Below are 56436 nucleotides of genomic sequence, written 5' to 3'. Positions count from 1 at the left end.
CGCCGGAGACCGGCTTCACGAGCCAGCCGGTCGCGCCGAGCTTCTTGGCTTCGTCGCGCTTCGTCGCCTGACTTTCGGTCGTCAGGGTGAGGATCGGCGTGAAGCGGTAGCCGGGCAGCGTGCGTACGTTCTTGATCAGATCCATTCCGTTCATGTTCGGCATGTTTACGTCGGTAATGATCAGGTCCGCTTTCAGTCCGCCCTTCAGCCGCGTCAGTGCCTGCAGGCCGTCGGCGGCGGTTTCCGCCTTGAAGCCGTTCATTTCCAGGGTGGTTTTGACGCTCATCAGCATGGTAGCGGAATCGTCAACGACAAGGATGGTCTTGGCCATGTTCAGGGTTCCTTGAGTGATAGGGTCAGGCGGCTTTGCGCCGTTTGCGCTTCGGCGCCGGTGCTACTGTTGGTTCCGGTGTCGGGAAGAGGGGGCGCAGCCAGTCAGCGAGGCGCGTCTCGGCGGGCCAGGCACGGACGCTGGCGTTCGCCGCCATCAGTACCTGCAGGTTGGCCGGGTGCACGTGCGTGCACGGGCCGAAATCGATGACGGCATCCGGAGTTTTTTGCAACCAATCGAGCAGCACTTCCGCTTCTTCGACCCCTACCGTGTCGACGAAGTGCGCGCAGGAATCCACGAACTGGAGTGCCATGTCAGATCAGCTCCTTCAGGTTGAGCACCAGCAGCACCGAGCCGTCGCCCATCAGGGCCGATCCGGAATACCCGGGGAGTGCGTCGAGAATGCCGTCGAGCGGCTTGAGGATGACGTCGCAGGTCTGGCGAAAGTCGTCGACGATCACGCCGACGTTGTCGCTGCCGTGGCGGACGATCAGCACCGCCAGCTCGTCGGCCTCGTTGCAGAGCGGCGGCGCCTCGATGCCGAGCAGGGTGTTGAGCGGCCGCAGGGGAACGATGCGACCGCGCAGCACGGCGGCCAGACTGTCCTTGATCGTGTGCACCGAACTGCGCGGCAGCCGGACCGTTTCGACGACGCAATCCATGGCGACACCGAAGGCCTGCCCGTCGCTTTCGATCACCATCACCTGATTGACCGCCATGGAAAGCGGTAGCGACAGGCGCAGGCAGGTACCGACGCCGACTTCGCTCTCCAGCGTGACCGTCCCGCTCACCTTCTCCAGTGCATCGCGCACGACGTCCATGCCGACGCCGCGCCCGGAGAGGTCGGAGACCTGCTCGGCGGTCGAAAAGCCGGCAGCGAAGACAAGATTGATCGCCTCCTGATCGGAGATCCGGTGCGCGGTGTCGGCGTCGATGATGCCCTTTTCGACGGCTTTGCGACGGATGTGGGCCGGGTCGATGCCGCGCCCGTCGTCGCGCACTTCGATGAGCACGCGGTCGGCTTCCTGCCGCGCCGTCAGGGCGATGCGGCCGGCTGCGGCCTTGCCGGCGGCGATACGCTCCTGCGGGTTTTCCAGACCGTGGTCGAGGCTGTTGCGCACGATGTGCACCAAGGGATCGGCCAGCGCCTCGATCACGTTCTTGTCCGCTTCGGTGTCCTCGCCCTCGACGACGAGACTGACTTCCTTGCCGAGCTTGCGCGAAATGTCGCGCACCAGCCGGGGAAAGCGCTGGAAGACGAACGACACCGGCAGCATGCGCACCTGCATGATCGCGTCGTGCATCTCTTCGGCGATGCGGTTGATCACCGCGTGTTGCGCCTTGATCTCGCGCGCCATCTCGCGGGCGCTGCTGCCGCTTTCGGCGCGGGCGGCGAGGTAGGGCAGGGCGTTCTTGGCGACGACCATTTCGCCGATCAGGTTCATCAGGCGGTCGATCTTCGCCTGGTCGACCTTGAGGGTGCGGCTGCCCGGCAGCAGATCGTCGGCGCGCCGGCCAAAGCGCGGCTCTCCCTCGCCGTCGCTGGCGGTGGTCGCCACGGGTGATGAGGCTGGCGCAGCGGCAGTAGCCGCGACTGGCGCGGCGGCCGTCGCCCCGGCCTCGGCGAGGAAGCGTTGCAAGCAGGCGGCCAGCGGGGCGGCGCTTGATGTGGCGAGCGCTTCGTTCAGTGCCTCGTCGACACGACGCGTGTCGTCTGGCCGGCCGAGCGCGCGCAGGCAGTTGCGGAGGGTGGTGGCCGCCGCGTGCAAGTGTCCGGGCAGTGCCGCAACACGGCTGGCCTGCGCCAGCACTTCGCCTTGCCAGGCCAGAATCTCCCAGGCGACCTCGTTCGCGCGCGGGAGGAGGGCAGCAGGCGTGTCAGGATCGCCGTGAGGGGGCGCCGGCGTTGCCTGGGCAGCGGCATCGGCTGTGCCCGACTGACGCCAGTCGGGCGTGGCGCCGTCGCGTATGGATTCGAGCAGCAGGCGAACTGCGCCACGTGCGGCGTGCGTGTCGAGCAGCAACAGGAGCCAGCGCAGCGCGGAAGCGAGCCAGCGTTGCGGGCTGGCGAGTTCGAGCATGACCGTCGTCGCGTGGCGCAGTGCGTCGAGACTTCCTGTCTCGAGTTGGTGCAATGCCGCGCTGGCGAAGTCCTCGCCCTCGGCGCTGTCCTTGCCGTCACCGACGGGCAAGACCAGCGCCAGCGCCGGCAGCGGGGTCAGCGTCAGTTGTTCGGGGACGTAGCGGAAATGCTGGTCGATCTCGGCGCGCGTGATGGCGAGCAGCAGGTCGAAGCGCAGCAGGCAGCGGTAGGCGTCGAGTTCGGCGAGCGGCGGCCACGCCTCGCGGGCGGTGATACGGCCCCAGAGCAGCCCCGGCGTTTGCTGGGCGAGGAAAAACGGGTCTTCGCCCTGAAAGAAGCATTGTTCGTCCGGCGTGTAGCAGAGCCAGTAGAGGCTGGCGCCGTCGTGCGCGCGCTGCCAGGCCGCGCGGCGGATGTCTTCCGGGATGGCCAGCAGTTCTTCTGCCGGCGGGGCGAGGAAGATGCTGTCCGGCGTGTTGCTGGCTACTGCTCGGGCAAGGTCGGCTGGCGCCGCTGGGGCGGCGTCGGGCGCTGAGTCGCTGTCGCTCGTCATGAACTCGCGCAGCGCGGCGGCGAGTTCGGCACCGACGCTCGCGTGTTGCGCGCCGATGGCGCCCCGGCTCTCGATCTCGTCGCAGAGCATGCCGACAAAATCCATGGCGTCGAGGAGCTGGTCGGCCAGCGCGCGCGAATAGGCGAGGCGTTCTTCGCGTACCGCGTCGAGCAGGTCTTCGCCGGCGTGCAGCACTCGCGTCATCTCGGGGAAGTCGAAGAGGCCGCTGTTGCCTTTGAGCGTGTGTACCGCCCGGAACAGCTCGTTCATCGCCTCGTTGTCGTTTGGCGCGCTTTCCAGTTGCATCAGCTTCTCGGCGATGCTTTGCAGGAAATCGCGCGCCTCGCTGAGAAACTGCGTGAGGAGCGGGTTCATGTGCTGACCTCGCCGAGCAGGGGGCGCACATGCGCGAGCAGTTGCTCCGGTCGCACCGGCTTCACCAGATAGTCGTTGGCGCCAGCGGCGGCGGCCTGCTGGCGGTCGCGCTCTTCGGCCATGGTCGAAATCATGATCGCCGGTGTCTGCGTAATCGGCTGGCTGCGCAACTCGCGCAGGAAGCCGAAGCCGTCGAGCTTGGGCGTGTTGATGTCGACGAGATAGAGGTCGAAGGGCGCTTGCAGTGCTTTTTCGAGGGCTTCAAGGCCGTTGAACGCTTCTTCCACGAGATAGCCCGCTTTTTCGAGTATCTGACGGTGATACAGGCGTACCGTCGCCGCGTCGTCGATAATCAGGATGCGTTTCATCGGGCCTCCAGCGGTTTTTGGTAGACGATCGCGTCGGGAAACTTGCGCACGCGAAACAGTGAGGACATGCGACTCATCGACTCGGAATGGCCCAGGCAGATGAAGCCGCCGGGGTTGAGCGCGTCGTAGAAGGTTTCGGCGGCGGCTTTGCGCGAGATGTCGTCGAAGTAGATGAGCAGGTTGCGGCAGAACACCACGTCGAAGCCGCGATAGGCTCGTGTGTCGGACGGGTCGGACAGATTGACGCGCGTGAACTCCACGGCGTCGCGCAAGGCGTCGCAAATCTGCCAGTTCTGTCCGACGCGGCGGAAATACTGCTGCAGATAGCGGGTCGGCATCTGCGCGACCGAGCGCGCCGAGTACAGCCCTTGCCTTGCCTGTCCGAGGATGTGCGTATCGATGTCCGAGGAGATGATTTCGACATCGACTTCGTTGATCGCAGGCCAGCACTCGAGCAGCTTGATGGCGATCGAATAGGCTTCTTCTCCGGAGGAGGAGGGGATGACCCAGATGCGGATCGGTTTCTGGTCCTGCTTGAGGCGGACGATCTCGGGCAGGATCGAATTGACGAGGCTGTCGAACTGGTATTCCTCACGGAAGAAATACGTTTCGTTGACCGTCATCAGATTGGTCAGCGTCTGCAACTCCGCATTCGATGCCTGGACGCGCAAGAGCATGAAGTAGTTGCGAAAAGACCCTGACTGGGTCGCTTCGATGCGTTCGATCAGCCGCTTGTCGACGAAATAGCGCTTCGAGTCATCAAACTGGATACCGCTTTTGCGATAGAAGAACTCCCGAAACTTCTCGAAGTCCTGTTCGCTGATGCTGATATCGGCCATGGCCTTGTGCTCAGTCCGCTGTGCGTTTGAGGGCCAGGTCGATGGCAAACTGGAGGAAGGGTTCTTCCGGAAAGCGTTGCCGCAGCGCCAGAAGGGCCGGACGCGAGGCCGTGCTGCCGGTGAGACAGAGGACGTCGACCGCGCTGGCACACACGTTGACGTTCGCCTCGTGCGAGATAAGGTCGATCAGCCAGTGTTCGACGTCCGGGTGGCGAAAGGATTCAAGAATATTGACGGCGAAGACGCGCAGGCTCGGCTCTGCATCGCCGAGGAGTTCGAGGATGATCGGCGCCGTTTCCGCCGGCGCTTCGCGCATCGCTTCGATCACCTCGTTGCGCAGTGTCGTGTCGTCGGTGCGCAGACAGTCGGCGAGGCCGGAGAGCGCGGCAATGTCGCCCAAGCGCACCAGCGTGGTCAGCATCACTTCGCGCACCGAGACTTCGTGCTCGCTTCTCAGTCTTGCCAGCAGTGCGGCAGCGAACAAGGCGCGCTGAGCATCGTTCTCGGCGTTCGCCATGTCGCGGGCGCTGCAACGGCGGGCGCTGGGGGTGCTGTCGTCGAGTGCGCGTAGCAGACCGTCGGCATCGCGTGGCCAGCGCCGCTTTTCCTCATCGGAGGGGGGCGTTTGCCCCGGCTTGATCAGAGGCATGGTTCGCTCCGTTCCCTTCCTGCCCACGCGGAGAGCTGGACAGCAATTTTGTCGGAAGGCAGAACCATGCTCGCGCCCTTGCGGGCGATGAGTTCTGCCGGCATGCCGAAGACCACGGACGACTCTTCCGATTCGGCAATCGTGCGTCCGCCGCGGCGGCGGATGTCGGTAAAGGCCTCGGCGCCATCGTTGCCCATGCCGGTCAGCATGACGCCGATCAGTTGGGCTGGTTCGACGTGCTCCAGCGCCGTGCGGCCGAGCAGTTCGACCGAGGGGTGCCAGAGGAAGCGGCCATCTTCCGGCTTGGCCAGCAGCGTCAGGCGGCCGGCGCGGCGGCTGAGGGCGACGTCGGCGCCGCCCTTGCCGATGTAGACGACGCCGGGCTCGACCGGCATCGGCTTGGCGGCCTCGACGACGCGCAACGCGCACATCCCGTCGAGCCGCTCGGCGAAGGGGCGGGTGAAACTCGCCGGCATGTGTTGGGCGACGATGATCGGCCACGGGAATTCGGCCGGCAGCAGCGGCAGGATGTCTTCCAGCGTGCGTGGCCCGCCGGTCGACACGCCGATCAGCACCAGACCGTCACCGCCGGCAAAGCTACGCGGCAGGGGGCGGGCGGTGGCGCGTGTGCGTTCCTCGCGCAAGCGGTGGGCGAGGCTCGCCGGGCGCGCATTTTTGAGGCGTGCCCGCGCGGCGGCGCGCACCTTGCCGATCAGCAGGTCGCTGATCTCCTTGATCGACAGCGAGATGGTGCCGCCGGGTTTGGCAACGTAGTCGACAGCGCCGAGGTTGAGCGCCTCAAAGGTGGCGAGCGCGCCCTTGTCGGTCAGCGAGGAGACCATGACAACCGGCGCCGCTCGCTGCGCCATGAGCAGCGATAGCGCGGTGAGGCCATCCATCTCGGGCATGTTGATGTCGAGGGTGATGACATCCGGCTGGAAATTGAGGTTCTCGTCGAGCGCTTCGCGCCCGTTGCGGGCAAGGCGAATCTCGAAATCGCCTTCGGCGCTGAACAGGGTGTTCAACTGGCGGCGCATCAGCGCGGAATCGTCAACGATGAGCAGCTTGATCATGCCGGGGTCTCGGTGAAGCCGTGGAGTGGGACGGTTCTGGTGCGGCGGAGGTGCGGCGCTCCGGCCCATCTGGCAGGTGCGAGCGCCCCCGTTCGGTCGGTTGATGCTGGATGATCAGGCGGCCAGAGCGGCGAGCTCCTTGAATTCGTTGAGAGTGTCGAGATCCTCGTTTTCGATCAGGCGGGCCGGATCGATCAGTTGCACCATGCGCTTTTGCTTCTCCAGATTGGCCATGCGTGCCAGCAGCTTGGCCTGTTCGCCGGACAGGCAGGGCGCCGGTTCGATGGCCGATTTGTGGATCTTCAGCACTTCGGCGACCGAGTCGACGATGAAGCCGGTACGTACACCGGCGATCAGGAAGACGATCACGCGCTGCCGGTCGGAGCGCTCCACCGCCGGCAGGCCGAGCCGTCGGCGCAAGTCGATGACCGGCAGCACGATGCCGCGCAGATTGATCACGCCCTCGACGAAGGGCGGCGCTTTTGGCACATGCGTCAGCTCCTCCGGGACGCGCACGATCTCCTGCACGCTGTCGATGGGCGCCCCGAACTCTTCCTTGTCGAGGCGAAACACGACGAGCTGCTCCTCGTCGTCGAGTTCGTCGTCGTCCGTGACGGCGGCGGTGTTTTCCTGCTGCAGAGTGTCCACGGTGTCGAGCGCCTCCCGAATGGCCGAGTGATTGAAGAGTGCCTGCGCCGAAATGATCGACACCAGACGCTTGCCGCCGTCGAGCCGGCAGATGCTGGTGATGTCGGCGAGATTACCGGTGCGCTGCATCAGCGCCGGCATGGCGTCGACGTCATGCCGGGCGACGCGCAAGACCTCGTTCACGCTGTCCATGACCAGCCCGACGTTGGCGTCACCGAGCGCGACGACGACGATACGGCTGCGCTCGTCGGTGTCGCGCGTGGGCAGTCCGAACAGGCTGCGCAGGCTGGCCAAGGGCAGCAGGCGGTTGCGCAGCGTCATCACGCCGAGCATGTGCGCGGCGGCGCGCGGCACATGCGCGATTTCTTCGGGTGCCTGGACGATCTCGTGCACATCCTCGATGGCGATGGCGTACTCCTGTCCGGCGACCTCAAAGCTCACCAGCTGCAATTCGTCGGCGTCGGCCTCGTCGTCGTTATCGCGCGTCCCGCTGCCCAGCGCTGTCGCGCCGCCCTGGCGGGCCAGTTCGGCGATGGTGGCGAACTCGGCTTCGATCAGGCGTGCGAAGTCGAGCACCATGATCATCGCGTGGCCGCCGGCATCCTTGATCATTCCCGCCAGCAGGTCGGTGTTGACGGCGGAGCGCAGCGAGCCGATTTCCTCGATACGCGCCGGATCGACGCCGACGACGCTGGAGACGCGGTCGACGACGAAGCCGAGCGGCTGACCGAGATCGATGACCAGCGCGCGCGTCGCGTCGTCGTCGGCCTTTTCTTCGATGCCGAAGAGGCGGCGTAGGCTGATGATGGGCAGCACCTTGCCGCGCAGGTTGGCGAGTCCGTTCAGGCTCGCGGGTGCCAGCGGCACCCGCACGGTATCCGGCACGCGGATGATCTCCTGCACTGGCGCCATGTCGACGGCAAAGACCTCGTCGCCGGCGATGAAGGTCACGTATTGGCGCAGGTCGCTACTGACTTCGCTTGCGTCTTCCGCCGGGGAGGACTGGGAATTTCCACCGGCTTCATGGCCGGTGTCGTTCGCATCGTGGCTCATGATCGTCTCCCGCCTCAGGCGCTTTGCAGTTCGTCGGCCAGCGATGCGATTTCTTCGATGGCGGCGGCCAGTTCCTCGGCGCCCTGCGATTGCTGCTTGGCGGCGGCCGAGGCTTCGGTGGCCGCTTTGTCGGCTTCCTGGGCGGCGGCGGAGATCTGCTCGATACCGGTCTTCACCTGCGTAACGGCAGCGGCGATTTCCTCAGAGGCGGTGAGGATCTCGCGGGCGCCGGAGTCGACGACGGCAATGTCGTTTTCGATGGTGACAAGCCCTGCGGTAACGGTCTTCGCCGTTTCGACTTCACGGCTGGCGGCATTCATGATTTCGTCGAGATCGCGGCCGACGGTACCGATCTGGTCCTGTACCGCCTTGACCAGATCCTTGATGCGGTCGGCGTTTTCGGCCGAGTCGTGGGCGAGGTTGCGAATGTCGGTGGCGACAACGACAAAGCCTTTGCCGAACTCGCCGGCGCGGGCCGCTTCAATCGAGCCGTTCACAGCGAGCATGTTGGTCTGGATCGATACCGTGGTGATCGCATCGACGATCTTGTCGATGCGCCGTGATACCAGTTCGAGCGCCTTGATCTGCCGCAGGCTGTCGCGCGAGGCGTCGACCGAGGCGAGAATGCCGGCGACCAGATTGTCGACGGCAGTCTTGTTGTTGCCCAGCAAGCCACGAATGGCCTCGATCCGTGTGGCGCTGTCTTGCGCCCGCTGGCGGGCCAGATCGACGCCACGCTGGATTTGTACGATGGCAGCCGCCGATTCCTCCGATCCCGCCGCCTGCACTTCGGCGCCTTTCCGGATCTGCTCGATGGCGGCCATGATCTGCGCGCCGGAGCGGTTGATCTCCTGAACCGCCGACGACAGCTCTTCGGCGGCGGAGGCGACTTCCTCGGCGCTCTTGGCGACGTCGGTCGAGTTTTTCAGATCCTCGGCCAGCTCCGACAGGCTTTGTGCGGCCTGCTCACATTGGCCGAGCGCCTGGCTTTGCTCCTCGACCGTTTTCGCCGATTCTTCGGCGGCGGCGGATTGTTCCTCGGCGGCGGCGGCGATGTCTTCCGAGCCTTTCAGTGCCTGCTGCGCGGCGACGACCGATTGCTGCGCGCCGGCGGCGATTTCGATGGTGCTTTTGACGATTTCGCTGGTGTCGAGACGAATCTGTTCGAGCTGGACGTTGATGGTCTTGCCATTTTCCACTTCGCTTTGCACGGCGGTGGCGGAGGCGCCGATGCCGTCGGCGATGACTTTCACTTCCTGCTGGATTTGTCCGACCAGATCCTGAATCTGCTTCGCGCTTTTTTCGGAGGTTTCGGCCAGCGTTCGCACTTCGTCGGCAACGACGGCAAAGCCCTTGCCGTGCTTGCCGGCGCGGGCCGCTTCGATGGCGGCATTCAGCGCCAGCAGATTGGTCTGGTCGGCGATGCGCGCCACCGCTTTGACGATATCGCCGATGTTGGCCGCCTGCTTTTCCAGTTCGCCGACCATCTCGACGGAATTCTTCTGGCGTTGTGCGGCGACGCCGACGTTGCCGACCAGCGTACCGACATCGCTGCCGATGCTGACAATGAGTGCCTGTGTCGTCTCGGCCTTGGTCTTGCCGACTTCGGCGCTTTGCAGCTGCCGGCCGATGGCGGTTGTGACCTGCTTGAAGGCCGCCAGCGATTCCTGAGCGGCGCCCGACGCTTCTTCAGCACCGGTGGCGATCTGGTCGGCGGCACGCTTGAGTTCCTCGGCGGCGGAAGCCGCCTCGTTGATCCCGGAAGCCAGTTGCGCGGTGGCGGCGGCAATCCGTTCGGCGGCCTGCTGCTGCTTGGCGAGGGTGCGTGCGCGCTTGCGTTGTGCCTCCGCATCGCGTGCCGCTGCGTGGGCATTGCGCCCTTCGCTGCTGCCAGTGGGGGCGGGAGTGCCTGCTTTCTTGACGAGGGCCATGACGAATCTCCGGGAGGGATGTGAAAGAACGTCGATATTCCTGACGGTTAACAGGAAACGCTGTGCCTGCCCGAAGTGGGGGCCTCGCTGCCTGGTAATGGCGGTGCACGGGAGGGGGTTTGGCTTTTTATTTCAGATAGTTCGCCCTGGATGATTTTTCTGGCATATGCGCATCTGGGTATGCCAAGTGACCCTGCTCGGGGGCAACAGTTCCTTGATGCCGTTGAAATGAGCGGAGTCGCAGGCGACGGCGCGCCAGCCTCGCGTTCAGGAGGGGGCTTCGCGATGTGGCGGGCGGCGGCAGGCATGGCGCGCGGCCGTCTGGCGTGCCGGATGAGGCCGCCCGGGAGGGCGGTGGTCCTTGACGGGCGTACTGCGGCTTAAAGGTTTGCCGGGGGCGGTGGCGCGGTCAACTGACGCAGCAGTTGCGTCGTCTCGTAGAGCGGCAAGCCCATGACGCCGGTGTAGCTGCCGACGAGATGGCGGACGAAGGCGCCGGCGCGTCCCTGAATGCCGTAGGCGCCAGCTTTGTCGAAGGCTTCGCCGCTGGCGACGTAGCGGGCGATGTCGTCATCGCCAAGCTCGCCAAACGTTACTTCGCTGATCGACAGCACGTGCTCGATCTGTGTGGCGGTGGCGACGGTCACCGCCGTCAGTACGCGGTGCGTCGAACCGGAGAGGCGACGCAGGATGGCACAGGCGTCGGCGGCGTCGGCCGGTTTGCCGATGATGTCACCTTCAAACTCGAGGGTGGTGTCCGCCGCGAGCACCGGCTGTGCCGGCAGGCCGCGCCAGACGACCAGACGCTGCCCGTGGGCTGCCTTGGCGCGCGAGACGCGCACGACATAGGCTGTCGCCTCCTCTCCCGGGAAGGGCGTCTCGTCGATCTCCGGGTCTTCGCGCGGCGGGCCGCGAAAGGCGATAAGGTCAAAATCGATGCCGATCTGCGTCAGCAGTTCGCGTCGGCGCGGGCTGCGCGAGGCGAGATGGATGCGCGTTGCCGCGGGGGTCGGCAAGGATGCGTCGCGCATTCAGCCCTCGCGGTGATAGGGATGGTTGCGCACGACGCTGATCGCGCGATAGAGCTGCTCGCAGAGGACGAGCCGCGCCATGGCGTGCGGCAGGGTCAGGCTGGAGAGACGGATCCGCCGCTCGGCGGCGCGCTTGATCTCGCCATCGATGCCGTCGGCACCGCCGATGACGAAGGCCGTATCGCGGCCGTCCTGCATCCATTCGCGCAGGTGTTGCGCGAGCGCCAGCGTGGTGAGGTCGTCGCCGCGCTCGTCGAGGACGATGAGGCGCGGATAGGCGGTGAGGGCGGCGTTCAGGCGCGTCGCCTCGGCGGCCAGCAGTTGTTCGCGGGTTTTGCCGTGGCGCGGTTCGGGCTTGATTTCGCTGACGCTCACCGGCAGCTCGCGCGGCATCCGGCGCAGGTATTCGTTACAGCCGTCAGCGACCCAGTCGGGCATCTTGTGGCCGACGGCGAGGATGCCAAGCTTCATGCGGCGGGCGTCTGGGCGGCCTCGCTGTCATCGGCCGGCGGCAGCGGTGCGGCGCTACGACGCAGCCGGGTCGGCGTCTCGCCGCCCCAGAGTTCTTCGAGGCTGTAGTAGGCGCGCACGGCGGGCTGCATGACGTGAACGACGATTTCGCCCAGATCGACGAGCACCCATTCGCCGTTGTCTTCGCCTTCGCTCGCCAGTACCTGACCGCCGGCTTCGCGCACTTTTTCCTGCACGTTGTGCGCCAGCGATTTCACTTGCCGACTGGAGTCGCCGCTGGCGACGATCAGTCGCTCGAAGAGCGCGGTCAGGCGGTGTGTGTTGAGCACGGTGATGTCGTGGCCCTTGATGTCTTCGAGGGCGTCGACGACGATTTTTTCCAGCGTGCTGATATCCATAGGCGGCTTCATTCCTTGCAGTAGAGGTGTTCGCGCCGAATATAGTCGATTACGGCGTCGGGCAGGAGGTAACGGGCGCTGCGCGCGTTGCGCAGCAGGGTGCGGATCTGTGTCGCCGAGATATCGAGCTGCGTCATGGCGAACGAGACGATGTGCCCGGCGGGTGCTTCGCGCAGAACTTCCGGCGAGGCGCGGTAGCGGGCGCGGAAAACCTCGGCGAGGGCGGGCGGCAGGTTGCCCGGTTCGATCGGGAAGCCGGGGCGGTGGGCGATGGCGATGTGCGCCAGCGCGAAGAGGTCTGTCCAGTCGCGCCAATCGGGCAGCCCGGCAAAGGCGTCCGCGCCGAGCAGCAGCACCAGCGGTCGTTCGCCGGTACCGCTGGCTTCCTGACGCAGGCGGCGCAGCGTCGGCACGGTGTAGCTGGGCTGCGCGCTGGCGACTTCGGTGGCGTCGAGCGTGAAGCGCGGGTTCCGGGCGATGGCCAGTTGCACCATCGCCAGCCGATTTTGCGCGTTGACCGAGGGGGTTTCCCGGTGCGTCGGCTGGCCGGCGGGAATCCAGCGAACTTCGCTCAAGCCGAGCCGGTCGGCGGCTTCTTCGGCCAGCCGCAGATGCCCCAGATGCACCGGATCGAAGGTGCCGCCGAAGAGACCCGTCACACCGCCGGCAGTCGCCGGGGAATCAGACGTGGATATCGGTGGCATTGTCGGAATCGCTGGCAACGCGGACGACGAAGACATCACGATAGCTCGCGTAAAAGCTGGCGAACAGCGTCGGCGCGAGCAGCATGAGCATGGGCAGCGTCATGACTTTTGCGATCGCGCCGCTACTCTCGTCGAGGAAGGCCGTGCCAAGTCCGAGCAGCACGCCCGGCACGAGGACGGCGAAGACCACCGTCGCCGCGCCGTAGCCGAGGAATGCCCGCCAGTTGCGCAGGCAGGCAAAGAGGCTGAAAAACAGCGACTTGCCCGCTGGCAGTTCGTGCCAGGCTACCAGCACCGGCGCGTACCAGTACGCCATGAACAGGGGCGACATGAAGAGCAGCGTCATCTGCGCCGCGATGAGCAGATCGCTGCTGGCGAGCGCTTCTTCGGCGGGGGCTTCGCCGAGCAGCATCCAGCGCAGCAGCAGACCGCCGTCGGCGAGCGACGAGAGCGCGAGGATCGCCGCGCTGATCAGCAGGTAGAGCAGCCCGAGAAGCAGCAAGGTACGCGCCGATTCCTGCATGCCGGCGAACAGGCGCGCCGGTGTCAGCGGCTGCTGCTGATCGAGGGCACGGCAGGCGTTCATCAGGGTAACGGAGAAGAGCGGCATGAGCAGCGTCGCCAGCGCACCGCCGGCCATCGGCACGCTGTTGATCAGCGCCAGCACGGCCCAGTAGGTGAAAACGAGGAAGACGAGCAACAGCGGGTTGCGCCGGAACACGCGAAAGCCCTCGCCGAACCAGCGCCAGCCTTGGCGGGCGGAGAGAGTCAGTGCTTGCATGGCGACGTCTTACTCGGAGAAATCAGGGCAAGGATCATGGGGCGGCGGTGGGCAAATGAAGTCAGCGACGAAAGCGCGACATGTTAAGGCAAGCCGGCGCGCACTGCATGGGGGCGGCTGGCCGGCGCATGCGGGGCAAGAGCGCCAAGCCGTCAGTGCAAAATCAGTCTGGCGACGTCGGCGGATGCCCGCGCTGGCTAGGCGCCGATAAAAATGTCGCGGTAGGCGGCGTAGGTGGCACCGGCCAGCACCGGGCCGAGGACGAGAAAACCAAGGCCGGCGGGCAGCGCGGCAAAGAAGGCGAGAACCAGCGTCAGCAGGCCAAAGACGAGAAAGACCGGGGCGTTTTTCAGGCAGGCGCTGAAGCTTGCCTTCAAGGCCGGCAGCGGCGCCATGGCGTGAAAGCTGACCAGCGCCGGCGCGAAGCAGATCGCCATCAGCAAGGGCGCCGAGAGCACCAGCCAGAGCAGCGCAGCGACCATCAGCCCGCCAAAGGCGAGCCCGAATCCGGCCGGTCGGCCGACGGCCAGCGCGCTGGCCAGACTGCCGCCCGCCAGCACGAAGACAATCGCGCCAATGAGGAACATGCCCAGCATGAAGAGAACGCCAAGCAGGATCAGCGGCCCGGTGTTCTGGCGAAAGCCGGCGAACAGATCGGCAATGGCCGGCATCTCGCCGTCGGCGGTGCGGCGGCAGGCGGTGAGCAGACCGGCTATGAATACCGGCAGCAGCAAATTGGCGGCCAGTTGCCCCACCAGCGGGACGATCGACAGCCCGAGCATGGCGACGATGAAGAGCACGGCGATCCCGATCCACACCCCCGGATTGCCGGTGAAGAGCAGCCAGCCAAGACGCAGCCAGGCAAACGCGGCGTCGATGGGCGCGCGGCGGCTGGCGCCGGCAAAGGGCGGCGCGGCCAGCGGGAAGGCGTCGGGCTGCGTACTCATCGCTGGCCCTGCGGGCGAAGGAGGGGCATCAGGCGATGACCGCGTCGAGCCAGGGTTGGTGCTGATCCGCGGCGATGTGCTGGCAGAGCAGGGCGCGGTATTCGGCGGGATCGCGCGTGGCGACAAGCTCGCCATCGCGCGGAGAGTAGGCGTCGGCCAGACGCGACAGCCAGAAGCGCAGCGCCGCCGCGCGCAGCATCATCGGCCAGGCGTCGCGCTCCTTGCTGTCGAGCGGGCGAACGGCATGGTAGGCCGCCAGCAGGGCGCCGGTGCGCGCCGGATCGAGCGCGCTATCGCGCGTTGCGTCGCGGCACCAGTCGTTGCTGGCGACGGCGAGGTCGAAGAGCAGGTCGTCGACGCCGGCAAAATAGAAATCGAGCACGCCGCTGAGTTCGTCGCCCGCGAACAGGACGTTGTCGCGAAAGAGGTCGGCGTGAATGATGCCGCGCGGCAGCGCCTGCGATGGCGATGTCGCTTGCGCGCGCAGTTCGCTGGCGAGCAGGGCTGCGTCGCCCGCCGGCAGGCGCGGCAGCAGTTGCTCGGCGGTAGTCTGCCGCCAGAGCGGGCCGCGCGGATGTTCCTGGCGCAGCGGGCATGACTGGCCGGCGAGGTGCAGCGTGGCGAGCAGCCGGCCGATGGCGGCGCATTGCGCTACGGTCGGCGTCTGTGGCGAACGACCGCTGAGGCGGCTGACGATGACCGCCGGTTTGCCGGCAATCTCGCCCAGATAGCTGCCCTCATGCGTGGCGACGGGCGCCGGGCATGGAACGCCGTGGCGCGACAGGTGCGCCATCAGTTCGATGAAAAACGGGAGCTCGTCGCGCTGCAGTTGCTCGAAGACGGTCAGGACGTAGCGGCCGTGCGCGGTATCGAGAAAGAAGTTCGAGTTCTGGACGCCGTCTTCAATACCGTCGAGCGCGTGCAGCGCGCCCAGATCGTACTGGCCGAGCCAGTCGCTGACGTGTGCGCGGGTGAGCGGGGTAAATACCGACATGCCGTGGGGAGGAGGAGTGATCGCCGGCCATGGACGGCGAATCGCTCAGAAGGTGCCGATGATCCACTGCGGCACGCGTACACCGCCATCGAGCGCGTCCATCCGCATGAAGTTGCCGTTGCCCTGGTTGTCGATCAGGTAGTACGGCACGCCGTTGGCGGGCGTTACCTTGAGCATGTATAGCTTGCCGTCGACGCGGTACTCCTCGATGGTGTCGTTCTCGCGCTTTTTGATCGTCACCTGCGGCTCGATGGCAGCGTCGAAGGGGATCATTTCCGGCGGGGGCGGCGGCACAGCGGGCAGCGGCTGGCGCTCGTCGCTCTTCTGGGCGAGAGCGTGGCCGGCGCAGAGCAGCAGCAAAAGCAGGGTGAACGTACGGCGCATGGCGGGCTTCCTCATGGATGGAGCGGCTGGCGGGCAGGCGCAGCCTTGCGGCCGATTCTATTACAGATTGAGCAGCATCTCGCGTTCGTCCGGCAACGGCGCGAAGCCGCGCGCCTCGTAGTGACGGAAGATGGCGTCGACGACGGCGTCGGGTTCGTCGATCACCTGAATGAGATCGAGGTCCTTGGCGTCGATCATGCCTTCGCCGACCAGCCGGTCGCGCAGCCAGTCGATGAGGCCACCCCAGAAGGGGCCGTGTACGAGAATGATCGGAATCTTGCGGCTCTTGCCGGTCTGGATCAGCGTCAGTGCTTCGAGCAGTTCGTCGAGCGTGCCGAAGCCGCCGGGCATGACGACGTAGGCGCTGGCGAACTTGACGAACATGAACTTGCGCGCGAAGAAGTGGCGGAAGCTCTGCGAGATGTCCTGATAGGGGTTGGTGTGCTGCTCGCGCGGCAGCTGGATGTTGAGTCCGACGCTCGGCGATTTGCCGAAGAAGGCGCCCTTGTTGGCCGCTTCCATGATGCCGGGGCCGCCGCCGGAGATGACCGAGAAGCCGGCGTCGGAGAGCTTGCGCGCGATGTTTTCCGTCAGCGCGTAGTACGGCGAATCCGGCGGCGTGCGCGCGCTGCCGAAGATCGATACCGCCGGGCGGATCGCCGACAGCCGCTCAGTGCCTTCGACGAACTCTGCCATAATGCCGAAAATCCGCCAGGATTCCCGTGCCGACAGCGCTTGCGCTGCCTGATCGGCGTCGGCGAGGCGAGGGATTTTTCCCTTTTCGCTCATTGTTGTCCGCTCCCTGTTTTCATTTCCATTCCGATGCCTACCTTGCTGCTGGTCGACGGTTCGTCGTACCTCTACCGTGCCTTCCACGCCCTGCCCGACCTGCGCAATCGCGACGGCGAGCCGACCGGTGCCCTCTACGGTGTGCTCGGCATGCTACGACGGCTGGAAGCCGACCACAAGGCGGCGGACGTCGTCTACAAGGCCTGCATTTTCGACGCCAAGGGCCCGACTTTCCGCGACGAGTGGTATCCCGAGTACAAGGCGCAGCGGCCGCCGATGCCTGAGGATCTGGTGGCGCAGATTGCACCGCTGCACGCGGCGATCAGGGCCTCCGGCTGGCCGCTGCTGATGGAGGTGGGCGTCGAGGCCGACGATGTCATCGGTACGCTGGCGCGGCAGGCGGCGGCCGCCGGCATCGACGTCGTGGTGTCGACCGGCGACAAGGATCTGGCGCAGATCGTCGGCCCGCGCGTGCGTCTGGTGAACACCATGAGCGGCGAGACGCTCGACGAGGCGGGCGTACTCGCCAAGTTCGGCGTACCGCCGGAGCGCATCGTCGACTACCTCGCGCTCGTTGGCGACGCCGTCGACAACGTGCCGGGCGTCGCCAAGTGCGGACCGAAGACGGCGGTGAAGTGGCTGACGCAGTATGGTTCGCTCGATGGCGTGATCGCCGCCGCCGGCGAGATCAAGGGGGTTGTCGGCGACAATCTGCGTGCCGCGCTGGATTTCCTGCCGCTCGGGCGCAAGCTCGTCACCGTGCGCTGCGATCTCGAGCTGCCGCAGGCGGTGCACCAACTCACGCCGACCGCGCCCGACCGCGAGGCGCTGGCGGCGCTCTACGCGCGCTACGGGCTGCGCAGCTGGCTGCGCGAAGTGGACGAAGCCGGTGGCGCGGTGGCCGACGCCACGGCCGCGGCGGCGAGCGGCCCGGCGTCGTCAGCGGAACCGATCGCGGCGTTGAGTCCTGCCGGCGATCTGCCGCTCGCCAACGACGGCGCGCATCGCGTCGGCTACGAAACGCTCCTCGACTGGCCCGCTTTCGAGCGTTGGCTGGCGAAGATCGAGGCCTGCGAACTCGTTGCGCTCGACACCGAGACGACCAGCCTCGATCCCTTCGCCGCGCGGCTGGTCGGCATCTCATTCGCCGTCGCGGTTGGCGAGGCGGCCTACCTGCCGCTGATGCACAGCGGCACCGAAGCGCCGGCGCAGCTGCCGCTCGACGCGGTGCTGGCGCGCCTGAAACCGTGGCTGGAGTCGGCGCAGCACGCCAAGATCGGCCAGCACCTCAAGTACGACCAGCACGTTTTTGCCAACCACGGCATCGCGCTCGCCGGCATCGCGCACGACACGCTGCTGCAGTCCTACGTGCTCGAATCGGGCAAGGACGGCGTGCGCGGGCATGACCTCGGCCAGCTGGCGCGGCGCCATCTCGGGCTGGAGACGATCGCCTACGAGGCGCTGTGCGGAAAGGGCGCCAAGCAGATCGGCTTCGACCAGGTCGCCATCGAACAGGCGGCGCCGTACGCCGCCGAGGACGCCGACCTGTGCCTGCGCCTGCACGCGGTGCTCTACCCGCAGATCGCCGCCGACGTGGGCCTTGCGCGCATCTACGGCGAGATCGAGATGCCGGTGCGCGAGATCCTCTTCCGCATGGAGCGCACTGGCGTGCTGATCGACGCCGGCCAGCTAGCGCAGCAGAGCCACGAACTCGGCACGCGCCTGCTGGCACTGGAGCAGGAAGCCTACGTGCTCGCCGGCCAGCCGTTCAACCTGGCGTCGCCGAAGCAGCTGGCCGAAATCCTGTTCGTGAAGCTCGGCCTGCCGGTGAAGAAGAAGACGCCGGGCGGCACGCCCTCGACCGACGAGGAAGTGCTCTCCGAACTGGCGCTCGACTATCCGCTGCCGAAGCTGCTGCTGGAGACGCGGCAGCTGGCCAAGCTCAAGGGCACTTATACCGACAAGCTGCCGCGCATGATCAACGCTGCCAGCGGGCGGGTGCATACCAGCTTCTCGCAGTCGGCGGCGGTCACCGGGCGGCTGGCATCGAGCGATCCGAACCTGCAGAACATTCCGGTGCGCAGCGCCGAGGGTCGGCGCATCCGCGCCGCCTTCGTCGCGCCGCCGGGCCGCGTGATCGTCTCGGCCGACTATTCGCAGATCGAATTGCGCATCATGGCGCACCTCTCCGGCGACGAACGTCTGCTCGACGCCTTCGCCCACGGCGAGGACGTGCACCGCGCCACCGCCGCCGAAATCTTCGGCGTGACGCCGCTCGAAGTCGGCAGCGACGAACGGCGCGTCGCCAAGGTGATCAACTTCGGCCTGATCTACGGCATGAGCGCCTTTGGTCTGGCGCGTCAGCTCGACCTCGACCGCGGCGCCGCGCAGTCGTACATCGACCGCTACTTCGCGCGCTATCCGGGTGTCGCCCGCTACATGGAGGAGACGCGCATGGCGGCGCGCGAGCGCGGCTACGTCGAGACGGTATTCGGCCGCCGCCTGTGGCTGCCGGAAATCCGCGCCAGCCAGCCGGGCCGCCGCCAGGGCGCCGAACGCGCGGCGATCAACGCGCCGATGCAGGGCACCGCCGCCGACCTGATCAAGCTGGCGATGATCGCGGTGCAGGGCTGGATCGACTCTGTTGCGCTACGTAGCCGGATTGTCCTGCAGGTGCATGATGAACTGGTGCTTGAGGTTCCGGGAGATGAACTGGCACTCGTTCAGGAGCAACTGCCGGGTTTGATGACGCGCGTAGCGGCGCTGAAGGTGCCGCTGGTGGTGGAGGTCGGGATGGGGGGGAGTTGGGGGGAGGCGCACTAGGCGCTCAAGCCGCTCCTTCTCCCATAAGCGCGCTGAAGGCGGTAGCAGCTTCTTCAACCGTGATATCCGAGACGTCACGGCTAGGCTTTTGAAGCACGCGGTGGGGGACCCCCCACGGATGCCACTTCGCTGCATCTGAGTTGCCAAAAAAACAAACCATCGGCAGCCCCAAGCCCGCGCCGACATGCATGGCGCCACCGTCACTGCAGATCATCGCGGTGCAGACCGATAGCCCTCCCACCAGATCGTCGAGTCTATGTGTCGGATAAGGGATGACTGGAAGGTCGCGGGTTGCGTCAACAATCGTCGCGGCCTTTTGGTCGTCTCCTGGATGAAGCGGGTTGTTCTCGTCCCCCGGTGACCAGAAGAGCAGGAATCGGCAGCCGATTTGCCGGTGCAGATTGCGCATCAGCTCACTGAAGCGCTCAGCAGGCCAGCGTTGCGGGATCTTCCGGGCACTAATGTGCACCGCTACCGTCGGCTGATGTGCGTTGATATCCCATCCCGCATCGGCCATCTTCCGGATAGCTGCAAGACGCGCCGAATCCGATGGCTGCAGTCTCAGCCCCGGAGGTGGTCCATCAATACCCAGTGGAGCCAGCAGCCGATAGATATTCTCCACTTCGTGCCGGGGAACCGTCTCGTCTATCGGGGTAGATAGATCGATGATGTCGCTATGCGCTTCCGGCGGCGGCGGGACAAAACCGGCGACGTGTTTTGGTGCTACCCAGCGGGCGAGGCCAAGCGGGCGGGGAAGATAGCCACCGTTAGCGAGGATGACCAAGTCGTAGCGCCGGCGGCGAAGCTGGAGCAGCATTTTGATCCGGCGCAAATGAACACCGATCACCGACTCTCCTCTTTCGCGGTGCTTAGCCTTGGTATAGGAATATACCTCGTTGATGTCTGGATTTTCCTCAAGCACCGGGCGGTTATAGCTGTTTACAAGTGCATCAATGCGCGCACTGGGAAATTTCTCTCGAAGTCCGCGAATCAGCGGCGTCGTGCAGATCAGATCTCCGATATTGTCCCGGCGAATGACGAGTATTTTCTGGAGCGACTCTACCGCTATATGCTGAGTGAAGTTGTCGGTTTCTAAGTTCATTTTCTGATTGTTTGCGAGCTGACGCGGCGCCGCCGTTTGTTACTGGCGAGTCATTAGTTACTAATGTTGCTAATTTTCTTTGGTGTGATCGAGGGTTTTTCCTCTGATTCCGCCTATGCACCAGCCCAAAATCAAGGCGTAAACAATCAAAATTCGCTGAAAAGAGAAATCATCAAACATATTTCGCATAAAGAATGCTGCTACAACGGTAGCCGCACCGATGGCAAGAGGGGATTTGTGTTGGAGAAGAAAGCGGATAAGCTGAATTTGGGCGGCTAAATAAAGCAGGGCTCCCAGTAAGCCCAGCTGCAAGAAGTTGTTCAGGATAATGTTGTGGGCATGGTGCAGGTTTTTTTCCGCCCAGTCGTCCCCTGTTGAAAAATGATTTTCCACATTTTTTCGGCCAAAACCCTGCCCTACAAGGGGTGATTCCATGCCTCGATGGATCCAGTCTTCCCAAGGTTTGATTCGTTCATTCTTTGCAAGGCGTTCTGCTAGGTTGTGTGCTTGCACTTCTGGATTTGATGAGTCTACGGGTTTTTGCTCTGCAACGACTTTCAGGAGGGTGACAGAGAGTGCGATGATGAGCACGACTGTTGTGACTAGTAGTTTTTTGTTAGGGAAGTTCTCTCTGTTAAGCCAGAGGTCAACGCAGCCGAAAAGAGGGAAAACGATCCAAGCGGCTCGTTGATGGGTTAGGAATAAAAGGCCGGCTACTATGGGGTAAAATAAAACGCGCGTGCGACTCGAGAGAAAAGGTACGGAGGCGCCGGCTAGAAAAAAAACATAAGATGAGTAATACCCAACTGTTTCAAACAGAGTGTCGGTGGCGCCATTTTTGAAATAAGAAAAGACGGTTCCCAGAAGGAAGGTTACCCAGGCTCCTAATAAGAGAGTCCGAGACGTGCTTTGGGCTGTCAATTTTTGGGCGGCATAAAAAGACGCCGTCATTGCAAGTAGTGGCGTAAGGATGTCTTCGCGTAGAGCCTCTCCAACGAGTTTAACGGAACTCGCCCATGCGAGAGATGCTACTGCGAAAGAAAAATATAACAGGAATGCGGGAAGTTTTTTTCCAAGGTTGGAAATTTCTCGGCGATTTTCGTTGTTAAGTATTGCGAAAAGTGCGACAACGTAAATTGGGGTGTAAAATAATCCGGGAGATATGCGCATCATGCTAAGTGATATAACCGCTCCCCATGCTGCGGCTAAAAGCATTTTATTCTTTTTTAACTCCAATTTAACCTCCGGTGGCTTTGCTGTCTCAGCATTAAACTCTTCATCTGCTGGCAGGAATCGATCGGTAAATATCAGCCAGGGCCGAGTTTATTTTTTTTGGTGAATACTGGCGGCATCTGTTCTGAGCATTCGACAAAACAGCCGAGAGTTCCCCCTCATGATTCTGCTTCACTAGGTTGAAAGCTCTGGTCAGCCCATTCGCTAATGATTGCGTGCTGCCAACTTCAATGACGATTGCGCAGTCGGAAGAAACAATTTCGGCAAGCCCTCCCCCTTGCGTTGCTACCAGAAGCTTTCCCTGTGACATCGCTTCTAGGGCTAGGATGCTGAATCCTTCGAAGTGTGACGGCATTAATACGATATCACATGCTTTTAGCTCTGCCTGAAATGCCTGATGCTCCAAAAGTCCAAGCACGCGTGCGTTTGCAGAGGGGGAATTATATTCCGATAGTTTCGGACCGCAAATCGTAAATTCTAAGTCGGTTCGCTCTGAAAATTCCGAGATCGCGTGGGTGAATTCTTCAAAGCCTTTGTGTTTTTGCCTTCCGCCTGCGTAGAGAATTTTAATTTTATTTGCGCTGCGCGGGTTGATTTTAAATGGGGATAAAACGCATGGGACTGGATTGTAAATTACCCTGATTGGTGTGTCTGTTTGAGTTTCTTTTTGAAGCTCTTTGCGTATTGCTTCGCTAACGGTCAGTAGCATGTCAGCAGATTTTGGAACAACAAACCTTCCGAATCTTCGGTGATAGTGGCATAAGACTTTAGGCCGCCATGACAATCGTTGCATGAGCGGGTCAACGAGAGATTGGCGATTGTGAATGTGAAGAATGTCGGGGTGTAATTCCTCCACTAACTTTACCAGTGAAGGAAATGTGAAGGCGTTGAGCGACAATATTTTGTTGAATAATCGGTTGCGCCATTGGCTTTCGCAAAACGAGTGGAAGAGCTTGCCGTTTCGGCGGTACGTCGGGGATTCGGACAGGCTGGCGAAAGACAGATCAATGTCCTCTTCCTCCATGAGTGAAAAAGAGTCGATAACTTTTTCAACGCTTCCTGTTACATTCGCTGCGTCGCCCCACCAATGGATTTGTAGTACTTTCATTCGAGCAGTCCAGACTGGCTGTTTTTTAGTAACAATTCAGAGTATATCTCTTCAGTTCTCGCTGCTGATTTCGCCCAGTCAAAGTTCTTTCTTACCGTTTCTGCGGCCGTTGTTCCCATTTCGACGGCTTTGTCGCTTGCCCGCAGTAAATGCGCGAGTTCTTGTGTGGCCTGTTCAATTCCGGTGGTTGTTCCGGAAGGTGCTTCCAGCAATATGCCGCTGACTCCATGCGTTATGGACTCCGGTATTCCTCCGACCTTGGTACTGACAGTCGGGCATCCGCACGCCATTGCTTCCAGCATTGCCATGCCTTGGGGTTCGGAGCGTGAAGGCAGTAATGCCGCGTCGGCACAGCGCAGATAATCGGCAAGTTGCTCGTGCGGAAGTGGGGCAAGATCAAAAAAACGCCGACTTTGCAGCAATCTTTCGCGAAGTGACATGCGCTGGCAATAACTTGGCTCCCGGCTGCTGTCATCAGGCTCGGGACCAATGGCGAAGACGCGTAACTCTGGCAAAGCCGCCGTCAGTCGTTCAGCTACCCCGAGAAAGAAATCGTAGCCTTTGACTTCTTGCTTCCTTCCAAAAAAAATGAGCACCCGCGCAGACTCGGGGATATTCAGTTTTTTTCGCAAGAAACTCCGCGCAGACTGAGAGACAGGGGAAAAGACGTTGCTATCTACTCCGTTACGCACGACATGGATCGCGTCTTCGGGGAAGCCTTTCTCTATTAAGCGGTTTTTGACGAAATCAGATACGGCAAGGTACGCATCAGCGCCGATGCGACGGGGTCGTTGCGTCGTAACGTGGGCGTGAAGGACGACGGGGATTTTTCGACCGTAGCGCTGCATGAACTCAGCGACTGGAAATTCGAGTTGGTGCACGTGCAAAAGATCGGGGCGTGTGCGACGCAACATCGCAGCGAGACGTGCGTGCAGCGGCCAGGGATCGAGTCGCGTCAATTTTTGAAATAGGCGAACATATGTCTTGGATACGTCGATATATTCAAAGTTATCACCTGCCGCGCTCGGCGCCGCCGCCGCCTCGGCGGCACTGATGAAAAGGGGAGAGAAGTGGCCGTAACGACGGCCGAGTTGTTCGGCAACAATAGCTGGCGCAAATCCTCGGCGGTCAGGCACTCGACCATGTGGAACAAAAATGGCTGCTTTAGGCATGGCTACCACGCATGATGTGTTCAGCCCAACGCGTGACGTTTTTTGCGCGTGCGCTCCAGCTAAATTCCCGCGAGAGAATCTCAGCCGCGTTTCCCAGCTGTTTTCGTATTTCAGGGTTTGCTATCAAGACATTGAGTGCGTCTGCAAGTGCGACTGGGTTTTCAGCGGGCACCAGCAGCGCATTTTTGCCGTCGACGAGTACCTCCCGAATTGATGGGTGGTCGGATGCTACGATCGCCTTTCCCATCGCCATGTATTCGAAGAGTTTCAGCGGCGACGTGTAGCGGCTGCCTATGCTCGTGTTACTCAGTGGCAACACGCAGATGTCCGCGTCAGCAATGACCTTAAAGCGTGAGCACGGGGGCACTTCGCCCAGAAATCGGATCCGGTTTTTGCCCGGGGAGGATGCGACATGCTGCTCTAACTCGGCTCGTCGGGTGGCTCCCCCGCCGGCGATATGAATGACGCCCTCAGGTAGTAAAGGTGCTGCATCGAGCAGGGTCTCGACCCCTTTCCAGCGGTGAAGGCTTCCGAGGTACAACACGATTGTCTCTGTCGCGCCGGGGCGAGCTGATTCACTTTGGCGTGAGCCATGTGCGAGTTCCAGGTCCACTGCATCTGCCGCGACGAGGATGGGCGTCTCGACGCCGTATTCTGAGCGGATATCGGCAGCTAGGGCGTGCGTGATCGCGATGAGTCCGGCAACGTGCGTGTAAACGAAGGATTCGCGTCGGCGTAGTGTCGCCAGCTTGCGCGAGGCGCGCCATCCGAGTTTGCCGTGATGTTCGCAAAAGCTTTGTGCAAATAGCTCGTGGGTTTCGAAAAAAATGGGAATTCCGAGTTGCTCGCGAATAAGCGCTTCGGCGAGTTTAAGGTTGCGGACATAAATGGCGTCGACAGCATTTCGGCGCAGCCAAACAAGCGCCTGCCGGTGGAAAGCGCGATTGCTGGAAAATGGGAAGTACCAGCGGCCTCGGTGGTCGGATTGAGGCTGGAAGCGAAGCCGTTCGTGGGGTGTGCGCCCCAGAACCATTTCGGGAGTCGCGCCTTTGGACGGTGTTGGCGTAAGCAGATCGACTTGGCTTCCTTCTACTGCCGCAAGGGCCTCGGCGAATTGCAGAATCTGAAGGCAGGAAGGCAATGTGTCCGGAACCGCCTGCGGGTTTATGTAGGCAATACGCACGGTGTCCCCTAGGCGGAGCGAAGAGTATCGATCAGTCGGGTCGCTGCCATCTGCCACGTATAAGTCGCGACGATGCGCGCCCTCGCATTGGCTCCTAGTTGCTTGCGCAACGCAGCATCGGCACAGAGCTTTGCCATGGCTGCGGCGCAGGCGCCAATATCTCCAATGGGGAAAAGAAGTCCTGATGAGCCCTCGTTACCCACAACCTCTGGAATCCCGCCGTTATAGCTGGCCAACGCGGGTATGCCGCAGGCCATTGCTTCGGCAATGGTGATACCGAACGCCTCATCCGCGAGACTTGGGAAAATCCCCGCGTCAGCACTTGCGTAAAACTGAGGTAAGTCGTGATGAGGAACCGCCGCATGAAAGATGACGCGATCTTCCACCCCGAGTTGGGCTGCACGCGCCTGCAGATCTGCGAGTGCGTCCCCCTTGCCAACCAGTAGAAGCTTTGCCGGGTAGGCGCGCATTTCCGGGTGAGCCAAGGCATTTAGCGCTACAGAGAGTCCTTTCCAGCCCGCCAAGCGCCCGGCAAACGCAAAAAGCACCTCATGTTCACGGACCCCAAGTGAGGTGCGCAGCGTGTCACTACGCTGTCGCGGATGAAACAATTCGACGTCGACGCCATTAAACATTACGTCAGGGTAGCGTTTGTAGTGGCTGGAAATTTGCCACGCATTAAAATGACTACAAGCCAACCAAGCGTCGATACCACCGGCGAGACGGCGATCTCCGGGCATATAATCCGTACCGCCGCTCATGAAAGCGAAGCGGGTTTTGCTCGTGGATGGAAGTAGCTTCGGCCAGAAAAAATCGAAAGGCTTGGTGAGAACCACCCAGTCGTGATTACCGTCTATGACGGCATTCCGCGCTTGCCGCGAAAAACTCCAGCGCTCGGCTAGTTTACGGAAGCGTGTGCCCAGATTGGGGAATCGATCTCGTGGAGTGAAAGAAAACTGATGAACCGCAATATCGCGCCCTCCTACCTCTGGGCAGATATTTCCTCGCCCCCCGTAGATCGTTATGCGATGCCCCTGATCAGACAACGCCCGCGCCAACTCCCAAATCGCGGTTTGAATGCCGCCGTATGAAACAGTACTGGTTACGTCGAGGAAAGCAATATTCACGGTCTTAGCTCTTACGCAGTTTGGTGTACAAATGACTCAGCAGCGGAGAGCCATAAATTGCCAAGCGTTGCCCTAGCCATGCGGCGGAGCGCTCCTTGGTAACGACACGTCCAATGTGGAGTGGGTCGCCTGTGCGCAGATTTGGTTTGTTTTCGGTCGTGTACAGGTAGTTGAAGCCTTGTTTTACAGCGGCGTCAACGTAGTCGGCTTCGTAGTAGCCTTGCGGCCAGCATAAGTGGTCAGACGAATAGCCCAGTCGTCTTTCCAGCGCAGCGCGCGATAGGGCTAGTTCCTGTGAAATGGCCGCAATCCTGTCAGGGCCGGTGGGGAGTTGTAAATCCCAGCGTGTGTGAGTGTGGGTGTGTGAATGAAATTCAAAACTCCCTGTGCTATGCATTAATTCGACCTCCGACCAGCGCAACACCACGCTATCGCCCGTGCCCTCCGCCAGTCGTCTTTTGCACTCCCGGTGGTTAGGGAGTTCGATTGCTCCCCTGCGGACAGGGCCTTCTCCGAGCCACCCCGTCACAACGAACAGCATCGCCTTAAGGCCGAACTCAGTCAATACAGGGTGTGCATGGATGAAATTATCGAGATAGCCATCATCAAAGGTAATGACAAGGCTCCTCTTCGGTACAGCTTCTCCTGCGTAAAACCGTGCGATATCGTCCGCTCCCAAGGCGGTCCATCCTCTGCGCGCGAGCCAGGCCATCTGTTCCCGAAAGCGCTGCGGAGAAACGGTGACAAGACCTGGCGATGGTGACACGTGGTGATACATTAGAATAGGCAATGCTCTCAAGCTGCACCTCCGGCTAACTCACCGTAGAGTTTTTCTGTGGCGTCAAGCATGGCGTCCAGGCTGTAATGCGCAAGAACATGGTTGCGACCGTTGATTCCGAGTTTTTGACCGAGGCTCCTGTCCTCAGCAATGCGCGCCAGAGCTTCGGAGACTTGTGCGGTAGATTCGGGTTCCACGAGCAGTCCCGTCTCGCCGTCGTGAACCAACTCGGGAACTCCGCCCACACGGGTAGCGACGACGGGGATCGAGGCCCCAAGTGCTTGCGTGACGGCCTGCGGCACTCCTTCCGAACGGGATGTCAGCAGGAAGCAGTCGGCGGCGGCGAGAACGTCGGGAACGTCTTGGCGGTGACCCAGAAACAGGACGTGTTCGCCTTGTCCCAGTTCGTGGGCAAGTTCCTTCATGGCATCGAGCATTGGGCCATCACCGGCAAGGATGAGGTGCCCTTCAGGGTGCTCCTGACGAAACTGCTGAAACGCACGAATTGCCAATTCATGTCGCTTGACACCGCGAATGATACCCACCATGACGATGGCGAAATCATCGTCGCTTAGGCCAAGGTGGTGGCGAGCGTCTCTGCGTGAGAGCGTGGGCCGAAAATGCTCGAAATCGATTCCCGTCGGAATGCTGCGCACTTCGTTAGCGGGGAATCCCGCTGCAATAAGCTGCAATCGCATCGCCTCACCGCATGTAACGACGCTATGCGGCAGGTAATGAACAAAGTTAAGAGGTGTCCTCTTGAGAGGCAGATTTAGGTGGCGAGTACGAATGAGGCGTACCCCCGCCCAGCGTGCCGCCATACCTCCTACCCAGCTATCGATTCCGCTATGTGTGTTGACCAAAGACACATTGTCCGCACGAATGAGCTGAACAATACGGTTGATCGAGCCGAAATCGAACTTTCCCCGGAAAGGTACGTGATGGACCACAATGCCGGCAGCCTCTGCTTCAAGGCCCAAACGACATTCGGGGCGGCAGGCGAGAATTTGACGAAATCCTCGCGCATTCATCCCAACCATCTCGGCCAGTATGCGGCGCTCCTGCCCTCCCCACCCATTCGACCATTCGGTATGCAGCACGGCCGTGCCATATTTACGATTCATCGAAACCGTTCCCTCGATTTTTTAGGTGTGAGTGCGCGGGTCATCGATATCTGCCGTGGAGCAAAGAAGAGTGTCGAGTGCGTTCCATACGGAGGCCACGGATATATCGGCCATCGACGCCGCGATATCGACAGTTGTGCCAGTGAGTGGGTGCTCGATCACTGCGCATAACGGGTTATCGAGCGGCGCTAAATATCGTCCGGGATAAGCGCAGTGATACATACTGACCATTGGAATGCCGAGTGCACCTGCGATATGGGTCGGACCCGTGTCGACACCAACATACATATCAAGGCAGGACATCAGTGCGGCACTGTGTCGCAGCGACATTGTTCCAGCGGCAATTGAGACAGCTACAGGGAAGTGCTCGGCGAGGCCCTTGGCGTGGATTCGCGACGCTTCATCGCCTAGTATGACAAAACGGGCGGTCGGGTATTTATCAATAGTCAGCTGAATAAGTTCCGAGAAATGGCTGAGTGGCCAGTTTCTGTGTGACTTTGTCGGAAAACTAAGAGTCTGTAGCCCAATTAATGGATGCGCTGTAGCGATTCCTTGTTCATCTAACCATTTGCGCGCAACTGCTTTTTCTTCTGGCGAAACGATATAGTCGAGTTTCAGATCATTGGCTTGAATATCGAGTGCCGTCGTTAGAAGCAATCGTTCTCGGACGGCGTGGATGGCTCCATGGGGAAGTGCCACTTTTAACAAGCGAGGATTTTCAGTCATTCCCTCACGCCTGAAAGCTGCAACTTTCGTTGATGTTCTTTGCGCATAAGAAATAAGCTCCGGCTCTGCCCCGAAAACGATCGCCAAATCAAATTTTTTGCGTGAAAACCAGCCTCGCCATGGCGCTGATCGCTTTGTGATTGAATCAAGACGATCGATGTAGGCAAGGTTGCTGAGTACCTCCATTCGCTTGGGGTGGGCGAGAACCGTCAGCTGCGCATTTGGATAGCGACTTTTAATTGCTTTAAATACCGGTGTCGTCAATAAAGTGTCGCCAATGCGTGCAACGATAATGACGAGGATTGACTCAATTGTTCCGCGCATTTTTATTAAAATTCCCAATCAGGAATCGCCGTTGCCCAGGGTGTACTGAATCCTGTAAAGGGTTGCATAAGCTCCGTCACGTGCCAGCAGTTCTGCGTGGGTGCCCGATTCGACGACTTTCCCTTTGTTTAGCACGATGATCCGATCGGCGTTTTCAATTGTCGACAGGCGATGCGCGATCACAAGCGTCGTGCGGCTTTGCATGAGGTTGTCCAGTGCATGCTGCACCATGCGCTCCGATTCGGTATCCAGGGCCGATGTCGCCTCATCGAGCACCAGTATGGGGGCGTCTTTAAGCAATGCGCGGGCAATAGCCAAGCGCTGACGCTGCCCACCCGACAGCTTGACTCCCTTTTCGCCAATCATCGTCGAGAAGCCGTCGGGCATTGCCTCAATGAATTCCAGCGCATGCGCGGCCGTCGCTGCCGCGATGATTTCTTCGCGGGATGCATCGCGCATCAATCCGTATGCGATATTTGCAGCGACCGTATCATTGAACAGGACAACGTCTTGGCTGACGAAGGCGATATTTTTGCGTAAATCGCTCAGTCGTATATCCTGAATGGGAATGTTGTCAATGCGTATTGCGCCTGAATTCGCAAGATAAAATCGAGGGAGCAGGTTGGCAATTGTCGTCTTGCCGCCGCCAGATTGTCCAACTAGCGCAATACATTCTCCTGGGCTCACGGAAAAAGAGACGTTTTCGAGAGCGGGATGTTCTGCTGTTGGGTAGCTAAAAGTTACCGAGTCGAATTCGATTAATCCATCGGCACGCTCCAGCAGGCGAGTGCCGCTGTCGGGTTCGCGAGATTGGTCGATCACTTCAAAGACACTTTCGGCGGCGGCCAAGCCCCGCTGGATGGGGGTGTTGACGTCCGTCAGCCGCTTCAGAGGCGCAAGAAGCATCAGCATTGCCGTAATGAAAGAGACGAAATCGCCAACGGTCGTCTGTTCGCTGCTTGCTTGCTTCAGTGCGACGCCCATGATCGTCGCGAGTGCAATGGCGGCGAAGAACTGCACAATTGGCCCTTGTGCGGCCGCAGCAATAGTGCCGCGCATATTGAGTCTTCGCTGCTTCTGAACAACGTCTGCGAAGCGACGTACTTCAAAATCTTGGCCACCAAAAACCTTGACTACTTTGTGGCCCTCAATGGCTTCTTGCAGTACTTCGGTGATTGCGCCTTGTGACTGCTGAATTCCCCTGGAAATCTGGCGCAGACGTCTGCTGAAAACTCGTACTGCCAGTGCGATAAAGGGAACCATGGCGACAGCGACCAAGGTCAATTTCCAGTTCAGGTAAAACAGCCACGCCAACAAGCCGATGACAGAAAGACTGTCCTTGACGAGTGTCGTGATCGCGCCCGTGGCTGCTCCGGCAACCCCTCCCACGTCATAGGCAACTCGTGACATCAGACGTCCGGATGTATTGGCCGTGAAGTAACCGGTGGGCAACTGGACGATACGCTCGAACATGGCTTGCCGGAGATTGGCAACGACATGGTTGGATACCCAGCTCATGGCGTAATCGCCAATGAAGCTAAGAATTGCGCGGGCGACAAAAATGCCGACTATTGCCAATGGATAGAGAAGCCAGTCATTACTTGCCGCATGCTGCGCGAATCCGTTATCGAGAAGCCCCTTCATCATGGCAGGGAAAATCGGTTCGACGACCGAAGACAGTCCCATGCAACCAATGGCGACGACGAAAGCCAACCAGTATGGACGGACATAAGTCAGCAAGCGCAGATAGAGTTGCTTGCTGGAAAGCTGAGTGGGCGAAATGGTGGTCATCGGTTCGGGAGGAGGTGATCGGCGTGCGGCGATGTCGACGCTCAAGACGCCAGAATGGTGCGGCTGGGTACAGGTGATTTAGCCGTTGAGTTCGTGATAGAGCTCCAACAACTGTTGCGCCATCGCAGCCAAAGAAAGTTGTGAGACAGCGGATCGCGCCGCTTCACGCCTGAAAGGTTCGACTGTCGTGCAATGATGCTGCAAGGCGCAGCTAAGTCCTGAGATATCTTCGGCGACAACGACCGATCCCGTGGCGGCTTCACCCACAAACTCCGCCGCCCCGCACGCCGTCGACGTGATGATCGGCAGTCCACAGGCGAGAGCCTCCAGCGCGGCGTTTGGGCAGGGGTCGTAGAGGGTTGGCAAAACAAAGGTGTCGGCGGCGCCGTACCAGGGTTTCACATCTTGTAGCGGCCCGGTGAACAGGGTACGGTCGGCGATTCCCAGTTGGCTCGCCAGCCGCCGCATGGCGTCGAGTTTGCGGTCGGCGCCCACGATGATGAGACGGGCGTTTGCTGCGCCCAGGCGAGCAAAGGCGGCCAGTAGCTGCGGCACGCCCTTTCGCTCAAAGCCGCTGCCGACAAAGAGAAAGACATGGGCGTCATCATCGATTCCGTGCGCGGCGCGTACGGTGTGCCGGTGCCGGGTAGCGAGGTCGGGGTGAAAGGTGTCGAGGTCGACGCCGTTGTAGATGACGTGCAGTTTCTCTTCGGCGACGCTGTAGTAGTGGATGATCTCGTCGCGCACCATGCGTGAGTTGCAGATCACGGCCCGCAGATTCGGGTGTGCGAACATCGCCCGTTCAGCCGCCAGAACGTAGCGGTGGTAGGGGTTGAGCGACAGCCCCAACCGTCCGAGCGGGCCGCGAACGCGACGCAGCCGGTCGAGCCAGGCAGCGTGGACGCCGTCGCCGGCGCGAAAGATCATGCAGCCCGGAATGCGCTCGTGCGCCTGCGTGATATCGAAGCCCCCTTCGGCCATCGCCGTCTGCGCGCATTGGGCAAAGCTGCGGTCGCGGGCGACGCGGCCTTTGGCCGGCGGGTCGCAGATCAGGGTGTGGAAGCCCTCGCGTAACTCGGCCCCCTGCCAGCTACGGGTGATCAGCGACACCTCGGCGCCTTCCTGCGCCAGTGCGCCGAGCGCCCGCTCGACGAAGCGTTCGGCGCCGCCAAAGGGGTTGTAGCGTTGGCGGATGACGGCGATCTTCATACGCCGAGAAGCTCGGTAACGGCAGCGCGTACGCGCGCGACCGGCAGGGCGGCGAGGCAGTCGCTTTCCTTGCTTCCTCCGCACCCATCAATCCCGCAGGGCCGGCAGGGGTGTGTGTCGCTGCTGACGATGCGGTGTCGGCGCGGCGTGGCGCTGCTATCGGGCGCATCGTCCGCCGGCGCCTGCCACGGTCCCCATTCGCGGTCGCCGGAGGGGCCGAAGAGGGCGACGCAGGGCGTTCCCATGGCGGCGGCGATGTGCATCGGCGCCGAATCGACGCCGATGAAAAGTTTGGCGCGGGCGGCCAGTGCGGCGAGTTCCTTGAGCGACAGTTGTCCGGCGAGGCTGATCGCCGGCGATGGCAGCTGCGCCTGAATGGCCTCGATCATCGCGCGCTCGGCGGCATCGGGGGCGGCGGAGAGGACGACGCGTTGCCCGGCGGCGTGCAGCGCGTTGATCAACGCCGCCATTTTTGCGGCCGGCCAGCACTTGAAGTGCCAGCGCGACGCCGGGTGCACGAGGACAAACCCATGGTCGGAGTCGGTCGCCGTCGTCGCAGCGATGCCGTGCGCGGCGAGCAGGGCGGCGACGCGTGCCTCGGCGTCGACGCCGGGGACGAGGCTGACGCGGCGTTCGGCGGGCGACGGGTAGACGCCGATACGGCGCAGCGCGTCGAGATTGCGCTCGACGGTGTGGCGCAGCGCGTTCCGAGGTGCGCCGACGAAGTGCGTGAAGGCCGAACGCCAGAAGCGCCCGCGTCCACGCACCTCGGGGGCGACGGCCCAGCGGGCGCCGGTCAGGCGGGCGAGCCATGCGCCGCGGGGATGTTCGGTGAGGTGGATGACAAGGTCGTAGTGCTGTCCGCGCAGCGTTTGCAGCAGCTGCCATTCCGCCTGCGCCTGCGCCAGCGGGCCGAGTTTTTTCCACTGACGATCGATGGTGTGTACGCGGTCGATGGCCGGATGCAGGGTCAGCATGGCGGCGGTGTCGGCGTAGACCAGAGCGTCGATGGCGATGTGCGGCGCGTGCGCTTTGAGTACCGAAAACACCGGCGCGGCGAGCAGCACGTCGCCGTGATGACGCAGTTTGATAATCAGGGCGCGGCGGACGTCGCCAAGCGGAACGGGATCTTTGACCATGGCTGCGATTTTAGCCGTTCAGCGTGTGCAGTACGGCGTCTTTGCCGGCGAAATCGACGCGCGTTGCGCGGCCGAAGTCGAGCGTGAGCGTGCTCCAGTCGGCGACGGGCAGACCCAGCCAGTGCCCGAGCAGCACGCGGATGACGCCGGCGTGCGTGACGACGGCCAGAGCGCTCCGTCCTTGCGCTGCCGTGCGCGCCTGCCATTCGCTGACACAGGCGATAGCGCGCTGGCGCAGCATGGCGACCGATTCGCCAGTGAAGGTGCTGTTCGATCCCTCGGCCGAGAGGCGCAGGAGCGCCGCGTCGTTCGCGTCGGCGGGGGCGACGTTGGCGCGGGCGGGCGGGACGAAGTGTTCCATATCGGCGGCCCAGGCGTCGATCTGGGACAGCTCGATCGCGTTCCAGGCTTGCCCTTCCCAGGCGCCGAAGCTCTTTTCCAGCAGGCGTTCGTCGGCGTGCGCCGTTGTTCCGAGTTGGCGGGCGAGTGTTCCGGCGAGAAGCTGGCAGCGTTGCGCCGGGCTGCAGATGAGGCTGATACCGCCGGCCGAGTTCGTTTGGGTCGCCTCCGCCATCAGCCTGGGCGCGAGTCGCTCTGCGGCGGCGACGCTCTCGGCTGCATCGGCTGCCACGTCCAGCCGGCCGTAGCAGACCCCCGGCGCGATCAGCGGTCGCGCGTGGCGGATCAGGAAAACTTGCACAGCAATCCGCCGTAAAACGCGACTTCCGACAACTGTTGCACGGCGCCCAGGCAGTCGCCGGTATAGCCGCCGATCTGGCGCTGGTAGAGGCGCGCCAGCCAGAGTGTCGCGATGAGGGCGAAAACGAGGCCCGTCAGCACCGACAGCGGCGGCAGAAAGGCCAGCGCCGGCAGGACGAAGAGCGCGCCGACGACGAGTTCGCCGGGCGTCAGTTTGCTGACCACGGCTTTCGCCTTGCCTTCTTCGCGCGCGTATTCCTGCACCGCCATGAGCAGCGTCGTGCAAAAGCGCGACAAGGCATGGCCGGCGATCAGCGCGGCCGGGATCAGCGCGGCGCCGAGTTCGAGCAGCGCGCAGAACTTGAAGAGCAGGATCAGGCACAGTGCCGTCGCGCCGAAGCTGCCGATGCGCGAATCGCGCATGATGGCGAGGATCTTGTCCTTGCTCCAGCCGCCGCCGAAGCCGTCAACGGTGTCGCTCCAGCCGTCCTCGTGGATGGCGCCGGTGAAGTAGACGGTGGCGGCCATCGACAGCAGCACGGCGAGCGTCAGCGGCCAGACGAAATGCGCCGCCGCAAAGACCGCTGCGCCGATGGCGCCGACGATCAGGCCGGCGGCCGAAAAATAGCGTGCCGAATGCGACAGGGCTGGCGCGTTCTGGCCGACCCAGGCTGGCGCCGGCAAGCGCGTGAAGAAGTACAGCGCGGCACAGAAATAGACGCCCTCGCGCCGCAGCCAGTGCCGGGCTGGCGGCGTTTGTGGCGCGCTGGCGTGTTCTTCGCCGGTGTCGTGCCGGCCCGGCTGCTCGCTCACCCGCGCGCTTCTTTTTCGCTGATGCCGGCCGATTCGAAGCTCGCCATCTCGTTGAGGAAGGCGGCCGCCGATTGCACCAGCGGCCACGCCAGCGCGGCACCGGTGCCTTCGCCGAGGCGCAGACCGAGGTCGATCAGCGGTTCGGCGGCGAGCGCCTTCAGCTGCGCCCGCGCGCCCGGTTCTGCCGAGTGGTGGCAGAACACGCAGTAGTCGCGCACGGCCGGTGCGATGCGCTCGGCGACGAGCAGGGCGGCGGTGACGATGAAGCCGTCGATGAGCAGCAGGCCACCGCGTTGCGCGGCACCGATCATGGCGCCGGCGATCATGGCGATCTCGAAGCCGCCGAATTCGGCGAGGACGTCGAGGGCCGCCGCGTCGGCGGGCAGTGCGGCGCGCGTTGCTGCCCGTTGCAGCAGCGCCCGCTTGTGTTCCAGACCGCGGTCGTCGAGACCGGCGCCACGGCCGATGCAGTCGATCAGCGGCGTGCCTGTCAGCTGGCTGGTGATCAGCGCGGCGGCGGCGGTGTTGCCGATGCCCATTTCGCCGAAAGCAAAGACGCGTGCGCCGCTGTCGGCAACGCGGTGGGCGATCTCGCGCCCTTTTTGCAGCGCAGCGTCGCGCTCGGCGGCGCTCATGGCCGGTTCGTCGAGGTAATTGCGCGTTCCCGTCGGGCTGATCTTGGCGTTGATCAGGGTGTCGCGTTCGCCGAAATCGTGCGCGACGCCAGCATCGATGACGTGCAGGCGGATCTTGTTCTGCCGGGCAAAGACGTTGATGGCGGCGCCGCCAGCGAGGTAATTCTCGACCATCTGCCAGGTGACGTCTTGCGGGAAGGGCGAAACGCCGGCCTTCGCCGCGCCGTGGTCGGCGGCGAAAACGAGCATTTGCGCTTCGCCGAGTTCGGGCGACAGGGTCTTCTGGATGCGGCCGACCTGCAGTGCCAGCTTTTCCAGCAGGCCAAGGGCGCCGAGCGGCTTCGTCTTGCGGTCGATCTTGTGTTGCAGGGCGGCGACGAGCGAGTCGTCAATGCTGGAAACGGTGAAGGGCATGGCAAACCTTGGAAGGACGAAAAAAAGTCAGAGGGTCAGAGAAGGTCAGAGAGGTTCAGTGAGCGGGCTGACGGGCCGCCATCGCGGCGGGGCGCTCGCGCTTTCCCGCGCGGCCGGACGCGCCGGAAATAGCCGGTGGGCGTCAGGGAGCGGCGATTATACGCGGCGGACGGCGTGCTAAGCTTTGCGCCATGAAAGAGCTGATCATCGGCGGCGCCCGTTCGGGCAAAAGCCGCCTCGCCGAGCGGCGGGCGCTGGAATGCGACCTGCCAGTGACGTACATCGCCACGGCGCGGGCGAGCGACGACGAAATGGCGCGCCGCATCGCCATCCATCAGGAGCGCCGCCCGGCGACCTGGGGGCTGGTCGAGGCGCCACTCGATCTGGCGGGTACGCTGCGCCGCGAGGCTGCGCCGGGCAAATGCCTGCTGGTCGACTGCCTGACCCTGTGGCTCGCCAACGAGCTTTTTGCCAGCGATGCCGCGCGGCAGGCCGAGGCGGGCGAAGCGGTCGATTGCCCGCGTTTCTTCGGCGCCATTGACGCGCTGATCGAGACGCTGCCGACCTTGCCCGGTCGCATTGTCATCGTCTCCAACGAAGTCGGCTGGGGCATCGTGCCGATGGCCGCCGTCTCGCGCGTTTTCGCCGATGAGCAGGGGCGCCTGAACCAGCGCGTCGCCACCGTCTGCGAACACGTCACACTGGTGGCAGCTGGCTTGCCGCTTTCACTCAAGTAGCCCTGAGGTAGCGCGCTCGCCGCGCTTTATCCCGGGTTTCGTTGCGTTTTTTCACGGATCGCTTCAAGCGCCTGTCGCGTCCGTCGCACCCGCTAAGCCCGCCACGCCCGCCGTCTCCGTGCGCGCCGCGAAACGCGCCAGCGCGGCGGCGAGTTTCTTGCCGTCGAGCGCGGCATTGACGGCGTCGGCCAACCGGTCAAGATCGGCTTCTCGTCGCGCCTGCGGGTCGAAGGCAGCCGTCGGCATGGCGCCGGCCCAGTGCAGCAAGGCGGCGAGGGCGGCTGGCTCATCGAAAAGGCCGTGGCAATAGGTGCCGAGAATGCGGCCGCCGGCGGAAATCGCGCCGTCGCGGCGGGCGGTGTGGCTTGTTGCTCCCGCCGCCGCCTCCGCGTCTTGCCGCCCGCTGCCAGTGCTCGCACTGTGCTCCACGCCCGGTGCCTCGTCTTCCAGCCACGCCGCCGGCCGTTGCAGCGCGGCGCCGCGCGTCTCGCCATGGTGAATCTCGTAGCCGGAGAGCGCCGGGCTACCGGGCAGCGCCAGCTGGCCGCGCACGCGGCGCAGAGTTTTTTCCGGTGCCAGCGTTGTCGTGAGGTCGAGCAGGCCGAGTCCGCCGACGCTGCCCGGCGTGCCTTCGAGGCCGAGCGGGTCGTCGAGCTGCGTGCCGAGCATCTGCAGGCCGCCGCAGATGCCGATCAGCTTGCCGCCGTAGCGCAGGTGGCGGGCGATCGCCGCGTCCCAGCCGCGTTCGCGCAGCCAGGCGAGGTCGGCCTGCACAGATTTCGATCCGGGCAGGATGATCAGGTCGCAGGCATCGGTGGCGTCTGGTGGCGGCTCCTGCGGGCCGACGAAGCGGAAATCGACGTCAGGGTGAAAGCGCAGCGGGTCGAAATCGGTGTGGTTCGAGATGCGCGGCAGCGCCGGCACGGCGACGCGCAGGCGGCGCTTGCCGCTGCCAGTGGTTGGCGCGCGCGGCAGCGCGTCCTCGGCGTCGAGGTAGAGGTCCATCAGGTAGGGCAGCACGGCGAGAACCGGCTTGCCGGTGCGTTGTTCGAGCCAGTCGAGCCCCGACTGCAGCAGGCCGATATCGCCGCGGAAGCGGTTGATGACGAAGCCGACGACGCGCGCGCGCTCACTCTCCGAGAGCAGTTCGAGCGTACCGACGATATGCGCGAAAACGCCGCCGCGGTCGATGTCGGCGATCAGGATCACCGGGCAGTCGACGGCTTCGGCGAAACCCATGTTGGCGATGTCGCGGTCGCGCAGGTTGATCTCGGCCGGGCTGCCGGCGCCTTCGACGACGACCGTCTGGTACTGCGCCTGCAGCCGCCGCCACGATTCGAGCACGGCGCCGAGCGCGCGCGGCTTGTAGGCGTGGTAATCGCGGGCGTCGAGGTCGGTCAGCGCGCGGCCATGCACGATCACCTGCGCGCGCCGGTCGGAGGAGGGCTTGAGCAGCACCGGGTTGAAATCGCTGTGCGGAGGCAGGCCGGCGGCCTGTGCCTGCAGCGCCTGCGCGCGGCCGATCTCGCCGCCATCGACCGTCACCGCCGAGTTGAGCGCCATGTTCTGCGGCTTGAACGGCGCCACGCGCACACCCGCGCGATGCAGGATGCGGCACAGCGCGGCGACCAGCGTGCTCTTGCCGGCGTCGGAGGTGCAGCCCTGCACCATCAGTGCGCGCAGGGGCGCGCCGGCGGCGAGCAGAGGGGCCAGCGAGGCGGCCACGCGGGCGTCGCTGGACTGACTGGTGGTGCGGGAGTCTCTGGAGTCGGCGGGGGCGTTCATCGAAGACGGTAGAATGGCGGAAAGCGTGAGGGCCTGAGCCAGCGAGCCGGGCGGCGGCGATAGCTGTCGGCGCGGTTGGCGACGGCCGAATTCTTGCAGTGTGTTGTCGGCTGATTTTCGCACGTTCCCACGCCATTCCTTTTTCCTGCGTTCGCCGATGACCTTTTTCAGCACGGCCTTTCCTTCTTCTTTGTCCGGTATCGATGTCGTCTGGCTGCCGGTGGCGATGCTCTTGCCGCTGGCGGGCCTCGCGGCGGTGCTGCTCGACCGCGTCTTTGGCGAGCCGCCGCGCTTTCATCCGCTGGTGGGCTTCGGGGCGATTGCCGATGCGCTGGAGCGGCGCCTGAACCCGGCCGCAGGCGCTACCGCCGACGGGCACGGCGGGCGGGCGGCGACCGATCCGGCGGCGCGTCTGGCCGGCGCTGTGGCCTGGCTGCTGGCCGTGCTGCCCTGGGCGGCGCTGGCGGCCTGGCTCTGCGCGCCGGCGCAGCTTGGCCTCGTTGGCGATGTGCTGCTGCTGACGCTGGCGCTGGGCGGGCGCAGTCTCACCGAGCACGCGGCGCGGGTGGGGGCCGATCTGCTCGCCGGCGATCTGCCGGCCGCGCGTCGGCACGTCTCTTTTCTGGTTTCCCGCCAGACGGCGGAGCTGGACGAGGAAGGCGTGGCCCGTGCCTGTGTCGAGTCGACGCTGGAAAACGGCGCCGATGCGATCTTCGGTGCGCTTTTCTGGTTCGCCATGGCCGGCGGGGCCGGGGCCGTCTTTTACCGTCTGGCGAATACGCTCGATGCGATGTGGGGCTATCGCACGCCGCGACTGGGCGCCTTCGGGTTTGCCGCCGCCCGGCTGGACGACGCTCTCAACTACGTGCCGGCGCGTCTCGTTGCCTTTGCCTACGCGCTGTGCGGGCGCACGGCCACCGCCCTTCGTTGCTGGCGGCAGCAGGCGCCGCACTGGGATAGTCCGAATGCCGGTCCGGTGATGGCGGCCGGGGCCGGCGCGCTGGGACTCCGGCTGGGCGGCGCGGCGGTGTATCACGGCCATGTCGAGACGCGGCCGGTACTCGGTGCGGGGCAGGCGCCGGCCGGTGCGGACATCGTCCGCGCCCTGCATCTCGTGCGTCGTGCTCTGGCGCTGTGGTTGCTCGTCTGGCTGGCGCTGGCAGCACTGTGCGCCGTCCTCTTCTGAACGCGTTGGGCCGATCGTCTAGAATGGCGCACGTGCCGGCGCGCAGTGTGCCGGTGATTTTCTGGCTGGCCGGAGCGTTCGCGATTTCTTCGATCTTCCCTTCCGGGCGCGGTAGCGCCCATTTCCTGCGTGCCGCCGATGCTTGAGCACGGCGGACGCTTACGTCGGGCGGCGGCCGATTACGGCATTCCCCTCGCTGACTGGCTGGATCTGTCGACCGGCATCAACCCGCAGGGCTTTCCGGTGCCGGAGTTGCCGGCTGAATGCTGGCTGCGCCTGCCCGAAGACGATGACGATCTGGTGGCGATAGCCGCCGCCGCGTACGGCTGTTCGCAGCCCTTGCCCCTGCCCGGCTCGCAGGCGGCGATTCAGGCCTTGCCGGATGTGCTGCTGGCCGGTGCCGGCGAGGCCGTCGCCGCCGCAGTGCTGGCGCCCAGCTACGGCGAGCACGCGTATGCGTATCGGCACCACGGCGGCGGGCCGCAACGCGTTACCGCCGCCACGCTGGAAGACGCGGCAAGGCATGCGCGCGTGCTGGTGCTGTGCAATCCGAACAATCCCGACGCTACGACCTTTGCCCCGTCCCGCCTGCTGGCGGTCGCCGTCGAACTGGCGCGACACGGTGGCTGGCTGGTCGTCGACGAAGCCTTTGGCGATGCGACGCCGGAACTGTCGCTGGCGCGCAACGTCGACCAAGCAGGCGAGGGCGGCAACATCGTCGTTCTGCGCTCGCTCGGCAAGTTTTACGGTCTGGCCGGCGCGCGCGTCGGCTTCGCCCTGGCGCCGCCGCAGGTGCGCAGCGCGCTGGCCGAGCGCATCGGTCCGTGGCCGGTGTCAGGGCCGGCGCGGCACGTGGCGGCGGCAGCGCTGGCTGATCGGGCCTGGCAGGAAGCGACACGCCATCGTCTGGCGCACGATAGCGCCCGCCTCGCCGCGCTGCTGGCGCCGTGGGGACGCGTGGAGCGCTCGGCGCTGTTTTGCTGGCTGCCTTTCGCCGATGCCGCCGCCCTGCACGCCGCACTGGCGCAGCGAGGCGTGTTGACGCGCCTTTTCGACGCGCCGAGCGGCGTGCGTTTCGGCTTGCCCGGCACGCCCGCCGAGTGGGCGCGCCTGCAGTCCGTACTCGATGACGTGAGGGATCCATGTTGACGCAGAAAGTCCTGCCGCAAGCCCTACGGGCCGCTGCCCTCTGCGCGGCTCTGCTGGGGGCGCCCCTATTGGCTACGGCGGCAACGGCGGCGTCAGCCACCGCCCCGACCTCGTCCGCTTCTTCTGCCTCATCTCCGGCGGCGGCCATCGTCGTGCGCGACGATGCCGGCCAGATGCTGCATCTCGCGCAGCCGGCGCGCCGTATCGTCAGTCTGGCGCCGCACATCACCGAAACGCTCTACGCTGCGGGCGTGGGCGACCGCCTGGTGGGCACGGTCGATTACAGCGACTTCCCGGCGGCTGCCCGGCAGTTGCCGCATGTCGGCGGCTATTCGCGCATCGATGCCGAAGCCGTCGCCGCACTGAAGCCCGATCTCGTCATCGCCTGGCAGAGCGGCAACGCGCCGGCGCAGATCGAACGTTTGCGCGCGCTCGGCATTCCGGTCTTTCTCTCGCAGCCGAACCATATCGACGACGTGGCCAGCGCGCTTCAACGCTTTGGCGTTCTCGGCGGCGACGCAGCGGCCGGCGAGGCGGCGGCGGCGCGCTTTCGTGAGCGTCTGGCCAACCTGTCGGCCCGCTACCGGCAGCGTCCGCGCGTGCGTACCTTCTATCAGATATGGAAGCAGCCGCTGATGACCGTCGGCGGCCAGCAGATCATCAGCGATGTCATTCGCCTGTGCGGCGGCGAAAATGTCTTCGCCTCGCTGACGGCGATGGCGCCGACGGTGACGGTCGAAGGCGTTCTCGCCGCCAACCCGGAGGCGATTGTCGCCAGCGGCATGGACGCGGCGCGCCCCGAATGGCTCGACGACTGGCGACGCTGGCCGGCGCTTACCGCCGTGGCGCGCGATAATCTCTTTTATGTGCCGCCGGAGTTGATCCAGCGGCATACCCCGCGTTTGCTCGAGGGGGCCGAACGACTCTGTCAGGCACTCGAGACAGCGCGCGCGCGGCGTTGATGAAAACGCTGCCTTCTGCTGCTTCGCCAGCGAACCCTGCGGCGGCGCCGTTTGCCAGCGCTACCGCGCGCGGCGATACTGCCGCCCCCGCGGCACCGGGCGCCGTCTCGATGACGTGCGCCACCGCCTCGAAAGCACTGCCCGATTTCGGAGAAAACATGGAAAAAGACCTGCGCGCCGCCGCCCTCGAATATCACCAGTATCCGACGCCCGGCAAGATTTCCGTCCGCCCGACCAAGGGCCTGACCAACCAGCGCGACCTCGCGCTCGCCTATTCGCCTGGCGTTGCCGCCGCCTGTGACGCCATCGTCGACGACCCTGCGATGGCGAGCCTGTACACCTCGCGTGCCAACCTCGTCGGCGTTGTCACCAACGGTACGGCGGTGCTGGGTCTGGGCAACATCGGCCCGCTCGCTGCCAAACCGGTGATGGAAGGCAAGGGCTGCCTGTTCAAGAAATTCGCCGGCATCGACGTGTTCGACATCGAACTCGCCGAAAACGACCCGGACAAGCTGATCGACATGATCGCCGCGCTCGAGCCGACGCTCGGCGGCGTCAACCTCGAAGACATCAAGGCGCCCGAGTGCTTCTATATCGAACGCAAGCTGAAGGAACGGATGAAGATTCCGGTCTTTCACGATGACCAGCACGGCACCGCGATCATTTCGGCGGCGGCCTTGCTCAATGCGCTGTCGGTTGTCGGCAAGCGCATCGACGAGGTGCGCGTCGTCTGTTCTGGCGCTGGCGCAGCGGCGATCTCCTGTCTCGATCTGTGGTGCGATCTTGGCGTCTCGCGCGCCAACATCATCGTCTGCGACTCGAAGGGCGTCATCCATAAGGGCCGCGCCGACAAGCTCGACGATACCAAGGCGCGCTACGCGCGTGACACCGACGCGCGCACGCTCGCCGATGCCATCGTCGGCGCCGACGTTTTTCTCGGCCTCTCGGCCGCCGGCGTCCTGAAGCCGGAGATGGTCGCGGCGATGGCCGAACGGCCGATCGTCTTCGCGCTCGCCAATCCGACGCCGGAAATCATGCCCGACGAAGTGAAGGCGGTGCGCCCCGACGCAATCATCGCCACGGGGCGCTCGGACTTCCCCAACCAGGTCAATAACGTCCTGTGCTTTCCCTTTATTTTCCGGGGCGCGCTCGACGTTGGCGCGACGCGTATCACCGAGGAAATGAAGCTCGCCTGCGTGCGCGCCATTGCCGATCTGGCGCGCGCGGAGCTGGCCGACGAGGTGGCGATGGCCTATCAGGGGCACGACCTGTCCTTCGGGCCGGAGTACCTGATTCCCAAGCCCTTCGATCCGCGTCTCATCATGAAGATCGCGCCGGCCGTGGCACAGGCGGCGATCGACTCGGGCGTGGCGACGCGACCGATTGCCGATTTCGACGCCTACGCCGAGAAGCTCAAGGAATTCGTCTATCACACCGGCGTCGGCATGCGCGCCATCTTCGTCGCCGCCCGGCAGGGGGCGCAAAAGCGCGTGGTCTACGCGGAAGGCGAGGACGAACGGGTGTTGCGCGCGGCGCAGGTGGTGGTCGAAGAGCACCTGGCGCGGCCGATTCTCGTCGGTCGTCCGGCGGTCATCGAGGCGCGGCTGGCGAGCACGGGGCTGTCGATCCGTCCCGGCGTCGACTTTGATCTGATCAATCCGGAAAGCCACGACGCCTTCGCCGAATGCTGGCAGGACTATCACGCGCTGATGGTGCGCCGTGGCGTCTCGCCCGACATCGCACGCATGGAGCTGCGTCGCAACAACACGCTGATCGGCGCCATGCTGGTGCGTCTGGGCTACGCCGATGCGCTCATCTGCGGCGTGCGCGGCCAGTATCAGCAGCATCTGGCGGTGGTCACCGACGTCATCGGCAAGCGCCCCGGCGTCAACGTGCTGGCGGCGATGAACTACCTGATGCTGACCGGTCGTTCGCTCTTCCTGTGCGACACGCACGTCAATGAAAACCCGTCCGCCGAGGAGATCGCCGAAATGACGCTGCTCGCCGCCGAGGCGATCCAGCGCTTTGGCATCGTGCCGAAAGCGGCGCTGCTGTCGCACTCGAACTTCGGCTCGTCGACCTCGCCGTCGGCGCTGAAGATGAGTCGTGCGGCGGCAATGTTGCCGGTGCTTTCCGGTGGCGAACTCGAAGTCGACGGCGAAATGCACGGCGATTCGGCCCTGTCGGAGGATATCCGGCGTACTGCCAATCCCGCCTCGACGCTGCGTGGCGAAGCCAATCTTCTCGTCATGCCGAACGTCGACGCCGCCAACATTTCCTACAACCTCCTGAAGATGACGGGCGGTGAAGGCATCACCATCGGCCCGATCCTGCTCGGCACGGCGCGGCCGGTGCATGTGCTCACCTCGACGGCGACGGTTCGCCGCCTGGTCAACATGACCGCCATCGCCGTCGTCGATGCGCAGAAGAAGTAGGCGCGCATGAACCTCTGGGTGGATGCCGACGCGTGTCCGGTGGTGATCAAGGAGATTCTCTTTCGCGCTGCCGAACGCACGGGGATCGCGACGACGCTGGTGGCGAACCAGACCTTGCGCATTCCGCCCTCGCGCAACATCCGCATGGTGCAGGTGCCTTCCGGCTTCGACGTGGCCGATAACGAGATCGTCAAGCGGGTGGCGGCGGGCGATCTCGTCATCACCGCCGACATCCCGCTGGCCGCCGACGTCATTGCCAAAGGCGCGCACGCGCTGACGCCGCGCGGCGAGCTATTTTCTGCCGAAAACATCAAGGCCGCGCTGAACATGCGCGATTTCATGGATACACTGCGTGCCAGCGGCGTCCAGACCGGCGGGCCGGCGGCCTTGAGTCAGGGCGACCGCAAGACTTTCGCCAGCCAACTCGATAAATTTCTGGCGCGACATGCCGGAAAAGCCTGAAAGAACACCAACGTGTCAGCGACAATGACGTACGAAAACTATCTCGACGAAGTCACCACGCTCATTACCGAGAAGTACGAGCTTGGCGACGAGGTCGCCATCGCCATGGTGATGCGCGCGCAGGACGACGAGTTTTTCGTCGCCCACGACGACGATGCCGCCTTGCGCACCCTCGATCAGGCGCACCGCGACGCCAAGACCATCTTCACGAAATACCCGCCGGCGGCTTGATCGCCGCTTCCGGCATGTAGCCCGCATGCACTTTGCATGTCTCCCCGTCCCTGCGGCGATTTAAGGAAAAATCTTGGCCAAGCCCAATTATTCGTTCGAAAAGCGCCAGCGCGAGCTGGCAAAGAAGAGCAAGCAGGAAGAAAAACGCCGCCAGAAGCTGGCTGAGAAAGCAGCCAGCGAAGGCGGCGTCGAGACTGGCGCCGAGGGCGCGGAAGACTCTGCCGCTGCGGGGCAGCCGGATCACGGCACGACGGGCGCCTGAGCGCCGCGGCGAACGCTCGCTGGGCGGCCTAGCGGCGCGGCCACGATCCCGCGGCTAGCCTCAGGCCGTTGTCAGGCCTTGGCCGGCCCCGGCGTGGCGGTGCGTGGCTTGGCGAGCCAGATGATCGCCAGGAGCGACAGGAAGAGAAAGCCCGACACCCAGAAGTACTCGTTCGCCGCGATCATCGACGCCTGATTGTTCACCAGCCGGTCGAGGTTGCCGAGCGTTTGGTCCGGGCTCAGCCCCGCGCTGGCGAGGCTGTCGCGCGCTTGCGTCGCCAGCGGATCGTAGGGCGTCAGGTGTTCGACCAGCTGCGTGTGGTGCAGGGTCGTCCGGTTTTCCCAGGCGGTCGTGGCGATTGAGGTGCCGAAGGCACCGGCGGTGATACGGCAGAAATTCGACAGCCCCGACGCCGCCGGGATGCTCTGTGGCGGCAATCCGGCGAGCAGGATCGAGGTCAGTGGCAGGAAGAGCGTCGCCATGCCGGCGCCCAGAATCAGCTGCGGCAGCACCAGCGTCCACGTGTCGGCGCCGGTGGTGAAATCGGCGCGCAGGAACGAGACGCCGGCGAGGATGACGAAAGACAGGCTGGCAATGGCGCGCGGGTCGACTTTCGCCAGCGACTTGCCGATGATCGGCGAGAGCAGCAGGGCGAGGATGCCGACCGGCGCCGTCACCAGCCCGGCGAGCGTCGCCGTGTAGCCCATCTGCGTTTGCAGCCACATCGGAATGATGACGATGCCGCCGAAGAAGAGGCCATAGGCGAGGCTCAAGGTCATCGTGCCGGTAACGAAGTTACGCCGCCGGAACAAGGAGAGATCGACCACCGGATGTTCCTCGGTCAGCTCCCAGACAAGGAAGACGACAAAGGCGATCAGCGCCGTGACGCCGAGCGCGATGATCTCCCACGAGTTGAACCAGTCGAGCTCCTTGCCCTTGTCGAGCATGATCTGCAAGGCACCGACCCAGAGCACGAGCAGGACGAGGCCAAGGCGGTCGATCGGCACGATGCGCGTTGCCGTCTCGCGCGGCCGGTAGATGCGCCAGGTCGCCCAGGCGGCAAGCAGGCCGACCGGGATGTTGATGTAGAAAATCCACGGCCAGGAGAGGTTGTCCGACAGCCAGCCGCCAAGGATCGGCCCGACCACCGGCGCCACCATCGTCGTCATCGACCATAGCGCCAGCGCGATGCCGCTTTTGGTCGGCGGATACGACGAGAGCAGCAGCGCCTGCGAGAGCGGGATCATCGGCCCGGCGACGGCGCCCTGCACGATGCGGAAGGCGATCAGCATCTCGAGGTTTGGCGCCAGGCCGCACAACAGGGAAGCCAGCACGAAGAGCAGCACCGAGGTAACGAACAGGCGCACTTGCCCAAAGCGCTGCGTCAGCCAGCCGGTCAGCGGCACGGCGATGGCGTTGGCGACGGCGAAGGAGGTGATCACCCAGGTGCCTTGCGACGGCGCCACGCCAAGATCGCCGGCGATGGCCGGCAGGGAGACGTTGGCAATCGTCGTGTCGAGCACGTTCATGAAGGTCGCCAGCGACAGGGCCAGCGTGCCGAGAACCAGCGAGCCGCCCTGCAAGGGTTGCAGCGCGCGTGGCGCGCCAGCGCTGGCCTGCGTCACCGCTTTGCCTTGCCGAGATTGGCGCCGATGATGCGCGCGATGCGTTCGTCCGCTTCCTTGTCTTCGCCGCCGAAGGCGCGCGTTTCGTAGGCGGTTTCGGTGCGCGGCGCGGTGCCGAGGACCGGGCCGGAGGCGTCATCGACGTCGACTTCGGCCTCGACCGAGAGACCGACGCGCAGTGGGTGTTCGGCAAGTTCCGTAGCGTCGAGGGCGATGCGCACCGGCAGACGCTGCACGACCTTGATCCAGTTGCCCGTCGCGTTCTGCGCCGGCAGCAGCGAGAAGACGCCGCCCGTGCCGGCGCCCAGGCCGACCACCTTGCCGTGATACTCGACGCTGTGCCCGTAAATGTCGGCGAAGAGTTTCACCGGCTGGCCGATGCGCATGCGCGACAGCTGGCTTTCCTTGAAATTGGCGTCGACCCACAGACCGTTGAGCGGCACGATGGCCATCAGTGGCGCGCCGGGCTGGATGCGCTGGCCGACCTGCACGCTGCGCTTGGCGACGTAGCCGGTCACCGGGGCCGGCAGCATGGCGCGGGTGTAGGCGAGATGCGCTTCGCGCACGCGGGCGGCGGCCTTTTCGACACGCGGATGCTGTTCCGGCGTCGTTCCTTCGGTCAGCGCTTCGGCGGCGGCGAGTTGTTCGCGGGCGGCGGCCAGCGCGGCGTCGGCGCTGTGCGCGGCGGCAACGGCGTGGTCGATGTCTTCGGTGGCGAGCGCGCCGCTGTCGGCGACGGACTGGCGACGCTTGAGGTCGTCGCTGGCGCGCTGCTGTTCGGCGGCACGCAGGCTCACCTGCGCGGCGGCGGCGTCGCGGCTGGCGTAGAGGTTGCGCACCTGCCGCACTTCATGTGCCAGATCGGCTTCCGCTTCGGCGAGGGCGAGGCGGGCGTCGGCGGGGTCGAGCATGACCAGCGGCTGGCCGGCTTCGACGTAGTCGGTGTCGTCGGCCTTGATCGCCAGCACGGTGCCGGAGATTTGCGGCGTTACCTGCACCAGATTGCCGCCGACGTAGGCGTTGTCGGTGTGTTCGTGAAAGCGGCTGACCAGCGCCCACCACAGCCCGTACGCCACCGCCGCGAGGACGATGACGGCGGCGGCCGCGCTGAGGAGTTGTCGTCGCCGGGGATTGCCGGCCGAGGCTTGCGTCGTGTCGATGGCGTCGCTCATTGTGCTGCGCTCACGGGAGCGCCCTCCTGTGTGTGGGTTTGCGGCGCGGCGTCATAGCCGCCGCCCAGTGCCTTGATCAAGGCGATGCGCGACGTCAGGCGGCGCGTGTCGATATCGGTCAGCGTGCGCTGCCGTGCCAGCCAGACGTCGTCGCTGGCGAGCGTGGTCAGTTCGCTGGCGAGTCCGGCGGTAAAGCGCGTCTGCGCCAGCGTTCGCGCGCTGCCCGCTTGCACCAGCGCCAGCCGCGCCTCCTGCGCCTGCGCGGCGAGTGCGTTCAGACTGGCGACCTGATCGGCGACATCGCGCACGGCGTCAAGCAAGGACTGGTTGTACTGCTCGATGGCCAGATCGAGATCGGCATTCGCTCCGCCCAGATTGGCGCGCCGCCGGCCGCCGTCGAAGAGCGGCAGATTCAGCGCCGGGCCGATGCCGGCAATGCCACTGCCGGATTTCAGAAGTTGCCCAAGGCCGATGCTCGAATAGCCGGTGAAGGCCGTCAGGTTGACGTTCGGGTAGAACTCGGCGCGCGCGGCGCCGACATTGCCGCGCGCCGCTTCGACGCGCCAGCGGGCGGCGACGAGATCGGGGCGCCGCCCCAGCAAGTCGGCCGGCAGGACGGTTGGCACGCCATCGTCGGCCTGTGCTTGCAGCTGCGGACGCGGCAGCGTCGCCGCGAAATCGGGGCCGCGCCCGAGCAGCGCGGCGAGCTGGTGTCTTTGCAGGGCGAGCTGTTCGCGCAGCGCCAGCCGCTCCTGACGGGCGCTGGCGGCGGTACTGCGCGCGCTGTTGGCTTCGCCGCGCGGCGAGAGGCCCGCTGCCAGCAGTTGCTGGATCAGGGCCTGCTGGCGTTCGCGCTGCTTGACCTGGGCATCGGCGATGTCGAGCAGGCGGTAGCTGCGATCGAGCTGCGACCAGGCGTCGACGACGGCGGCGATGAGCACTTGGCGCGCGCTTTCGCGCTCGGCCTCGGCGGCGCGCGTCTGCGAGACGGCGGCGGCGATGTACTGGCGATTGCGCCCCCAGAAATCGAAGTCGTAGGCGAAGTCGAGCGTCAGTTGGCCGCTTTCGCGCACCGTGCCGGCGACCGGCGGCGGGATCATGCCATTGGCGGTATAGCGTTGCCGGCTAGCCTGCGCGTTGAGCGAAACGTCGGCGAAGCGCCGTGCATCCGCGCTGTCGGCGAGCGCGCGCGCCTTGGCAAGGCGCGCTTCGGCGACGTGTAGCGAGGGGCTGTCGGCCAGCGCCATGTCGATCAGGCGGTCAAGTTGCGCGTCACCGAGCGCCGCCCACCAGCGGTCCTGCGGCCAGGGCGCCTTGCCCTGGCTGAGTTGCCGGGCCAGCGGTTGAGCGTCGGTGAGCGTGGCGTGCGAGGCGCTATCGCCGGGTGTGGCACAGGCGGCGAGCAGTAGGGCGGGCAACAGCGCCAGCAGGGCGGGCAGCGTCGGGGCCCGTCCGTCGCGGCGCAGGCGGGAGGGGGGGCGTGATCGGGGGCGTGCGGGTATCCGGGGCATCGGGGTGCGTCGCTCGGAAAATGGGGGGAGAACTTTACACCGTATCTTTACGCGGGATAAGCTCGTAGTTTCGGGATTTATTGTTTCAAATAATGAACAATGAGCAGTGATCTCAATCAATTGCTCGTCTTCGCCAAGGTCGTCGAGCAGGGGAGTTTCATCGGTGCCGCGCGGGCATTGGCGTTGCCCAAGACGACCATCAGCCGCAAGGTGCAGGAACTCGAAGAACGGCTCGGCACGCGGCTGCTGCAACGCACGACGCGACGCGTTTCGCTGACCGAGGCCGGTGCCATCTATTACGAATACTGCGGCCGCATCGTTCAGGAACTGGAAGACGCCGACAAGGCCGTCGGCCGCGTCCAGGAGGAGCCGCGCGGCGTCTTGCGCGTGTCGGCTTCGTTTTCCTTCGGCATGAGCACGCTGGTGCCGATCGTTCCCGAATTCATGGCCCGTTACCCTGACATCCAGTTGTCGCTGGAGTTGCGTAACGACGTTGTCGACCTCGTTGCCGAGGGCTTCGATCTGGCGATTCTCATCGGGCCGGTGAGCGATTCGTCCAACGTCATGCGTCGTCTTGGCGAAAGCCGCATGCGCCTCTTCGCGACGCCGGAGTATCTGCGTCAATACGGCAGCCCGGCGACGCCGGATGAGTTGACGCGCTTGCCGACGCTGACGCACATGCGCTTCAAGCAGCACGGGCGCTTTCTCTGGCCGCTGCGCAACGGCAGCGAGGCGCGCGACATCTACCCGACGCCCCGTCTGGTGGCCAACGATCCGGGCGTTCTGCGTTTTGCGACGCTGGCGGGGCTCGGCATCGGCCTGTTGCCGGAGTTGCTGACGCGCCACGAGATCGACAGCGGCCGGCTGGTGCCGGTTTTGCCCGATTGGGAAGCGCCACGGGTCGAGTTTGGCGCCGTCTATCCCAGCCGTCGCGGTTTGCCGCCGAAGGTGCGGGTTTTCATTGATTTCATTGTCGAGCGGCTGGCGCTGTTTCCGGGGCGTTCTGGCGACGCGGCCTAGCATTGCCGTTTTTAGGGGGGGGGCGTGCGTCCGGCGCGGGCAGGCGAGAGCGTATGAGCCGGCGTGAGGGGGCAAGGGTCGGCCACGCTAGGGGGCTGGGGCGCGTGTCCTGAGCCGCTCTGCTGGCGGGGCTATAATCCGCCTCCGACGCGGACCGGCCCGGCGCCGCTGCCGGCCAGTTTGCCCCCGCGCCAAGGTGCCGGCCGCTGTGTCTGCACCTTCTTCCTCAGGAGTTTTTCCCCATGTGGTTCAAGAATCTGCAGATTTTCCGCCTGTCGACCGATGCGCCGCTCTCCGCCGCCGTGGTTGCCGAGCAGCTGGCGCAACGCCCGCTCAATGCCTGCTCGGCGCTCGACGCGCAGAGCTTCGGCTTTACCCCGCCGCGCGACGGCGGTGATCTGGTGCATGTCGTCAACGGCCAGTGGCTGCTGGCGCTTGGCGTTGAACAGAAGCTCCTGCCCGGTTCCGTGGTGACGCAGTTCGCCAAGGACCGGGCGCGCGAGATCGCCGAAAACGAAGGCCGCAAGGTCGGCCGCAAGGAAATGCGCGAGATGAAGGAGCGCATCACCGAAGAACTGCTGCCGCGCGCCTTCGTGCGTCGCCGCACGACCTTTGCCTGGATCGACCCGAAAAATGGCTGGCTGGTCGTCGATGCCTCGGCGCCGGCCAAGGCGGAGGAATTCCTCGAAGCGCTGCACAAGACGCTCGAAGCGCTGCCGGTCAAACCCCTGCGTCTGGCGCGTTCGCCGGTGGCGGCGATGACGGGCTGGGTGGCAGGCAACGAGGCGCCGGCGGGCTTTTCGATCGATCAGGATCTCGAATTGCGCTCGCCGGAGAAAGCCACCGTGCGCTACGCGCGGCACAGCCTCGATGGCGACGAGATTCGCGCGCACATCGCCAACGGCAAGACGGTGACGCGTCTGGGCATGACCTGGAACGACCGCATTTCCTTCCAGTTTGGCGAATCCGGCGCCATCAAGCGCCTCGCCTTCCTTGATGTGCTGAAGGACGAGAACGAGACCGACGCCGCCAACGATGACGAGCGCTTCGACCTCGACTTCGCGTTGATGAGCGGCGAACTGGCGCGTCTGCTGGACGACGTGATCGAAGCGGTCGGTGGCGAGGTGGTGGGCGAGACGATGAGCGCTGCGGTAGCAACGCAAGAGGGCGCCGGCAAAGTGGCGTAAGGACGCGCTGAAAGCGCCGGACGGGAGGGCAGCAGATGGACGGGTTTGTACTGAAAAAACTGATCAGCGCACTCATCCTGCCGCCCGTCGGGCCGCTTCTCCTGCTGGCGCTGGGGCTCTGGCTGATCGGCCGCCGCCGGCCCCGGCCGCGCCTGATCGGCTGGTTACTGGCGTGGGCAGGCGTCCTGTCGTTGTTTGCACTATCGCTGCCGGGAGTCGCTGTGTGGCTCAGTGGTGGCCTGTCGCCGCCGTCGCCCACGCGTGAGGAAGCGCGACGCGCGCAGGCAATCGTCGTTCTCGGCGGGGGCGTGCGGCGCCGTGCGGAGGAGTTTGGCGGCACCGATGTGCTCGGCGAGAGCACGCTGGTGCGCCTGCGCTACGGCGCCTATCTGCATCGCCAGACCGGCCTGCCGATTCTCGTCAGCGGCGGCGCGCCGGAAGGCGGCGATGCCGAGGCGCAAGTCATGGCGCGCACCTTGCGCGACGATTACGGCCTGTCGGCGCGCTGGATCGAGGATCAGTCGTTAGATACCCGCGGCAATGCTGAACGCTCGGCCGTGCTACTCGCCGAATCGGGTATCGCAAGGGTGTTGCTGGTGAGTGAGCGCTATCACATGCGCCGCGCCAGCGCCGAATTCGAACGCGCCGGCCTCACGGTTATCGCCGCGCCAACGGGCGCCGCGAGTGACGAGACGGGAGCCTTCATCACCCGTCTGCCGTCGGCACACGCCTTCCATCGCAGTGAGCAGGCGCTCAAGGAATGGCTTGGCATTGCGGTGATGCGTCTGGCGCAAGGCGCGCGCTAAAGAAGCCCGATCGTCGCCTGGCGTTGCTGGATGCGTGGAGACCTTGGACTTCGGTGGCTTAGCAATCATCGCAATGCCGGCGTAGTGGCTACGATTTAGCTACGTTTGGCTGCGGTGCCCTGAAAATGAAAACGGCTTCCATCGCTGGAAGCCGTTTTCATTTTTGGTGGGGCGTGAGTGATTCGAACACTCGACCTACGGATTAAGAGTCCGTCGCGCAAATCGTAATGCCTTGAAATACAAAAGTAATCCATACTAGTTGGCAAAACATAGAAGAACAATTAGATCAGCAGGTTAGCGCACTTTTTCGACGGCAGACGAAGCTGGCGGCTGTACCTCTGCTGCACCTCGAAACATGCCAAGGGAGGTGTTTTTCGGTCTTCGAGTGAAGGCGTTTGGCGATTGCTTCAGTCGGTGTTAATCCCTCGCGAGAGCGTGTGGGGAGTGCAGGTGACCTCTACCGCGCGTCCGAAAAACCGCAATCTGTTCGTGCCAAAGGTCGTTAAAAACGAGCTGGCCGTCGTGCTCCTTCGTAGTCAGTGCATTGCCTTTGCCAAGGAGCTCGCCATCGTTGTCGCTGGTCATGAACTCGGCGTCCTCAATAGCGGCTGCAAACTCCCTACGCTAGCAAAGCGCCACTTGTTGCGGTCCTAGAGACCTCCCTGGGCAGCACGACGCCCAGCCAAGCGTGCGCCGAACATCCTCTGCGCATCGCCGCCGACAGTGCGCACTAAGTCGGTAACGAACGCGCCTTAGAGCAAAGCCAGAGACGTCCGCACGCGCCTTGGCAACTTCCGCGTATAGAGGTGATGACTCCGCTCACAATCAATTCGCAGCGCACGATCACGTTGAGCGATGCCGGATGGACATCCATTAACCAGCTATCTACTTCCACGCCACTTTAACGACGGGGGGGCACGGGTTTTGTTCGTCTGGTTACGCCAACAAAAACGGGCCGGAGGTCGGTTCCGGCCCGTGTCGGCGGCTAAATTTGGCTTCCCGTCCTTAGAGGACGCTTCTTTCCGTCCTTCTTGTCCCGGTGGGACGCGGAGAAATCATTTTTTTTTAAAATATGGCTCGATGGTGATCCGAATATGCAAGTCACCGTCGACGGCACCTTTTGGTGCGACTGCTGATGGAGTTGCGGTGGCGAGAATCGATCTCAATTGCGCCCTCAGGGCGGTTTTATCTGTCACTAGACGTCTCCCTATCAGACCGGTGCGACCAACGGCAGTCGCTCCTAGGCTCACAAGAGAAATGTTACCGGACGGCAAGCGAATTTCAAGTGGTCAAACCCAGTACGGTGGCCGCATTTGGCTTGATCTGAGCCGCCTCTCCGTCGGCCAGTTTGATGAGCAGATCGATGGCGCTCTCGAATTTGTCGAGCGGTAGCAGGCGCCCTTGCTCGATTTGCCATTCTTGGATGGCCTCGACCGCCGCGCGATAGGCGAGATCAGTGTATGCGCTTGCTGGATGGCTGGTTAGCAAGCTCAGTTCGGCGCGCGTTTTCGGCGGGCGTCCCGTAGTAAGCCAGTCGATAGTGACCCCGTCGACGTTAGCGATAGCAACGAGCTTCTCGAACCCAGGAAGCTTCTCCCCTCGCAGGTAGGCGCCAAGCAAGCTATCTGAGAAGCCGCACTCTCTGGCGAACCAGACGTTCTTGCGCTCTCCGATGAGTTCCCTGAGGCGCTCCTTGAATAGTTCTGACTCTGTTGAGCAAATCGGAACCGCGCGAGCGTCCAAATCGGAACCGCTCCGTTTCTTCGAAAGCCTGGTTTTTACGCGGGGGACAGCCATGATCAGCTCAGTTCAGCAAAAGAACGAATTAATGCGCTCAAAAGTTGTTGCACATTCGCACAATTGAGCGATAATTCACACCGTCAACACGTAGCGCAAGGAAGGTTAGGTGACGCTAGGCGGTTGATTCGCGCGATACGGTTACACACCCAATCCCCCCCAAAAAAAGGAGATGTCTCATGGAAACAGAAGCAATTACTACGGCTGACAGGCTGGTCAAAACATATGGGCTGCTGATGACGATTGCGGACGTCTCGCAGGTATTTAAGCGGTCACCTGCGGCGCTACGACAGTCGATCGCGCGGTGCGACGGCATCGGCGGCGACCTCGTCCATAGCAAATTTCGGAGAGGTCGGCGCGTCTACTTCCGGTCGGTCGACGTGGCAAAAATAATCGACGGTGATCCCTCGTGACGCTGAACAAGGTGCACGCGAATCGGCGGCAACCGATTCGCGTGCGGCACGACAACAAAGCCCGCGAAGGCCAACTAATTGAGGTGCACCGTGAATGATATAGCACGCAGACAACAACGCAACGCCGCATTACGTTACGTGGTAGCTGCCGGTGTCGATATGCCCGCGATTACTGCGCTCCGGCGCGATACAGGCGCAGACACCGACGATGTAATCGCCGAGATATGGATACAGCTGCAAGCACCGGCTTGCGCCCGCGCAGCCAGTCGAGCCGCATGGGCTGTCGCCGCTGCCCGTGCGGTCCTCCGGCGCGAGCACGCGCCGACTGCACCGATCAGCCTCGACGACGACGAGGCAGGCCTGCACGAGACACTCGCTGCCAAGATGCCAGACGAGCCTACTCCGCTGCCTCGCGCCGAGCTGGTCCGCGAGCTTGCTGTGCGGCTGGGCGTCGGGGTTCGGCGCGCGCAACAGCGAGTCAAGAGTCTTGCGTCCGCCCCAGCGGCGGGGCAGGGCGATCTTTTCGGGGGGCGCGCCAATGGCTAGCGCACGCCTCATCCCCTCGAATCTGATGAGCGGCCCCCGGATCCGCTCGCTTGTGCCCGATTACAAGTTACTGATCTATCATTTATGGGCGACCGCCGCCGAGGATTGCGGGGCGTGGCTGCTGCCGCTCGACGCCGTCGCAGCGGAAACAAACCTCAGCGCAATCGCAGTTGCAGACGCAATCAAAGAATTCGAGAAGCGCGAATTGATTGCATTTGACGACGAAACTGGAGAAGTGTTTATATGCGATTGGTATCGCTGGCACAAGTTCGATTCGGCGATGCGGCAGAGCATGTTGCGCAGGTCAATCGCGAGGATAAGATCGCTGCGATTGACTCGTCTCGTCAAAAAGGCCGCCGCTTTTGTTGACGAATCATATGCTTGCAAGACAAAGCAAAAGAAACAAAAAGAAACAAAAGAAAAGGAAAATAAAAGAGTAGCTGACGACGCGGCTGCGTCAGCATTCCGCTGCTCTACTCTATTTGGCGCTGAGTTGTCGCGGGTGCTTGAGCTTGCATCGGGAACCGCAAATGCAGATCGACATCGCGACAATGCAGCGCTCGCCGAAGCGCGCGCGCTCGCCGAAAAACTGAATCTGGCTGACGATGAGGCGGCTCGCGCCGTGGAATCCTGCCGATACCCGTCGGAGCTAGCCACCGCGCTAACCGACGCGGCGGCAAAAAAGCGCAGAAAGGCATCAATGTCGCGTCTGATAGACGCGCGAAGTCAACGCCCCCGGCTTGACCCGTCAGCCGTACGCGACGGCGCAACCGTTCTCGGTCCGCACCCCAAAACCGGCAATTGGCCGATGGCTACGTAGCGGGCAAAAACGCCGCTGGATGACCCAGCGGCGTTTTTTTTATTGCTATCGCCAATCCTGTCTTTTCCGTTTCTACGCCACATCTTCGTTCTTTTGCGTCGGGCGACGACGGCGCGATTTCATGGCGTTTTCCCGCTTTTTCTCTTCAAGTAGCTGTTCGAGCAACTGGTTCGTTTTATCTTGACGCGTACCAACCACAACAGAAGTGTCTCCAACAATGTTTATGATAGAAAAGGACAAGAATGCGATGAGCGCGCTATATCCTAAAACAGCGTCAGGAACATTTACTGCGTATTTAGCGCAGAAAACTATAACAAATTGAAAGCACCCAATGAAGATGAAAAATCCGATACCGACCTTGCCTTGCTGCTTTTTCATATTCGCGTCCATTTACGCGACTTCCGTTGTCGGCGTTTTTTGGAGGGGTATGCAGCCTTGGTGTTGGGGGCTGTGACCTGCCTGAATTCTTCGGACCACTTATTCCTGGAGAACGGCCTCCGGTTGGGTGGTTGATAAACGGGCTTTTTT

55 protein-coding genes (1 of these 55 only partly in view) are annotated in these 56436 nt (G+C 63.6%); 15 read left to right on the top strand and 40 right to left on the bottom strand.

What is annotated here, in order from left to right; all coding sequences use genetic code 11:
- The 18 genes from GHK24_RS12470 to GHK24_RS12385 form a co-directional block, all read right to left on the bottom strand.
- Positions 1 to 331, bottom strand: the 5' portion of a protein-coding gene (locus GHK24_RS12470) for a response regulator (protein WP_153473210.1). The gene continues 44 nt to the left of window position 1, outside the view; only the first 331 of its 375 coding nucleotides appear in the window; it begins with the start codon at positions 329 to 331; the stop codon falls past the left edge of the window.
- Positions 332 to 356: 25 nt separating this feature from the next.
- Positions 357 to 644, bottom strand: a complete 288-nt coding sequence (locus GHK24_RS12465; RefSeq protein WP_194286425.1) for a hypothetical protein — start codon at positions 642 to 644, stop codon at positions 357 to 359.
- A gap of 1 nt (position 645) precedes the next feature.
- The gene (locus GHK24_RS12460) at positions 646 to 3342 is read right to left on the bottom strand and encodes a chemotaxis protein CheA (protein WP_153473209.1); all 2697 of its coding nucleotides are present in this window, start codon (positions 3340 to 3342) and stop codon (positions 646 to 648) included.
- Entirely contained in the window at positions 3339 to 3710 is a 372-nt protein-coding gene (locus GHK24_RS12455) for a response regulator transcription factor (protein WP_153473208.1), read from the bottom strand. The genes GHK24_RS12460 and GHK24_RS12455 overlap by 4 nt, the downstream gene beginning before the upstream one ends.
- Positions 3707 to 4549 (bottom strand): CheR family methyltransferase, encoded by an 843-nt coding sequence (locus tag GHK24_RS12450; RefSeq protein WP_153473207.1) that lies wholly within the window; start codon positions 4547 to 4549, stop codon positions 3707 to 3709. Before GHK24_RS12450 ends, GHK24_RS12455 begins: the two co-directional genes overlap by 4 nt.
- A gap of 10 nt (positions 4550 to 4559) precedes the next feature.
- Positions 4560 to 5198, bottom strand: a complete 639-nt coding sequence (locus tag GHK24_RS12445) for a HEAT repeat domain-containing protein (protein WP_153473206.1) — start codon at positions 5196 to 5198, stop codon at positions 4560 to 4562.
- A complete protein-coding gene (gene cheB, locus GHK24_RS12440) occupies positions 5189 to 6271 on the bottom strand; it encodes a chemotaxis-specific protein-glutamate methyltransferase CheB (RefSeq protein ID WP_153473205.1) in 1083 nt (360 codons plus the stop codon). The genes GHK24_RS12445 and cheB overlap by 10 nt, the downstream gene beginning before the upstream one ends.
- A 114-nt stretch (positions 6272 to 6385) precedes the next feature.
- Positions 6386 to 7972, bottom strand: a complete 1587-nt coding sequence (locus GHK24_RS12435) for a chemotaxis protein CheW (RefSeq protein ID WP_153473204.1) — start codon at positions 7970 to 7972, stop codon at positions 6386 to 6388.
- A gap of 14 nt (positions 7973 to 7986) precedes the next feature.
- Positions 7987 to 9903: a methyl-accepting chemotaxis protein gene (locus GHK24_RS12430; protein WP_153473203.1), complete on the bottom strand. Its 1917-nt coding sequence runs from the start codon at positions 9901 to 9903 to the stop codon at positions 7987 to 7989.
- A gap of 380 nt (positions 9904 to 10283) precedes the next feature.
- Complete coding sequence (locus GHK24_RS12425; protein WP_153473202.1) at positions 10284 to 10934, bottom strand: Maf family protein; 651 nt, start codon at positions 10932 to 10934, stop codon at positions 10284 to 10286.
- The gene (rlmH, locus tag GHK24_RS12420) at positions 10935 to 11405 is read right to left on the bottom strand and encodes a 23S rRNA (pseudouridine(1915)-N(3))-methyltransferase RlmH (RefSeq protein ID WP_153473201.1); all 471 of its coding nucleotides are present in this window, start codon (positions 11403 to 11405) and stop codon (positions 10935 to 10937) included. It lies immediately after the preceding gene.
- Positions 11402 to 11803, bottom strand: coding sequence for a ribosome silencing factor (gene rsfS / locus GHK24_RS12415; RefSeq protein ID WP_153473200.1), 402 nt, complete (start codon positions 11801 to 11803; stop codon positions 11402 to 11404). Before rsfS ends, rlmH begins: the two co-directional genes overlap by 4 nt.
- Positions 11804 to 11811: 8 nt before the next feature.
- Positions 11812 to 12507, bottom strand: a complete 696-nt coding sequence (gene nadD, locus GHK24_RS12410) for a nicotinate-nucleotide adenylyltransferase (protein WP_153473199.1) — start codon at positions 12505 to 12507, stop codon at positions 11812 to 11814.
- Entirely contained in the window at positions 12485 to 13288 is an 804-nt protein-coding gene (locus GHK24_RS12405; RefSeq protein WP_153473198.1) for a BPSS1780 family membrane protein, read from the bottom strand. Before GHK24_RS12405 ends, nadD begins: the two co-directional genes overlap by 23 nt.
- Positions 13289 to 13485: 197 nt before the next feature.
- Positions 13486 to 14235 (bottom strand): BPSS1780 family membrane protein, encoded by a 750-nt coding sequence (locus GHK24_RS12400; RefSeq protein WP_153473197.1) that lies wholly within the window; start codon positions 14233 to 14235, stop codon positions 13486 to 13488.
- A 28-nt stretch (positions 14236 to 14263) separates the two neighbouring features.
- On the bottom strand, positions 14264 to 15229 hold the full coding sequence (locus tag GHK24_RS12395; protein WP_153473196.1) for a homoserine kinase: 966 nt from the start codon (positions 15227 to 15229) through the stop codon (positions 14264 to 14266).
- A gap of 45 nt (positions 15230 to 15274) precedes the next feature.
- A complete protein-coding gene (locus GHK24_RS12390) occupies positions 15275 to 15613 on the bottom strand; it encodes a DUF2782 domain-containing protein (protein WP_153473195.1) in 339 nt (112 codons plus the stop codon).
- Positions 15614 to 15673: 60 nt separating this feature from the next.
- Entirely contained in the window at positions 15674 to 16402 is a 729-nt protein-coding gene (locus tag GHK24_RS12385) for an LOG family protein (RefSeq protein WP_153473194.1), read from the bottom strand.
- 33 nt (positions 16403 to 16435) lie between these two features.
- Here GHK24_RS12385 and polA point away from each other — a divergent pair, with 33 nt between their 5' ends.
- Positions 16436 to 19225 carry a DNA polymerase I gene (polA, locus tag GHK24_RS12380; protein ID WP_153473193.1) on the top strand — a complete coding sequence of 930 codons (2790 nt, stop codon included), beginning with the start codon at positions 16436 to 16438 and terminating at the stop codon, positions 19223 to 19225.
- Positions 19226 to 19229: 4 nt separating this feature from the next.
- On the opposite strand, the gene GHK24_RS12375 is transcribed toward polA, so the two are convergent.
- The 15 genes from GHK24_RS12375 to cobT all read right to left on the bottom strand — a co-directional run bounded on the left by GHK24_RS12375 (position 19230) and on the right by cobT (position 35802).
- Positions 19230 to 20327: a glycosyltransferase family 9 protein gene (locus GHK24_RS12375; RefSeq protein ID WP_153473192.1), complete on the bottom strand. Its 1098-nt coding sequence runs from the start codon at positions 20325 to 20327 to the stop codon at positions 19230 to 19232.
- Positions 20328 to 20396: 69 nt separating this feature from the next.
- Positions 20397 to 21563: an O-antigen ligase family protein gene (locus tag GHK24_RS12370; RefSeq protein WP_153473191.1), complete on the bottom strand. Its 1167-nt coding sequence runs from the start codon at positions 21561 to 21563 to the stop codon at positions 20397 to 20399.
- 40 nt (positions 21564 to 21603) lie between these two features.
- A complete protein-coding gene (locus GHK24_RS12365) occupies positions 21604 to 22668 on the bottom strand; it encodes a glycosyltransferase family 4 protein (RefSeq protein WP_153473190.1) in 1065 nt (354 codons plus the stop codon).
- Positions 22665 to 23840 carry a glycosyltransferase family 4 protein gene (locus tag GHK24_RS12360; protein WP_153473189.1) on the bottom strand — a complete coding sequence of 392 codons (1176 nt, stop codon included), beginning with the start codon at positions 23838 to 23840 and terminating at the stop codon, positions 22665 to 22667. Before GHK24_RS12360 ends, GHK24_RS12365 begins: the two co-directional genes overlap by 4 nt.
- Positions 23833 to 25023: a glycosyltransferase gene (locus GHK24_RS12355; RefSeq protein WP_153473188.1), complete on the bottom strand. Its 1191-nt coding sequence runs from the start codon at positions 25021 to 25023 to the stop codon at positions 23833 to 23835. The genes GHK24_RS12360 and GHK24_RS12355 overlap by 8 nt, the downstream gene beginning before the upstream one ends.
- Positions 25024 to 25031: 8 nt before the next feature.
- On the bottom strand, positions 25032 to 26150 hold the full coding sequence (locus tag GHK24_RS13925) for a glycosyltransferase family 4 protein (protein ID WP_340666184.1): 1119 nt from the start codon (positions 26148 to 26150) through the stop codon (positions 25032 to 25034).
- A 4-nt stretch (positions 26151 to 26154) separates the two neighbouring features.
- On the bottom strand, positions 26155 to 26862 hold the full coding sequence (locus GHK24_RS12345) for a polysaccharide deacetylase family protein (protein WP_228384689.1): 708 nt from the start codon (positions 26860 to 26862) through the stop codon (positions 26155 to 26157).
- Between the two features lie 83 nt (positions 26863 to 26945).
- Complete coding sequence (locus GHK24_RS12340) at positions 26946 to 28052, bottom strand: glycosyltransferase (RefSeq protein WP_153473187.1); 1107 nt, start codon at positions 28050 to 28052, stop codon at positions 26946 to 26948.
- Between the two features lie 21 nt (positions 28053 to 28073).
- Positions 28074 to 29120 (bottom strand): glycosyltransferase family 9 protein, encoded by a 1047-nt coding sequence (locus GHK24_RS12335; RefSeq protein WP_153473186.1) that lies wholly within the window; start codon positions 29118 to 29120, stop codon positions 28074 to 28076.
- Positions 29121 to 30893 (bottom strand): lipid A export permease/ATP-binding protein MsbA, encoded by a 1773-nt coding sequence (gene msbA / locus GHK24_RS12330; protein ID WP_153473185.1) that lies wholly within the window; start codon positions 30891 to 30893, stop codon positions 29121 to 29123.
- 78 nt (positions 30894 to 30971) lie between these two features.
- Entirely contained in the window at positions 30972 to 32102 is a 1131-nt protein-coding gene (locus tag GHK24_RS12325; RefSeq protein ID WP_153473184.1) for a glycosyltransferase family 4 protein, read from the bottom strand.
- Positions 32099 to 33241: a putative lipopolysaccharide heptosyltransferase III gene (gene rfaQ / locus GHK24_RS12320; RefSeq protein WP_153473183.1), complete on the bottom strand. Its 1143-nt coding sequence runs from the start codon at positions 33239 to 33241 to the stop codon at positions 32099 to 32101. The genes GHK24_RS12325 and rfaQ overlap by 4 nt, the downstream gene beginning before the upstream one ends.
- Positions 33242 to 33251: 10 nt before the next feature.
- Entirely contained in the window at positions 33252 to 33941 is a 690-nt protein-coding gene (locus tag GHK24_RS12315) for a histidine phosphatase family protein (protein ID WP_194286424.1), read from the bottom strand.
- Positions 33926 to 34753: an adenosylcobinamide-GDP ribazoletransferase gene (locus GHK24_RS12310; protein ID WP_340642801.1), complete on the bottom strand. Its 828-nt coding sequence runs from the start codon at positions 34751 to 34753 to the stop codon at positions 33926 to 33928. The genes GHK24_RS12315 and GHK24_RS12310 overlap by 16 nt, the downstream gene beginning before the upstream one ends.
- On the bottom strand, positions 34750 to 35802 hold the full coding sequence (gene cobT / locus GHK24_RS12305) for a nicotinate-nucleotide--dimethylbenzimidazole phosphoribosyltransferase (protein ID WP_153473181.1): 1053 nt from the start codon (positions 35800 to 35802) through the stop codon (positions 34750 to 34752). The genes GHK24_RS12310 and cobT overlap by 4 nt, the downstream gene beginning before the upstream one ends.
- A 191-nt stretch (positions 35803 to 35993) precedes the next feature.
- Between cobT and cobU the strand changes: the two genes are divergently transcribed.
- Entirely contained in the window at positions 35994 to 36539 is a 546-nt protein-coding gene (cobU, locus tag GHK24_RS12300) for a bifunctional adenosylcobinamide kinase/adenosylcobinamide-phosphate guanylyltransferase (RefSeq protein ID WP_153473180.1), read from the top strand.
- Positions 36540 to 36602: 63 nt separating this feature from the next.
- On the opposite strand, the gene GHK24_RS12295 is transcribed toward cobU, so the two are convergent.
- Entirely contained in the window at positions 36603 to 38210 is a 1608-nt protein-coding gene (locus GHK24_RS12295) for a cobyric acid synthase (protein WP_228384690.1), read from the bottom strand.
- Between the two features lie 271 nt (positions 38211 to 38481).
- Here GHK24_RS12295 and cbiB point away from each other — a divergent pair, with 271 nt between their 5' ends.
- The 8 genes from cbiB (at position 38482) to GHK24_RS12260 (ending at position 45011) form a co-directional block, all read left to right on the top strand.
- Positions 38482 to 39510: an adenosylcobinamide-phosphate synthase CbiB gene (gene cbiB / locus GHK24_RS12290; protein ID WP_228384688.1), complete on the top strand. Its 1029-nt coding sequence runs from the start codon at positions 38482 to 38484 to the stop codon at positions 39508 to 39510.
- A gap of 23 nt (positions 39511 to 39533) precedes the next feature.
- Positions 39534 to 39656, top strand: a complete 123-nt coding sequence (locus GHK24_RS13840; RefSeq protein ID WP_277986422.1) for a hypothetical protein — start codon at positions 39534 to 39536, stop codon at positions 39654 to 39656.
- Complete coding sequence (cobD, locus tag GHK24_RS12285; RefSeq protein WP_153473179.1) at positions 39649 to 40659, top strand: threonine-phosphate decarboxylase CobD; 1011 nt, start codon at positions 39649 to 39651, stop codon at positions 40657 to 40659. Before GHK24_RS13840 ends, cobD begins: the two co-directional genes overlap by 8 nt.
- Positions 40653 to 41621, top strand: a complete 969-nt coding sequence (locus tag GHK24_RS12280; RefSeq protein WP_153473178.1) for a cobalamin-binding protein — start codon at positions 40653 to 40655, stop codon at positions 41619 to 41621. Before cobD ends, GHK24_RS12280 begins: the two co-directional genes overlap by 7 nt.
- A gap of 158 nt (positions 41622 to 41779) precedes the next feature.
- Entirely contained in the window at positions 41780 to 44056 is a 2277-nt protein-coding gene (locus tag GHK24_RS12275) for an NADP-dependent malic enzyme (protein WP_153473177.1), read from the top strand.
- Positions 44057 to 44062: 6 nt separating this feature from the next.
- Positions 44063 to 44518 (top strand): YaiI/YqxD family protein, encoded by a 456-nt coding sequence (locus tag GHK24_RS12270; RefSeq protein ID WP_153473176.1) that lies wholly within the window; start codon positions 44063 to 44065, stop codon positions 44516 to 44518.
- A gap of 24 nt (positions 44519 to 44542) precedes the next feature.
- Positions 44543 to 44749, top strand: a complete 207-nt coding sequence (locus GHK24_RS12265) for a hypothetical protein (RefSeq protein WP_153473175.1) — start codon at positions 44543 to 44545, stop codon at positions 44747 to 44749.
- A 73-nt stretch (positions 44750 to 44822) separates the two neighbouring features.
- A complete protein-coding gene (locus GHK24_RS12260; RefSeq protein ID WP_153473174.1) occupies positions 44823 to 45011 on the top strand; it encodes a hypothetical protein in 189 nt (62 codons plus the stop codon).
- A 71-nt stretch (positions 45012 to 45082) separates the two neighbouring features.
- On the opposite strand, the gene GHK24_RS12255 is transcribed toward GHK24_RS12260, so the two are convergent.
- From GHK24_RS12255 to GHK24_RS12245, 3 genes are read right to left on the bottom strand one after another with little or no spacing between them, the layout of a single operon-like run.
- Positions 45083 to 46636, bottom strand: coding sequence for a DHA2 family efflux MFS transporter permease subunit (locus tag GHK24_RS12255; protein ID WP_340666183.1), 1554 nt, complete (start codon positions 46634 to 46636; stop codon positions 45083 to 45085).
- Entirely contained in the window at positions 46633 to 47808 is a 1176-nt protein-coding gene (locus tag GHK24_RS12250) for an HlyD/EmrA/EmrK family protein (RefSeq protein WP_153473173.1), read from the bottom strand. The genes GHK24_RS12255 and GHK24_RS12250 overlap by 4 nt, the downstream gene beginning before the upstream one ends.
- Complete coding sequence (locus tag GHK24_RS12245; protein WP_194286423.1) at positions 47805 to 49226, bottom strand: efflux transporter outer membrane subunit; 1422 nt, start codon at positions 49224 to 49226, stop codon at positions 47805 to 47807. The genes GHK24_RS12250 and GHK24_RS12245 overlap by 4 nt, the downstream gene beginning before the upstream one ends.
- A 192-nt stretch (positions 49227 to 49418) precedes the next feature.
- Here GHK24_RS12245 and GHK24_RS12240 point away from each other — a divergent pair, with 192 nt between their 5' ends.
- From GHK24_RS12240 to GHK24_RS12230, 3 genes are all read left to right on the top strand, one after another.
- A complete protein-coding gene (locus tag GHK24_RS12240) occupies positions 49419 to 50339 on the top strand; it encodes a LysR family transcriptional regulator (RefSeq protein ID WP_153473171.1) in 921 nt (306 codons plus the stop codon).
- Between the two features lie 242 nt (positions 50340 to 50581).
- The gene (locus tag GHK24_RS12235) at positions 50582 to 51526 is read left to right on the top strand and encodes a recombination-associated protein RdgC (protein WP_153473170.1); all 945 of its coding nucleotides are present in this window, start codon (positions 50582 to 50584) and stop codon (positions 51524 to 51526) included.
- 35 nt (positions 51527 to 51561) lie between these two features.
- The gene (locus GHK24_RS12230; RefSeq protein ID WP_153473169.1) at positions 51562 to 52332 is read left to right on the top strand and encodes a YdcF family protein; all 771 of its coding nucleotides are present in this window, start codon (positions 51562 to 51564) and stop codon (positions 52330 to 52332) included.
- 1281 nt (positions 52333 to 53613) lie between these two features.
- Here the strand turns inward: GHK24_RS12230 and GHK24_RS12225 are convergent.
- On the bottom strand, positions 53614 to 54129 hold the full coding sequence (locus GHK24_RS12225) for a helix-turn-helix domain-containing protein (protein ID WP_153473168.1): 516 nt from the start codon (positions 54127 to 54129) through the stop codon (positions 53614 to 53616).
- Positions 54130 to 54308: 179 nt separating this feature from the next.
- Between GHK24_RS12225 and GHK24_RS12220 the strand changes: the two genes are divergently transcribed.
- The gene (locus GHK24_RS12220) at positions 54309 to 54542 is read left to right on the top strand and encodes a DNA-binding protein (protein WP_153473167.1); all 234 of its coding nucleotides are present in this window, start codon (positions 54309 to 54311) and stop codon (positions 54540 to 54542) included.
- 129 nt (positions 54543 to 54671) lie between these two features.
- Here the strand turns inward: GHK24_RS12220 and GHK24_RS12215 are convergent, their stop codons facing one another.
- Entirely contained in the window at positions 54672 to 55100 is a 429-nt protein-coding gene (locus tag GHK24_RS12215) for a hypothetical protein (RefSeq protein WP_153473166.1), read from the bottom strand.
- A gap of 13 nt (positions 55101 to 55113) precedes the next feature.
- Here GHK24_RS12215 and GHK24_RS12210 point away from each other — a divergent pair, with 13 nt between their 5' ends.
- Positions 55114 to 55908 carry a hypothetical protein gene (locus GHK24_RS12210; protein ID WP_153473165.1) on the top strand — a complete coding sequence of 265 codons (795 nt, stop codon included), beginning with the start codon at positions 55114 to 55116 and terminating at the stop codon, positions 55906 to 55908.
- A gap of 72 nt (positions 55909 to 55980) precedes the next feature.
- On the opposite strand, the gene GHK24_RS12205 is transcribed toward GHK24_RS12210, so the two are convergent.
- Complete coding sequence (locus GHK24_RS12205) at positions 55981 to 56286, bottom strand: hypothetical protein (protein ID WP_153473164.1); 306 nt, start codon at positions 56284 to 56286, stop codon at positions 55981 to 55983.
- Between the last annotated feature and the right edge of the window lie 150 nt (positions 56287 to 56436).

This window comes from Rhodocyclus gracilis (assembly GCF_009617575.1).
Lineage (GTDB): Bacteria > Pseudomonadota > Gammaproteobacteria > Burkholderiales > Rhodocyclaceae > Rhodocyclus > Rhodocyclus gracilis.
This window is presented reverse-complemented; position numbering and strand designations above follow the sequence as displayed.

Coding starts and splice junctions, on each gene's coding strand:
- GHK24_RS12230 (WP_153473169.1), top strand. CDS start 51,562: ATGGACGGGTTTGTACTGAAAAAACTGATCAGCGCACTCATCCTGCCG.
- nadD (WP_153473199.1), bottom strand. CDS start 12,507: ATGCCACCGATATCCACGTCTGATTCCCCGGCGACTGCCGGCGGTGTG.
- GHK24_RS12435 (WP_153473204.1), bottom strand. CDS start 7,972: ATGAGCCACGATGCGAACGACACCGGCCATGAAGCCGGTGGAAATTCC.
- GHK24_RS12225 (WP_153473168.1), bottom strand. CDS start 54,129: ATGGCTGTCCCCCGCGTAAAAACCAGGCTTTCGAAGAAACGGAGCGGT.
- msbA (WP_153473185.1), bottom strand. CDS start 30,893: ATGACCACCATTTCGCCCACTCAGCTTTCCAGCAAGCAACTCTATCTG.
- GHK24_RS12430 (WP_153473203.1), bottom strand. CDS start 9,903: ATGGCCCTCGTCAAGAAAGCAGGCACTCCCGCCCCCACTGGCAGCAGC.
- polA (WP_153473193.1), top strand. CDS start 16,436: ATGCCTACCTTGCTGCTGGTCGACGGTTCGTCGTACCTCTACCGTGCC.
- GHK24_RS12400 (WP_153473197.1), bottom strand. CDS start 14,235: ATGAGTACGCAGCCCGACGCCTTCCCGCTGGCCGCGCCGCCCTTTGCC.
- GHK24_RS12395 (WP_153473196.1), bottom strand. CDS start 15,229: ATGTCGGTATTTACCCCGCTCACCCGCGCACACGTCAGCGACTGGCTC.
- GHK24_RS12385 (WP_153473194.1), bottom strand. CDS start 16,402: ATGAGCGAAAAGGGAAAAATCCCTCGCCTCGCCGACGCCGATCAGGCA.
- GHK24_RS13840 (WP_277986422.1), top strand. CDS start 39,534: ATGGCGCACGTGCCGGCGCGCAGTGTGCCGGTGATTTTCTGGCTGGCC.
- GHK24_RS12360 (WP_153473189.1), bottom strand. CDS start 23,840: ATGCCTAAAGCAGCCATTTTTGTTCCACATGGTCGAGTGCCTGACCGC.
- cbiB (WP_228384688.1), top strand. CDS start 38,482: ATGACCTTTTTCAGCACGGCCTTTCCTTCTTCTTTGTCCGGTATCGAT.
- GHK24_RS12275 (WP_153473177.1), top strand. CDS start 41,780: ATGGAAAAAGACCTGCGCGCCGCCGCCCTCGAATATCACCAGTATCCG.
- rsfS (WP_153473200.1), bottom strand. CDS start 11,803: ATGGATATCAGCACGCTGGAAAAAATCGTCGTCGACGCCCTCGAAGAC.
- GHK24_RS12465 (WP_194286425.1), bottom strand. CDS start 644: ATGGCACTCCAGTTCGTGGATTCCTGCGCGCACTTCGTCGACACGGTA.
- GHK24_RS12295 (WP_228384690.1), bottom strand. CDS start 38,210: ATGGTGCAGGGCTGCACCTCCGACGCCGGCAAGAGCACGCTGGTCGCC.
- GHK24_RS12340 (WP_153473187.1), bottom strand. CDS start 28,052: ATGAATCGTAAATATGGCACGGCCGTGCTGCATACCGAATGGTCGAAT.
- GHK24_RS12455 (WP_153473208.1), bottom strand. CDS start 3,710: ATGAAACGCATCCTGATTATCGACGACGCGGCGACGGTACGCCTGTAT.
- GHK24_RS12405 (WP_153473198.1), bottom strand. CDS start 13,288: ATGCAAGCACTGACTCTCTCCGCCCGCCAAGGCTGGCGCTGGTTCGGC.
- GHK24_RS12270 (WP_153473176.1), top strand. CDS start 44,063: ATGAACCTCTGGGTGGATGCCGACGCGTGTCCGGTGGTGATCAAGGAG.
- GHK24_RS12215 (WP_153473166.1), bottom strand. CDS start 55,100: ATGAGGCGTGCGCTAGCCATTGGCGCGCCCCCCGAAAAGATCGCCCTG.
- GHK24_RS12280 (WP_153473178.1), top strand. CDS start 40,653: ATGTTGACGCAGAAAGTCCTGCCGCAAGCCCTACGGGCCGCTGCCCTC.
- GHK24_RS12375 (WP_153473192.1), bottom strand. CDS start 20,327: ATGAACTTAGAAACCGACAACTTCACTCAGCATATAGCGGTAGAGTCG.
- GHK24_RS12365 (WP_153473190.1), bottom strand. CDS start 22,668: ATGAAAGTACTACAAATCCATTGGTGGGGCGACGCAGCGAATGTAACA.
- cheB (WP_153473205.1), bottom strand. CDS start 6,271: ATGATCAAGCTGCTCATCGTTGACGATTCCGCGCTGATGCGCCGCCAG.
- rfaQ (WP_153473183.1), bottom strand. CDS start 33,241: ATGGTCAAAGATCCCGTTCCGCTTGGCGACGTCCGCCGCGCCCTGATT.
- GHK24_RS12220 (WP_153473167.1), top strand. CDS start 54,309: ATGGAAACAGAAGCAATTACTACGGCTGACAGGCTGGTCAAAACATAT.
- GHK24_RS12445 (WP_153473206.1), bottom strand. CDS start 5,198: ATGCCTCTGATCAAGCCGGGGCAAACGCCCCCCTCCGATGAGGAAAAG.
- GHK24_RS12205 (WP_153473164.1), bottom strand. CDS start 56,286: ATGAAAAAGCAGCAAGGCAAGGTCGGTATCGGATTTTTCATCTTCATT.
- cobD (WP_153473179.1), top strand. CDS start 39,649: ATGCTTGAGCACGGCGGACGCTTACGTCGGGCGGCGGCCGATTACGGC.
- GHK24_RS12450 (WP_153473207.1), bottom strand. CDS start 4,549: ATGGCCGATATCAGCATCAGCGAACAGGACTTCGAGAAGTTTCGGGAG.
- GHK24_RS12235 (WP_153473170.1), top strand. CDS start 50,582: ATGTGGTTCAAGAATCTGCAGATTTTCCGCCTGTCGACCGATGCGCCG.
- GHK24_RS12325 (WP_153473184.1), bottom strand. CDS start 32,102: ATGAAGATCGCCGTCATCCGCCAACGCTACAACCCCTTTGGCGGCGCC.
- GHK24_RS12240 (WP_153473171.1), top strand. CDS start 49,419: ATGAGCAGTGATCTCAATCAATTGCTCGTCTTCGCCAAGGTCGTCGAG.
- GHK24_RS12390 (WP_153473195.1), bottom strand. CDS start 15,613: ATGCGCCGTACGTTCACCCTGCTTTTGCTGCTGCTCTGCGCCGGCCAC.
- GHK24_RS12210 (WP_153473165.1), top strand. CDS start 55,114: ATGAGCGGCCCCCGGATCCGCTCGCTTGTGCCCGATTACAAGTTACTG.
- cobT (WP_153473181.1), bottom strand. CDS start 35,802: ATGCCCTTCACCGTTTCCAGCATTGACGACTCGCTCGTCGCCGCCCTG.
- GHK24_RS12265 (WP_153473175.1), top strand. CDS start 44,543: ATGACGTACGAAAACTATCTCGACGAAGTCACCACGCTCATTACCGAG.
- rlmH (WP_153473201.1), bottom strand. CDS start 11,405: ATGAAGCTTGGCATCCTCGCCGTCGGCCACAAGATGCCCGACTGGGTC.
- cobU (WP_153473180.1), top strand. CDS start 35,994: ATGAAAGAGCTGATCATCGGCGGCGCCCGTTCGGGCAAAAGCCGCCTC.
- GHK24_RS12250 (WP_153473173.1), bottom strand. CDS start 47,808: ATGAGCGACGCCATCGACACGACGCAAGCCTCGGCCGGCAATCCCCGG.
- GHK24_RS12460 (WP_153473209.1), bottom strand. CDS start 3,342: ATGAACCCGCTCCTCACGCAGTTTCTCAGCGAGGCGCGCGATTTCCTG.
- GHK24_RS12425 (WP_153473202.1), bottom strand. CDS start 10,934: ATGCGCGACGCATCCTTGCCGACCCCCGCGGCAACGCGCATCCATCTC.
- GHK24_RS12345 (WP_228384689.1), bottom strand. CDS start 26,862: ATGGCCTGGCTCGCGCGCAGAGGATGGACCGCCTTGGGAGCGGACGAT.